The sequence below is a fragment of the Pseudomonas sp. BP11-1-1 genome (assembly GCF_052112105.1).
Classification (GTDB): Bacteria; Pseudomonadota; Gammaproteobacteria; order Pseudomonadales; family Pseudomonadaceae; genus Aquipseudomonas; species Aquipseudomonas alvandae.
The window spans coordinates 57,672-113,417 of the sequence record NZ_JAUTYU010000010.1; the positions used below are offsets into that span (position 1 = coordinate 57,672).

Below are 55,746 nucleotides of genomic sequence, written 5' to 3' on the forward strand. Positions count from 1 at the left end.
GTAGACGCCGGCTTCGGCCAGGATGCGCAAGCCCCAGTCGTAGCCGGGGCCGAGGCACACCGCGGCGGTTCCCAGCCAGATAAGTGCCAGTACGGCGAACATCAATGGACGAATAGCCCGAAGGCTGCTTTGGGCGATCGTCGGCCATTCATGCAGGCAGGTTTGCACCGGGGCGGCGCGATAGCCGCAGACTGAAGCGAGTACCGCAGGGTCAGCCAGGTTGTCCCGTTGCGCCAGCGCCACGCTTTGCCGGTTCAGGGCGCGCCAGCCGAACCGATCCCCCATCCGGCTGCCCACTTCGGTCAACAAGGTCGGCGCTCGCAGGTAGCGCGCTGGCGGCCAACCTTGGGCGGCTCGCAAACGGTCGATAAGCTGCGCCAGGGTCATCGGCTCTGGCCCCACCAATGGCAGCACCACCGACTCGGTTGGCCAGTGCCGCAGGAGGGCGAGGACTGCGCCGGCCAGGTCATCGATGTGCACGGGTTGAATACGGGCTTTCAGATCCAGCAAGGGGATCACCGGCCAAGGCGAAAGTCCTGCCAGCCAACCGCTGCTTGCGCCGCCCGGTCCCAGCACCAACGACGGTCGCAGCACAACGGAAACATTGTTCAAGCCGGACAAGTATTCGTCGGCCATGCCTTTGCTGTTCAGAAAGGGCACGTCGGATTGGGCACTCGCTCCCAGCGCGGAGATCTGCAGGACCGGTACGCCCCGGCGTGCGGCCTGGTCGAACAGCGCTCGGGCGCCGTGATCCTGGACCAGGCTCAGCGCTTGAGTATCAACGCTCAACAGGCCGGCAGCGTTGATCAGCAAGTCGACGTCGTCGGGGAACGAAAAATGCCCGGGATCGCTCGCCAGCAAGCCGAGATCCAGCGCCAGCCATTCGACTCCGGGCCAGCTCGATGCTCGTGCCTGGCGGCTTGTTGCGATGATCGAATGGCCGGCGCCGTGCAGCGCTCGCAGCAGATTGCCGCCGATAAAGCCGCCGCCACCCACCAGCAAAATCTTCATGGCGATCCTTGTCGCTTAGATCGGCTTGGCGCCCATCAAGGCGGCAATGGACAGGAAACCGATCCCACTGATGATCGCCAGCACCCAGGTGAATTTGCCGCCACCGCCGCTGGCCGTTCGCTGATGATTGAGCCGTGCCAACAGCCAGAAAACGCTGAGCGCCGCCACGGTATAGATAACGCTGGAGCCCAGCAGCCAGGTTTGGCCCAGCGGCCAGCCCACCAGATGGACGAGCCACCAGCCGGTAAACGGCATGCTCAGCATGCAGAGCAGCATCACGCCCCAGGCGAACAGCCATGGGCGCCGCAGCGTGCAGGTCGGCCCCTCGCTGCGCTTGCGCCAGGCCAGGACGGCCAGGCTCACACCGCAAGCCAGCAGAACGACCGTGGCTGCGACGTGCAGCACTTTCAAGGTCAGCAGAGTTTCCATGGGTTTTTCCTTGAGCCGATGTCCTTGAGCGTAGCCTCTCAACCAAGAAACAGCTGATAGGCCGGATTGTCGCTCTCATCCCAGTACGGATAACCGATTTCTTCCAGGGCGGCCGGCACGAGGTGGCGTTCATCATGGGGTACTTGCAGCCCGGCGACGACACGGCCATCCGCCGCGCCATGGTTGCGGTAGTGGAACATCGAGATATTCCAACGACCGCCCAGCTTGTTGAGGAAGTTGAACAGTGCCCCCGGACGCTCCGGGAATTCGAAACGCAGGACCACTTCGTCAATGACGTGAGCCGCGTGGCCACCGACCATGTGGCGAATGTGCAGCTTGGCCAGTTCGTTGTCGGTCAGGTCCAGCACCGGGAAGCCCTGCTCGGTCAGGCTGGCGATCAGCTTGCTGCGTGGGTCGTTTTCCGGGTGCGTCTGCACGCCAACGAAGATGTGCGCTTCGCTGCCAGTGTTGTAGCGGTAGTTGAATTCGGTGATCTGGCGTTTGCCGATGGCCTCGCAGAAAGCCTTGAAGCTGCCTGGCTTCTCGGGAATGGTCACGGCGATGATCGCTTCGCGGCCTTCACCCAGTTCGGCGCGCTCGGCCACGTGGCGCAGGCGGTCGAAGTTGACGTTGGCGCCGGAGTCGATGGCCACCAGGGTCTGGCCGCTGATGCTGCGCGTCTCGACGTATTTCTTGATCCCGGCAACGCCCAGGGCGCCGGCAGGTTCGGTAATCGAGCGGGTATCGTCGTAGATATCCTTGATCGCAGCGCAGATCTCGTCAGTGCTGACGGTGATGACCTCATCCACGTAGTGTTTGCAGATATCAAAGGTGTGCTGGCCGATCTGCGCCACGGCCACGCCATCGGCGAACAGGCCCACGGTGGGCAGGACCACGCGCTCGCCAGCGGCCATGGCCGCTTGCAGGCAGTTGGAATCGTCGGGCTCGACGCCGATGATCTTGATCTCCGGACGCAGGTATTTCACATAGGCCGCGATCCCTGCGATCAGCCCGCCACCGCCCACCGGGACGAAAATCGCATCGAGGCGCCCCGGGTGCTGGCGCAGGATTTCCATCGCCACCGTGCCCTGCCCGGCAATGGTGTGAGGATCGTCGTATGGGTGGATGTAGACGTAGCCCTTTTCGTCCACCAGCTTTAGCGAATAGGCCAGGGCTTCAGGGAACGAGTCGCCATGCAGCACCACTTTGCCGCCACGGGAGCGCACGCCTTCGACCTTGATTTCCGGCGTGGTCTTGGGCATGACGATGGTGGCTTTCACCCCCAGCACCTTGGCGGCCAGCGCCAGGCCCTGGGCATGGTTGCCCGCCGACGCCGTGACCACGCCGCGGGCGCGCTCTTCGTCGCTGAGCTGGGTCAGCTTGTTGTAGGCCCCGCGAATCTTGAACGAGAACACCGGTTGCAAGTCTTCGCGCTTGAGCCAGACCTCGTTGCCCAGCCGCTCGGAGAGCTGGCGAGCGGTCTGCAGCGGGGTTTCCACGGCAACGTCGTAAACGCGCGAGGTGAGGATCTTTTTGACGTACTGTTCAAGCATCGGAAGCATCACTGAGCGGGTTGGGCAGGGCCAAGGAGTCTAACCCGGCTTTTGGCCGGGCGACCACACGAATTAAGGCACTTTGGGCGCAGAAGCCCCCGTGGCGAGGGAGCTTGCTCCCGCTGGGTCGCGCAGCGGCCCCAGAAAAAGCGATGAGCGCTTCGCACTCAAGCGGGAGCAAGCTCCCTCGCCACGGTTTCTACGCCTATAATGCCGGCCTTTCGTTCCCTCTCGGCACCTTCGGAGCCCGCATGACCCAGGATCAACTCAAACAGGCCGTGGCCCAGGCCGCTGTCGACCTCATCCTCCCGAAACTGGATGACAAGAGCATCGTCGGGGTGGGCACCGGCTCTACCGCCAATTGCTTCATCGACGCGCTCGCGCAGCACAAGGGTGCGTTCGATGGCGCGGTCGCCAGCTCCGAAGCCACCGCCGCACGCCTCAAGGGCCACGGCATCCCGGTGTACGAGCTCAACACCGTGAGCGACCTGGAGTTCTACATCGATGGCGCCGACGAAAGCGATGCGCACCTGAACTTGATCAAGGGCGGCGGCGCGGCATTGACCCGTGAGAAAATCGTCGCGGCCGTCGCCAAGACGTTCATCTGCATCGCCGATGCCAGCAAGCTGGTGCCGGTGCTCGGCGCGTTCCCGCTGCCGGTGGAGGTCATCCCGATGGCTCGCAGCCACGTGGCGCGCCAGTTGGTGAAGCTGGGCGGCGACCCGGTGTATCGCGAGGGCGTGTTGACCGACAACGGTAACATCATCCTCGATGTGCACAACCTGCAGATCACCAATCCCGTGGAACTGGAAAGCCAGATCAATGCCATCGTCGGTGTGGTCACCAATGGCCTGTTCGCTGCCCGTCCGGCGGATGTGCTGTTGTTGGGGACTGCTGAAGGGGTGAAGACCCTGCGGGCTGAGTAAACGCCGGGCTGATTCAGCACCGAACCCTGTGGGAGCGAGCTTGCTCGCGATGGCAGTCTATCCGACACACTGCTGTTGGCTGACACACTGCCATCGCGAGCAAGCGCGCTCCCACATTGGTTTTCTCACATTAGGTTTTGTGGTGCATCAAGGCTGCGGCTTCTTGAACACATAGAACAGATTCGGTTCGCTCACCACGTACAGGTTGCCATCGTCGTCCATGGCCAGGCCTTCGGCCTGCGGTATGGTTTTTTCCAGTCCATGGCGACCCTTGTTCAACGACAGCGTACTCAGCGGTCGTCCGTCGATATCCAGCTCGATGATCAACCGCGACTCATCGGACAGGGCCAGCAAATGGCCGCTGCGTTCGTCGTATTGCAGGCTTGAGAGATCGCGGACAAACAATCCGGCGTCGCGCTTGGGGTTGTTGATCACATGAACTGCGTAGGATTTTTCCGGGTTGTGGTGGGGAAAACCGTGTACTTCATAAATCAGCATCGGGTCGCGCTCCTTGGCAACGAACAGGCGCTTGCCGATCGAGTCATAGGCCAACCCTTCGAAACCTTTGTTGCCGTTCATGTGTACGCCAAGCGTGATTTGCTCGGCGTCGGCCGCGTCGAGGAACCGGGTGTCTTCTTCCAGATGAATCTTGATCAGTCGTTGCTGGCGTTCATCAGTGATGACGTAGATGTTCTCACTGATGAATTCCACCGCTTCCGGGTCGCCGAAGCCGATCAGGGCGATGCGCCGCAGGACCTTGCCGTCCAGCGACAACTCGATCAGTTCGGCATTCTGATTGGTCACGGTGAACAAGCTCTTGCGGATCGGATCGTACGTCAGCGCCGACACATCATCGTCGAGTCCTTCGATGACCTGGGCTTGCACCGTGGTCTGATATTTATCCAAGGCAATGGCCTGCTCGCTACCGGTATGCCACAGGGTATTGATGTTGAACCAGGCGCGCTCGAACAGGCGCAGGTACTGTCCTGCGGTGATCAGTAGAACCAGCACGAACGTCAAGAGCACAAAAATAAGGGGCTTGGGGCGGGCGAGTCGACGCATGTGGTGTGGGCTCGGATAAGAACAGGTGGTTGGAAATACCACGACTGCCTGAACTGAAGCTTAATGGCTGTGTGCCACACCCTACAGCGAAGGACGATTTATCCTACAGAGTTCGCGCGATCAGCGTGTTTTTTCAAAACGATAGAACAGGTTGGGTTCGCTGACCAAGTAGATATTGCCTGCTTCATCGACAGTGACACCTTCGGCGCGCGGGATCGTGTCATTCAGGCCGTTGAAGCCGCCCAGCAGCGTCATGAAACTGACCTGATCACCTTTTTCGTCCAGTTCCAGCAGCAGATGGGAGTCGGCGGACAATACCAGCATATGGCCGGTGCGAGGATCGATCGCCAGGGCCGAGAGGTTGCGCAAATCCAGCTCGTTGCTCACATGGATCTGCTTGTCGCCCTTGAGCGATTGGCTGCCATCGCTTTTCCAGGTGAACAGGGCGGGTGGTCGCTCTTCACCCAGCACCAGTTGCTGGTTACGCGGATCCCAGACGACTGCCTCGAACCCTTTGTTCTGATTCTTGGACGGGCCAAGATCGTATTCAGGAAAGTCCTTGCGATTCAGCGCTTGCGTATGGGCATCGACCTGCACGATCGACAGGGTATGCTTTCGCTCATCCGTGATGGCCAGCAGGCCGTCTTCCATGTAGGCCACGCCTTCGGGATTACTCCAGCCCACCAAAGGCATTTTGCGCAGCACGTCGCCCTGCAGGCTCAGTTCCGCCAGGAACGGGTTCTTGCCCATGACCGCAAACAGCGTTTTGGTCTGCGGGTTGTAGGTCACGTCCGAGGCTTCGTCTTTTTCCATGCCAGGCAGGGGCTTGGCGTCGATCACGGCGCGGTAATCCGGTAGCCAGACACTTTCCTGGCGCTGGGCCGGGCTTTCGAAGCGTTCGGATACCCAAAGCAGGCCTCGGTCATCCCAATGCATTGCGAATGCCAGCCCGTAGGCAGCGACGGCTCCCAGCAACAGCCAGGCATACCAAGGCAAGCCAAAGCGAGCGCGTCGGGCGGAAGTGAGCAGGGTTTGGGTCTTGGCCATCGGGGATGCGTTCCAGAAATTCGCACGAGGGATTGGCAGGCTCAGATGCCGCAATCCCCGGAATTATCCGGATGGCATGTGAAAAAAACGGTAAATGGTAGAGCAGGCCTTCACCTATCCCCATGTGGGAGCGAGCTTGCTCGCGATAGCGGTGTGTCAGCCAACATTAAAGTGTCGGATAGACCGCTATCGCGAGCAAGCTCGCTCCCACAGGAGTGATGGTACAGGTTGGCCGTTAGCGAACGCTGCTCTCGAAGCGGCTTGCCCCTGGCAATTCCAGGACCAGTTCGTCCCCTGCATTCAGCGGCCCGACGCCCGCCGGGGTGCCGGTGAGAATCACGTCGCCGGCCTGCAGCGAGAAGCAACCGGCCATGTATTGGATCATCGGCACGATGGGGTTGAGCATCAGGTTGCTGTTGCCGTCCTGGCGCACTTCACCATTGATGGTCAGGCGAACCGGGATGTCCGCCAGGTCGGCAAAGGTATCCTTCGAAACAAACGGGGCGATCACCGCCGCACCGTCGAAAGACTTGGCGACTTCCCACGGCAAGCCCTTGGCCTTGAGCTCGGCCTGCTTGTCCCGTAGGGTCAGGTCCAGGGCCGGGGCGAAGCCGGAGATGGCGTCCAGCACTTCTTCAGCGCTGGGCCGGGTGGACAACGGCTTGCCGATCAGCACTGCGATTTCCGCCTCGTAGTGCACCGCGCCGCGGTCGGCCGGGATGCTGAAGCCACCCTCCAGCGGCACCACGCAACTGCCTGGCTTGATGAACAGCAAGGGTTCGGTGGGCACCGGGTTATCCAGTTCCTTTGCATGTTCGGCGTAGTTACGCCCGATGCAGACTACTTTTCCCACCGGGAAATGAATGCGCGTACCGTCGACATACTGGTGCTGATAGCTCATTTACCGACTCCTGCCTTTTCGATTTCAGGTGTTATTGGTCAAACCGCGAAAATCTTGCCCGGGTTCATGATGCCGTTCGGGTCGAACACCGCCTTCACGGCTTTCATGTATTCAATCTCCACTGGCGAACGACTATAGGTCAGATAGTCGCGCTTGGTCATGCCCACGCCATGTTCCGCGGAAATCGAACCGTTGTATTTCTCGACGGTTTCGAAGACCCATTTGTTCACGGTCGCGCACTTGGCGAAGAATTCATCCTTGCTCAGGTTTTCCGGCTTGAGGATGTTCAGGTGCAGGTTGCCGTCGCCGATATGGCCGAACCAGACAATTTCGAAATCTGGATAGTGTTCGCCGACGATCGCGTCGATTTCCCGCAGGAAGCCTGGGACTTTTGAAACGGTCACCGAAATGTCGTTCTTGTACGGCGTCCAGTGCGAGATGGTTTCGGAGATGTACTCGCGCAGCTTCCACAGGTTCTGCAGCTGGGTTTCGCTCTGGCTCATCACACCGTCCAGCACCCAGCCCTGCTCGACGCAGTGTTCGAAGGTTTCCAGGGCATGGTTGGCGACTTCTTCGGTGGTGGCTTCGAATTCCAGCAGAGCGTAGAACGGGCAGTCGGTTTCGAACGGCGCGGGAACATCGCCACGACCGAGGACCTTGGCCAGGGCCTTGTCGGAGAAAAATTCGAAGGCGGTCAAGTCGAGCTTGCCTTGGAAGGCATGCAATACCGGCATGATCGAATCGAAGTCCGGCGTGCCGAGCACCATGGCGGTGAGGTTCTTCGGGGCGCGGTCCAGGCGCATGGTGGCCTCGACCACGAAGCCGAGGGTCCCTTCGGCGCCGATGAACAATTGCCGCAGATCGTAGCCGGTGGCGTTCTTGATCAGGTCCTTGTTCAGTTCCAGCACGTCACCCTTGCCGGTGACGACCTTCATGCCCGCCACCCAGTTACGAGTCATGCCGTAGCGAATGACCTTGATTCCGCCGGCATTCGTGCCGATATTGCCGCCAATCTGGCTGGAACCGGCGGAAGCGAAGTCCACCGGGTAATACAAGCCGTGCTCTTCGGCCTTGTTCTGCAATTGCTCGGTGACCACGCCCGGCTGGCACACGGCGGTGCGGTCGGTCAGGTTGACGTCGAGAATCTGGTTCATGTAGTCGAATGACACCACGACTTCGCCATTTGCCGCCACGGCGGCGGCGGAAAGCCCGGTACGCCCGCCTGATGGCACCAGCGCGACCTTGTGCGCGTTGGCCCAGCGCACGATGGCCTGGACTTGCACGGTGGTCTTGGGGAAAACGATGGCGGTCGGGGCGGGCGCGTAATGCTTGGTCCAATCCTTGCCGTAAGCATTCAGGGAGTCGGCATCGGTCAGGACCTTGCCAGGCTCAACCAGGGTCTTCAGCTCATCTATCACGGCAGGATTGGTCATCGACAGAACTCTCGAACAATTCATGGTCATCCTGAGAACGCTTCACGTCGCAGGAATGGGTGTTTGCGGGGGGCATATGCTAGCATACCGACCCCGCAGCGTAGTGCCCAACGGCTGTTCTGCGGCGACGGCTGTCACGCCGGTCGGGCCAGCCCACGCTGTCCGATTCCCTGCCATTTTTCTCCGGGACACAGGTTTACGCAGATGAGCAAGACTTCTCTCGATAAGAGCAAGATCAAGTTCCTTCTTCTCGAAGGCGTCCACCAATCGGCTGTCGACGTCCTCAAGTCGGCGGGCTACACCAGCATCGAGTACATCACCAGTTCTCTGCCGGAAGCCCAGCTCAAGGAAAAGATCGCCGATGCTCACTTCATCGGTATTCGCTCCCGTACTCAACTGACCGAAGAGATCTTCGACCACGCCAAGAAACTGGTCGCGGTCGGCTGCTTCTGCATCGGCACCAACCAGGTTGACCTCAACGCGGCGCGCGAGCGCGGCATCGCAGTGTTCAATGCGCCGTATTCCAACACCCGTTCCGTTGCCGAACTGGTGCTGGCCGAAGCGATCCTGCTGCTGCGCGGCATCCCTGAGAAAAACGCTTCCTGCCACCGTGGCGGCTGGATCAAGAGCGCGGCCAACTCCTTCGAAATCCGCGGCAAGAAGCTGGGTATCGTCGGTTACGGCTCGATCGGCACCCAATTGTCGGTACTGGCTGAAGGCCTTGGCATGCAGGTGTTCTTCTACGACACCGTGACCAAGCTACCCCTGGGCAACGCCACCCAGGTCAACAATCTGCACGAGTTGCTGGGCATGTCCGACATCGTGACCCTGCACGTACCGGAAACCGCTGCCACCCAGTGGATGATCGGCGAGAAGGAAATCCGTGCCATCAAGAAAGGCGGGATCCTGATCAACGCCGCTCGCGGCACCGTGGTCAAGCTCGATGCCCTGGCCGAAGCGATCAAGGACAAGCACCTGATCGGCGCTGCGATCGACGTGTTCCCGGTGGAGCCACGCTCCAACGACGACATCTTCGAAAGCCCGCTGCGTGGCCTGGATAACGTGATCCTGACCCCGCACATCGGCGGTTCCACCGCTGAAGCCCAGGCCAACATCGGCCTGGAAGTGGCGGAGAAACTGGTCAAGTACAGCGACAACGGTACCTCGGTATCGTCGGTGAACTTCCCGGAAGTGGCCCTGCCGGCTCACCCTGGCAAGCACCGCCTGCTGCACATCCACGAGAACATCCCGGGTGTGATGAGCGAGATCAACAAGGTCTTCGCCGAAAACGGTATCAACATTTCCGGTCAGTTCCTGCAGACCAACGAGAAAGTCGGCTACGTCGTGATCGACGTCGATGCCGAGTACTCGGACCTGGCGCAAGAGAAGCTGCAGCACATCAACGGCACCATTCGTTGCCGCGTGTTGTTCTGATCAGGCTGGGCTTGCAATAAAAAAACGGGAGCCCCGCAGGGGGCTCCCGTTTTTTTGCCTGACACAACCTTGAAACCCTGTGGGAGCGAGCTTGCTCGCGATCGCGGTGCGTCAGAAAAAGATCCATCGACTGAACTACCGCTATCGCGAGCAAGCTCGCTCCCACAGGGGGGCAGCATTTTTCGTGTTATTTCACATTCACCGTGATCTTCTTGGACACGATCGATGGATCGAACGGCATATGGCCGCTGTCGCCCAGGATCAACTGCAAGGTGTGCTTGCCCGGGGACAGTTTGATGGTCGCTTCCGTCTGTGCCTTGCCGAAGTGCATGTGGTTGGCGTCGGTCGGAATCGGCGCGCCTGCGGCGGGCAGTTTGTCCACATCAATGAGCAGGTGATGATGGCCGGTGTTTTTGGTCATGTCGCCCGCCGGGGCCAGGGCGATATCCTTGACGCCGAATTTGACCTTGAACTCTTGGCTGACGGTGGCGCCGTCTTCAGGGGAAACGATGAACACTTCTGCGCCCTTGGGTGCCGGGGTTGCGGCTGTTGCCAGCATCGAGGCTCCCAGCAACAGACCGGTCAACGCGGCACGTGACATAAAGCTTTTCATTTTTTTCTCCAGTTTTTCCATGAAATCCGTCTGGTCATGACAACTTCATGACCAATCGTTGTCGAAGGCTGCAATAACCATAGCAAAGCGAGCCTGAAACGAGCCTCGCTTGTATAGAAACCTAGGAGTGACCATGCGTTTCCTGCCTGGCCTGATCTGCCTGCTACCCCTGTTGAGCCCTCTGGCCCATGCGGAACTGATCGACGACGTCAACGACCGAGGCGAGTTGCGAATCGCCCTCGAGGCCAACACCGCCCCGTTCAATTTCAAGGAGGACGGCAAGCTCACCGGTTTCGAAGTGGAGCTGGGCGAGATGCTCGCGGCGGAACTCGATGTCCGGCCTGATTTCGTCGTTACCGATGCTGCGGATCTGTTGTCCGGTGTGGAGAGCGGCAAGTACGACGTCGCCATCAACCACATAGCAATGACCCCGGAACTGGCGGAACGTTTCGACACCAGCGCGACTTATAGCCAACCGGATGCGCAATTACTGGCGAGCAAGGAAGAGGCGCAACGTCCGCTGGTCCTGGCGCAGTCTTTCCAGCCCGAGGAGAAGAAGGAGCCGGCGCCGAACCTGGTGATTCCCTTCCAGAAGGGCAACCCGGCGTTCAAGGCCAGCGTGGACAATGCCTTGGGGCGTATCAAGGACGATGGGCGCTTGGAGCAGCTGACGCAGAAGTGGTTGGTCAAGCAAGAGTGACAGGCGATAAAAAATCGGACTCAAGCGCTGTTCGTTGTGGCGAGGGGATTTATCCCCGTTGGGGTGCGAAGCGCCCCCATGCAAGCGATACAATCAGTCAGGTACACCGAGGCAGCGGCTATTGGGGGCGCTTCGCCCCCCAGCGGGGATAAATCCCCTCGCCACAGTGGAAATTCAAGGTCTACGCCAAACGCTCGCCAACCAAGGCTGCTGCTCCCGCGGCAGCCCCGCTGGCCGGTAGTAATGCTCCAACTCCTCAAAACCCGCCGCCGTGAGCAGCGTGCGCCAGGCGTCGAGGTCGTGATACGCGCCGAAGCGCTGGCCGTTCCAGCCTTCCTGGTTTTCGCCCCGGGGGTTTGAGCTGAACAGCACGCCGCCGGGCTTGAGCGTGGCGTGCAATTGCTTGAGGACGCGGGGCAGTTCCTGCACGGGAATGTGAAATAGCACGGCGTTGGCGAAGATCCCATCGAAACGCTCCTCCGGCAGGTCCAGTTGCAGGAAATCCTGTTGCCAGACCTCGCAGCCGCTGTCCTGGCGGGCCATGCGCGCAAACGCTTCGGAACCGTCGAGGCCCACCGCGACATGGCCCAGGCCGGTGAAAGTGCGCAAATCGCGCCCGGGACCGCAGCCAAAATCCAGGATATGAAACGGTGCCTGTCCCTGGATGTGTCGCAGCAAGGCGTCGATGTTCTGGCTGACATCATGGTCGCGGGTACCTTCGCGAAAGCTTTCCGCCACGGTGTTGTAATGCCCCAGTGTGGTGGCGGTGATGGTGTGCAGGTCGTCGGCGCTGTGTTTCATGGTCGCTGGCTTTGGATTGGAGTGTTCGACGACTATACCGCAAGCTCGCCCACACAAATGAAGCGCTCTTCAGCGCTTGTTCAAACCCCGCGCCAGCCGGTCCCCGCCCAATTGAATCACCGCCACCAACGCCACCAGCAATACGATCACCGTGAGCATGATCTGGCTGTCGAAACGCTGGTAACCATACCGGTAAGCGATATCGCCGAGGCCGCCGGCGCCGATCGCGCCAGCCATGGCGGAGGAGTTGATCATCGTCACCAGCGTGATGGTAAAGCCGCCGACGATGCCGGGCAGCGCTTCGGGCAGCAGCACATGCCAAACGATGTGCCAGCGCCGGCAACCCATCGCCTGGGCTGCTTCGATCAGGCCGTGGTCGACTTCCCGCAGGCTGACTTCGGCGATACGCGCAAAAAACGGCGTGGCGGCGATGGCCAGCGGCACCACGGCGGCCCACACGCCATAAGTTGTGCCGACGATCAGTCGGGTGAAGGGAATCAGTGCCACCATCAGGATCAGGAAGGGTATCGAGCGGAACAGGTTCACGAACGCGCCCAAAGCCCTGTTCAAGGCCGGCGCTTCATAAATCCCTCCCTTGCCGCTCGTGACGAGGATCACTGCCAACGGGATGCCCGCCAACAAAGCGATCAATGACGACACGCCGACCATCAAGAAGGTGTCGATGAAACCCTGCAATAACCGATCAAACCACATGACCCAGCACCTCCACCTGTTGTGCCCAATTGCCCGCGCGCTGACGCAACTCCTCGGCGCTCCAGGCCGAGCCGCTCACCGCGAGCAGCAATTGCCCCAATCCATGGCCCTGAATTCGCTCGATACCACCGTGGAGCAGTCGCACCCGTCCACCCAGGGCGCTGAACAAGGCAGCCAGGTCCGGCTCATCCTTATCGATGCCGGTGAAGCGCAGGCGCAGCACCGTGGCCGCGTCCGCCGACGCCGGATGAGGTTGCAAGCGGCTTTGCAGCTCTTCGGGCAGTGCGTGCTGCAACGGTGCCAAGAGCGTGCGACTGACGTCATGCTGCGGGTTGCCGAAGACTTCCCAGACCGGCCCTTGTTCGACGATTCGTCCTTGTTCGAGCACCACCACCCGGTCGCAGACTTCGCGGATGACCGCCATCTCATGGGTGATCAGCACAATGGTCAGGCCCAGGCGCTGGTTGATCTCACGCAGCAAACCGAGGATCGACTGAGTCGTCTCCGGATCGAGCGCCGAGGTGGCCTCGTCGCATAGCAGGATCTGCGGGTCATGAACCAGCGCCCGGGCAATCCCGACACGCTGTTTTTGACCGCCCGAAAGCTGCGCCGGATAGGCGCCGTGCTTACCTTGCAGACCCACCAGCTCCAACAGTTCGCGAACCTTTTGCTGGCGTTGTTCCTTGGGCACGCCGGCCACCTTGAGCGGCAGCTCGACGTTCTGCCACACCGTCTTGGCCGACATCAGGTTGAAGTGCTGGAAGATCATGCCGATGCGCCGGCGCAACTCCACCAGCCGATCTTCGTCGAATTCTCCAATGTCCACCTGATCGATCAGCACGCGCCCGCTGGTGGGCTGTTCGAGGCGGTTGATAGTGCGGATCAGCGACGATTTGCCCGCGCCGCTGCGGCCGATGATGCCGAACACCTCGCCGCGCTGGATCGCGAGGTCGATGCCTTGCAGCGCGGCCACCGGGCCCTGGGTGCCAGCGTAGGTCTTGCCCAGGCCGATGAAGCGCACGTGGGCACGGTTCAATTCCGGATGCAGCTCGGTCTGGTCGGCGATGTGGGGCGCAGGGGCGTCATGACGGAGTCGAGCGTTGACGGCACTCATGTTCAGCCTTCCCAGCCGGCTTGGTAGAGCTTGCCGTGAGCCTTGTCCAAGGCTGCGCGCACTACGGGCGAGTGCTGGTAGATATCGACGAACTTGATCAACCGTGGATCATCCTTGCTCTTGGGCTGGATCACGAACTGGATGACGTACTCCTTGTGATCCAGGCCGTCGAACAGCAACGCGGAGGTCGCATCGAAGGTGTTCGCCAGGCGAATGTAGGCCGGATAGCCCTGCACCAGATCAGCGTCTTCGTAGGCGCGCACCAGTTGCACTGCCTCGACTTGCAGGATCTTGAGCTTTTTCGGGTTGGCCACGATGTCATCTTCGGTGGCCTTGTAGCCGACCCCTGGCTTGAGCGTGATCAGCCCGGCCTTGGCCAGCAACTGCAAGCCGCGTCCGCTGTTGATCGGGTCGTTGGCAATGGCGACGCTGGCGCCCTCGGGTAATTCGGCGAAGCTTTTGTATTGCTTCGAGTAGAGGCCGACGTTGTTGATGATGCCCGGGGCGAACGGCACCAGGTCGAAACCGGCGGCGGCCTTGGCGTTTTCCAGGAAGGGGATGTGCTGGAAGTAATTCACGTCGATGTCGCCCGAAGCGAGGCTGACGTTGGGCGCGATCCAGTCGCTGAATTCCACCAGCTCGACCTTCAGGCCTTGTTTATCGGCTTCTTGCACCGCTGCCTCCAAGGGAATGGCGAAGGCGGCGGTGGTGCCGATTTTCAGCGGGGCGTCGGCGGCGAACAGCGCCGAGCTGAACAGGCCGAGAGCCAGGGCCAGGGTTCTGACTGGCAGGGTGAGGAAGTGCTTGGTCATGTCGGATATTCCAGTCATTGATTGAGTCATGTGCTTTCGTGGCGAGGGGATTCATCCCCGCTGGGCTGCTTGGCAGCCCCAAATACAGTCAATGCGATCAACCTGATACACGGCAGTATCAGATCTTGGGGCCGCTTCGCGGCCCAACGGGGATGAATCCCCTCGCCACAGGTTCATCAGGCCTAGTCCACAGGGTCAGTGTCTGTAGGTGGAGCCGGTGTGTTGTCCGGGCAATTGAGCCCCCGCGTCGAACAGCTTTTCCCGCAGGGTGCCGTTGTCGTATTCGGTCTTGTACGAGCCGCGTCGCTGCAGCTCGGGAATCACCAGGTCGATAAAGTCCACGTAGCTTTGCGGCGTGACGATGCGGGTCAGGTTGAAGCCATCGAGGCCGGTTTCGGCGATCCAGGATTCCAGCTCATCGGCGACCTGTTCGGGCGAGCCGACCACGGTGATGTAGCGCCCGCCCAAGGCGTGTTGCTCCAGCAGCTTGCGGCGGGTCCAGTCGTTGTTTTGCAGGGTCTTGGTGGCGGATTGGATGGCGTTGCTCTTCACGTACTGGATCGGTTCGTCCAATTCGTACTCGGAAAAATCGATCCCCGTCGACGCGGAGAAATGCGCCACCCCGGCTTCGGCGCTGGCGTAGCCCAGGTATTCGGCATGCTTGGCCCAGGCCACTGCTTCGGTCTCGCCGACGATCACGTTCAGGCCCATGAACACCTTGATGTCCTCGGGGTTGCGCCCGGCCTCGATGGCACTGGTCCGGACCTTGTCCACCTGGACCTTGGTCGCCGGTTTGTTCTGGCCGCTGATGAACACGCATTCGGCGTGGCGCCCGGCGAACAGCAGGCCCCGCTCCGAGCTGCCGGCCTGGAACAACACAGGTGTGCGCTGCGGTGAGGGTTCGCAGAGGTGATAGCCCTCGACCTGATAGAACTCGCCCTGATGCCGGACCTTGTGGACCTTTTCTGGCTGGGCATAAATCCGCTGCTCGCGATCGTTGATGACCGCGTCGTCTTCCCAACTGCCTTCCCACAGCTTGTAGAGCACTTGCAAATACTCATCGGCCTGGTCGTAGCGACGGTCATGCTCGACTTGCGCAGTGAGGCCCATGGCCTTGGCGGCGCTGTCCAGATAACCCGTGACGATATTCCAGCCAACCCGGCCGCGGCTCAGGTGATCCAGCGTGCTCATGCGCCGGGCGAACAGGTACGGCGGCTCGTAGGTCAAGTTGGCGGTAAGGCCGAAGCCGAGGTGTTTCGTCACGGCGGCCATCGCCGAGACCAGCAGCAGTGGGTCATTGACCGGCAGTTGGATCGACTCTTTCAGCGTGACGTCCACCGATTGCTGGTAAACGTCATAGACCCCGACGATATCGGCAATGAACAAGCCATCGAACAACCCGCGTTCCAATAACTGGGCCAGCCCGGTCCAGTATTCAAGGGTGTTGTATTGGGTCGACGTGTCCTGTGGATGGGTCCACAGGCCGTGATTGATATGCCCGATGCAGTTCATGTTGAACGCGTTGAGGAGGATTTTTTTCTTGCCGGCCGCCATCAGATCGTCCCCCGCAGCGGCGGTTTTTCATCGTTGAGGTAGAAATTGCCGACCGCGTGGTACTTCCAGCGCACCGGGTCGTGCAAGGTGTGCACCCGGGCGTTGCGCCAGTGGCGGTCGAGGCCATGCTCAGCCACGGTCGCCTGGCTGCCGGCCAGTTCGAACAGTGTGCTGCCAGCCGCCAGGGAGATTTCCGTGCTGATCGCCCGGGCTTCCGCCACCGCAATCGAGGCCGCTGCTACCGTTTCTGCGTTCGTGTCAGCCTGGGCGCGATCGAGGAATTCTCCGGCGCGTTCCAGCAAGGCTTCGGCGGCGTGCAGGCGGATGCTCAGGTGGCCGAAGCTCTTGAGGGTATGTGGGTCCTGGGTCGCGACGTCACTGGTGGCGTCGATCCATGGCCGGGTTTTGTGGCGGACAAAATGCAAGGCGTCTTCATAGGCGGCGCGGGCGATGCCGGTATCGATCGCGGCGTGAAGGATCTGTGCCAGCGGGCCGACCGGGGTGGGGCGTTCGAAGGCGCTCTGGAAGGGCACGATGTCTTCGGCACAAACATGGACATCCTCGAAGACCACCGAGCCGCTGCCCGTGGTGCGCTGGCCGAAACCGCTCCAGTCGTCGATCACCGTCAGGCCTTGGCTGTTGCGTGGGACGAACGCCAACTGCTGCACGCCGTTCTCATCCACCACCGAGGTGGGGATGCGCTGGGCATAGATCGCCCCGGTGGCGTAGAACTTGCGGCCATTGATGCGATGGCCGTCGCCGTCACGGCGCAGCTGGGTGATGCGGTCATGGGCCGTCTTGGTCCCGAGCTCCGCCAGGGCATTGCCGAACCGCTGGCCGGCCAGCACCTCGGCGTAAAGCCGCTGCTTCTGGGCTTCGCTGCCGTTGACCCGCAGCACTTCCAATGCGTAGAAATGATTTTGCGGAATCTGGCCGAGCGAGCCGTCGGCTTGGGAGATCAGCGCAACGACCTTGGCCAGCGTGACGTTGGATACACCCGCGCCGCCATAGGCCTTGGGCACGCTGATGCCCCATAGGCCGGAGCGCGAGAACGCCTCGAGTTCCGGGTGCGGCAGGCGCCGTTCGCGGTCGCGCAGGGCACTGTCGCGCTTGAAGTCTTCGGCCAGGTCGCTGGCGACAATCAGGGCTTGTTCATCGCTGGCAATCACCGCGACGTGTTGGGAAAGCGTCATGTGCTGCTCCAGAGGTCGGGTCGTCAGATCCAGGAATGTCGGGCCGGCAAGGTGCCGTTCAGGCGGTAGTCGCCGACCGCGTGGTATTTCCAGCGCACCGGGTCGTGCAGGGTGTGGACCCGCGCGTTGCGCCAGTGGCGATCAAGGTTGAATTCGGCGAGGGTGGCGCGACTGCCGGCCAGTTCGAAGAGTTTTTCGCTGGCCTGCAGGGCGATTTCGGTGGTCAGCACCTTGGCTTCGGCGACGGCTATCGAGGCGCGGGCGGCGGACTGTTCGGTGATTGGCGCGGCGTTGACTTCATCAAGGACTTGCCCAGCCTTGCGCAGCAACGCCTCGGTGGCGTGAAGTTCGATTTTCAGCCTGCCGACGTCGGCAATGACGTACAAGTCATCGCTGGCCCGCTCGACCTTGGCCTCGATCCAGGGCCGGGCGCGTTCACGAACGAAGGCGATCGTGTCATCGATGGCGCCCCGGGCGATGCCCAGGTCGATCGCGGCCTGGATCAGTTGCGAAAACGCCCCCTGCACGTTTGGCACTTCATTGATGCGCCAGTTGTCCAGCACAAGCTCGGCGTCGACCCGCACATTGTTCAGCAGGACCGTGCCGCTGGCGGTGGTGCGCTGGCCGAAGCCCGACCAGTCATCGACGATGCGCAGGCCGGGAGTGCCGCGTCGAACGAACGCCAACACCTGGCGACCCTCGTCATCCAAAGCCTTGACGGCGACCCAATGGGCGAACAGCGCACCGGTGGAATAGAACTTCTGGCCATTGATGACGAAGCCGTCGCCGTCGGCCGTGATCCGCGCCTTGAGTTCCAAGGTATTGCGGGTGCCGCGTTCCGGTCCGGCATTGCCGATGCGCCAGCCTTCGAGCAGGCTCTGCAGGAGAATCTTTTTTTGTCGCTCGGTGCCCGTCGCGAGAATCAACTGGAGCACGCCGAACTGGTTCTGTGGAATCTGGCCGAGGGCCGGGTCTGCTGCGGAGATGATTGCGAACACTTCGGCAACGGTGACCGAGGAGACTTGCGGTCCGCCATATTCGCGGGGAACGGCAATGCTGCCGAGGCCGCTACGGGTGAATTGCTCGATTTCCGACCAAGGCAACTTGCGTTGCTGGTCGCGACGCGCGGCTTGCTGGCGCGCGACCTGTGCCAATTGATGAGCGGCCTCGATCGCCTCCGCATCGTTGCGCAATACCTGTGCCGGCAATAACAGCGGCGCGATGTCCTGGTCGCTCTGGACCTTTGCCTGGGCCAAATCGGACATCACCGCCGCTCCGTGGCTGTGTGCAGGGCCTTGGCGCTCTGCACTGGGGTGATTGTGTTCCGTACCATACCCACCTCACATCTCAAGAAAACACCGCGATGAATGCGGCGAGCGAAAATCAAGAATGTCCGGTGGTCCGGTTTATATACCCTAAACGCGCATAAACCGTTTTTGAACTAACTTTTAGGAATAATCATAGGTTGGATTTGATTCCCTGTGCGGGCTGCACGTCTTTCGGCGGGTTTTTCAGGTAGGGATGGGTGCCTCCGATCTTCAATGTTCGCGGCGGCGCCCAACGGGAATTGTTGCCCACCCGGTCGATGATGCAATAGGTCACTTCCAGGCGAAGGTCCTCGCCTGCTTCCATGATGATTTCCGGCGGCACCCAGACGTGGATCGGCTGGCCCACCTCGCCAGGCGTTATTCTCGGCAGGTCCATGCGCACATCGCCCCAACGCACGGTAATCGCGTCGTCGGCGGCCATGTTCAGGTAGGGCTCGATGGTCAGCGGCACGCCACGTTTGATCTGGTTCGGGTTCACGCCCTGGCGGCGGATGGTCTGAGGAATCCGCACCGGCGCCAGGCTCTGGTTTTCATCACCGGTCAAGGTCGAGGGTCGGCCACCGGGGCAATCGAGCTTGACCTGGACCTGTTGCGTGGCCGACAGCGCTGGCCCTCGGCCAATTTGCATGACGCGATAGTGTATGCGTGAGGTCCCATTGACGATAAAGCTCTCCGGTACCCGCAACGTGATGCTGCCCTGCGTATCCTCATGTGACAGCAGGCGAGAGCCGGCATAGCAGTTGTCCCAATACAGCTCGACCACATCGCCGACGTCCATGCCCGGGTAGGCGGCAATGATGATCTCCAGATGGGTGGCGCTGGTAATGTTGATTCCGGCGCGCTGTGCGTTCGCCAAGGTGGGCGCGGCCAGTCCAGGAATAGTTGACGTACATGTCATGTTGTTACTCCTTTGATTTTATTAAACGAACCCTTTCTCGTGGAAACAGGGTGCCTGCTTATTCAGCGTGATCAATCGCTCGGCAAATAAGTCGTTAACTTGTATGGGTACTTCGGAACGATAAGCTTGGTCTGTCCGCCCCTAGATAAAGGGTCAGTAGTTTTAATGTCAATAGAGCAGCGAGCTTAATAGCAAGTTGTGCAAGTCTTCAGAAATATCCTACGCGCCGAAGATACTAATGCGCGGCCTTTGATGCCCTTTTCCTAGGCTTGTGAGGTGTCCGGGTGGTTGGGTCGGGAGCAGGTCAGGTCAAGGCGGTAACTTATTTTTGCGATAATCGTGTTGGTTTTGGCGACTCATTCGAGCATGAGTGATTACCCAGTTTGCTTGGGCTGGAAGTTGGCAGAGATATTTATAGGATTTGTCGAAGCTTTCATTCCATGAAAGTTTCGACAGGGGTAAGTTATTGCGCGCCGTGTCCGGCAGAGAGGAACTTGCTGAGGAACTGTCGAGTGCGCTCTTCCTTAGGGTTTGCGAACAAAGCCTTGGCTTCGCCTTGTTCGACGATTACGCCTTTGTCGAAAAACACCACGCGATTGGCCACATCCCGGGCGAAGCTCATCTCATGGGTCACGATGACCATGGTGCGCTTTTCTTCGGCCAGGCCGCGAATCGTCGCCAGTACTTCGCCCACCAGTTCTGGGTCCAGGGCTGAGGTCGGCTCGTCGAAGAGGATCACCGCCGGTTCCATTGCCAGTGCGCGAGCAATCGCCACGCGCTGTTGCTGACCGCCCGACAGGCGCCTCGGATAGGCGTTTTCCTTACCGGCCAATCCGACCTTGGCCAATAACTTGCGACCCAACGTCTCGGCCTCCGCGCGCGGCGTCTTTTTCACCACGATCGGGCCTTCGGTGACGTTTTCCAATGCCGTGCGATGGGGGAACAGGTTGAAGTTCTGGAACACGAAGCCCACCTGCTGGCGCAAGCGACGCACCAGGCCCTGCTGCTGGTTCAACGGGCGACTGCCATCGATCTCGATGTCGCCGACCTTGATCCGGCCGCTGCTGGGTTCTTCCAGGAAGTTCAGGCAACGCAGGAAGGTGGTCTTGCCCGAGCCGCTGGGGCCGATGATTGCAACCACTTCGCCTTCTTCGATCTTCAAGTCGATGCCGTTGAGCACCACCTGACCCTTGAACTGCTTTGTCAGTTTTTCCACGACAATCATGGGTCAGGACTCCTGGTCGTGCCGATTGACCCGGGCTTCCAGTACGTTCTGCAGGTGCGAAAGCACGGTGGCAAGAACCCAATAGATCAGCGCGGCGGCAAGATACATGGTGAAGATTTCGAAGGTGCGGGCGGTGATCAACTGCGCCTGGCGGAACAGCTCCGGTACCTGGATGGTCGCCGCCAGCGCGGTGTCCTTCACCAGGGAAATGAAACTGTTGCCCAACGGTGGCAGGGCGGTGCGCGCGGCTTGTGGCAGGATGGCCCGGCGCAGCGTCTGCGCACGGGTCATGCCGATACTCGCCGCCGCTTCCCACTGGCCGCGCTCGATGGAACTGATGGCGGCCCGCAGGATTTCACACGCATAGGCGGCCATGTTCAGCGAGAAACCGATCAGCGCCGCTGGCAGCGGATCCAGCTCGATGCCCAATTGCGGCAACCCGTAATAGATCACGAACAATTGCACCAGCAACGGCGTGCCGCGAAAGAACGACACGTAGATGCGGGCGATCCAGTTCACCAGCGCGAAACGCGACAGGCGCATCAGCGCCAGGCCGAACCCCAGCAACAAGCCGAAGAACATGCCGCCCAGGCTGAGGATGACCGTGTAATACGCGCCCTTGAGCAGGAAGGGCGCGGAGTCCAGCGCGAGTTGAAGAGCTGCTTCCATTATTGGGTGACGTCAGCGCTGAAATATTTTTCCGAGAGTTTTTTCAACGTGCCGTCGGCGCGCAGTTTTTCGATGGCCTTGTTCACGGCGGCCAGCAGCTCAGGCTCGCCTTTACGCAGGGCGATACCGGACTCCTGGCGAGAGAAGGCTTCGCTGGTAACGGTGGTGTCCTTGGCTTTCTTGGCGTATTCCAGCGCGGCCAGGCGGTCGATCAGGATGGTGTCGATACGGCCGACGCGCAGATCCTGGAACTTGGTCGGATCGTCGTCATAGGTCTTGACTTGGGCGCCCGGCACTTCGGCCTTGACCCATTGTTCGTAGTTCGTGCCCAGGCCCACACCAACTTTCTTGCCGTCCAGGTCAGCGGCTTTCTTGATGTTCAGCTCGTCGGCCTTCTTGGTCAGGACCAGCGCTTGAATCCCGGAAATGGTGTACGGCTCGGAGAAGTCGTACTTCTTCTTACGTTCCTCGGAGATAGTCACTTGATTGACTACAGCGTCCAGACGCTTGGATTCCAGCGCCGCGAGAATGCCCGCCCATGGAGTGGTCTGCAGCTTGACCTTCACACCCAGCTCCTTGGCCAGGGCTTCGGAGAACTCCACTTCGAAGCCGGTCAGTTTTCCGCTGTCATCAACGAAACTGAACGGTGGATAAGTGCCTTCCAGGCCGATCTTGATTTCACCAGCGTCCTTGATTTTTTGCAGTTGCTCACCGGCAACCGCTTGCCCCAGCAGGCCAGCGCTCAATGCCAGGCCCAGCGAACCCACCAGCAGGTTGCGACGTAATGCGGAAAAATTCATGACAAGCCCCTGTGTTTTCTTATGACGACGTTATTTGGCTGAGATAAGGCGTAGCCGCGATCCGAAAAGATTGCCACATCCTGCCTTAAAGCAGCCTGGACGTCTCGCGGCAAATGCGCTTGCGGCGAGACTATAGGGTGGGTTTTATAGATTGGAAAATAATATTAAATCAAGCATCTATGCTAATTTGGAATGAAGACCTGTGGGAGCGAGCTTGCTCGCGATAGCGGTGTGTCAGTTAAACAATTGTCGGCTGATTTATCGCTATCGCGAGCAAGCTCGCTCCCACAAAAGCCCTCCATTGAGTCTTCCACTAAGCCGAGAACGTCGCGTCATAGGCGAACAACGCCGGCGCGCCGCCGGTGTGCAGGAAAATGATCGGACCGTCATCGAAACGGTCGCGGCCGATGCCATCGAGCAAGCCGGCCATGGCCTTGCCGGTATAGACGGGATCGAGCAGCAGACCTTCCTGGCTCGCCAGCAGCTTGACCGCTGCCAGTGTCCCGGCATTCGGTTCGCCATAGCGAGGGGCGAAATATTCGTCCCACAGGTTCACCTTGAATGCCTCTGGGAGGGCCACTTCAAGCAGCTCGGCGGTGCGCTCGGCCAGGCCTTGTACCTTTGGAAACTGGTCCTCTTCGCTGCGCGAAACCGTTACGCCAATGATCGGAAGCGCAGGCAGGCTTTCGCTCAAGGCCAGCGCCAGGCCGCTGTGCGTGCCGGCACTGCCCGAGGCCAGTACCACCGCGGCGAAATCGACGCCGGTGTCCTTGATCTGTTCGGCCAGCTCCAGGCCGGCGCGTACATAACCCAGCGCGCCCAAGGCATTGGAACCACCAATCGGCACCAGGTACGGTTTTTTGCCGTTGCTGCGCAGACGGCCAGCGAGGGCCTGCAATTGGTCATCGGCGTTGTCCAGGTTGTCTACCAGCTCGACCTTGGTGTCGAAAAGCTCCAGCAACAGACGATTGCCGTTACCCAGGTAATTGCTGTCCTCGGTACCAATCGGGTTTTCCAGCAGCGCCACGCAGCCCAGGCCCAGCTTCGCGGCCAGGGCTGCGGTCTGGCGTACATGATTGGACTGGATCGCCCCAGCGGTGATGAGGGTATCGGCGCCTTGGGCGATGGCGTCGGCGGCCAGGTATTCGAGCTTGCGCAGTTTATTGCCGCCCAGGGCCAGGGGCGTCAGGTCGTCGCGCTTGATGTAGATGTCACGGCCGAGCCACGCCGAGAGGCGGTCGAGTTTTTCCAGGGGTGTCGGGTGGCCGAGCAGGTCAAGACGATGAAAGCGAGACAGCTGTTCTTTGATCATGGGTCCGTACTGGTTGTAGGCGATGCCTGGACTATAGGCACGTGGATATTCAGGGGCAACCGGGATGTTTCCGTTCGGGCGTGGATGCGACGACACCGCCGCCGGTTTGGCTTGTGCCGGACCTGTGGGAGCGAGCTTGCTCGCGATGGCGGTGCAGCGGTCAATAGAGATATTGGATGTCAGGCCGTCATCGCGAGCAAGCTCGCTCCCACAGGGGTATCTGCCCTTGAACACTGAACGAATGCCCGCCAGACAACGTCATACCCAGCCATGGGCTAGTGTCGGAAACGTGCCGTTGAGCCCTGCGATTAGTCCTTAGCTAGCTATTCATGTTTAACTTGAACGTTCATTCAAGTTAAACCATTGGTTTGCTGCCCGCTCACAACAGGAGGCTTGCCTTTGCCGAGTCCGTTTGCGCACGTCACGATTTCGTTTTGCGAGGTGCTTCGTCGATGAGTACTTCGTCCCTTTCACCCAGCGGCCTGGTCCGCATGAATCCGCCGGTGTTTTACTTCGCCGCGACCTTCATCCTGCTGTTCGGCCTGGTGGTGATCGCCATGCCCGGCCAGGCTGGCGCCTGGCTGCTGGCGGCCCAGAACTGGGCGGCCAATACAGTCGGTTGGTACTACTTGCTGGCGATGACCCTGTATTTGATTTTCGTGGTGGTCACTGCGTTGTCGGGCTACGGCAAGATCAAGCTCGGTGCCGACCATGACGAGCCCGAATTCAGCTACTTGTCCTGGGCCGGCATGTTGTTCGCCGCCGGGATCAGCATCACGTTGTTTTTCTTTTGTGTTTCCGAGCCGCTGACCCATCTGGCACAGCCGCCCCAAGGCGAAGCCGGTACTGCCGATGCGGCGCGCCAGGCCATGCAGATTCTCTTCTTGCACTGGGGCCTGCACGGCTGGGGGGTGTTTGCCTTTGTCGGCATGGCCTTGGCGTACTTCGCCTACCGGCACAATTTGCCGCTGGCGTTGCGATCGGCGTTGTATCCGTTGATTGGCAAGCGCATCAACGGTCCGATCGGTTATGCCGTGGATGGCTTCGGCATTATCGCAACGGTGTTCGGCCTCGGTGCGGACATGGGGTTTGGTGTGCTGCACCTCAATTCCGGGTTGGATTACCTGTTCGGCATCGCTCACACCCAATGGATCCAGGTCGGCCTGATCGTGCTGATGATGGGCGCGGCGATCATCGTCGCGGTGGCCGGGGTCGACAAAGGCGTGCGGGTGATGTCCGACATCAACATGCTGCTGGCCTGCGCGTTGCTGTTGTTTGTGCTGTTTGCCGGCCCGACCCAGCATTTGCTCAACACGTTGATCCAGAACGTCGGTGACTATCTCGGCGCCTTGCCAATGAAAAGTTTTGACCTGTACGCCTACGACAAACCGAGCGACTGGCTGGGCGGGTGGACGGTGTTCTATTGGGCATGGTGGATTGCGTGGTCGCCGTTCGTGGGGCTGTTCATCGCACGTATTTCCCGTGGCCGGACGATTCGCGAATTCGTCTTTGGCGTGCTGTTGATTCCCCTCGGTTTCACCCTGGCGTGGATGTCGATCTTTGGTAACAGCGCCCTCGACCAAGTGTTGAACCATGGCATGAGCGCCTTGGGGATGTCGGCGGTGGATAACCCGTCGATGAGCCTTTACTTGCTGCTGGAGACCTACCCGTGGAGCAAGACGGTCATCGCTGTCACGGTGTTTATCAGCTTTGTGTTTTTCGTCACCTCCGCCGACTCCGGCACCGTGGTGCTGTCCACGCTTTCGGCCAAGGGCGGCAGTCCGGATGAAGACGGACCGAAATGGCTGCGGGTGTTCTGGGGCGCGATGACCGCCCTGGTGACCAGCGCCTTGCTGTTTTCCGGCAGCATCGATGCGCTCAAGTCAGCGGTGGTGCTGACCTCCTTGCCCTTTTCACTGATTCTCTTGCTGATGATGTGGGGCCTGCACAAGGCGTTCTACCTCGAATCCCAGAAGCAGATTGCGCAACTGCATTCGTTGGCGCCCGTTTCGGCTTCGCGACGGGGCACTGGCGGCTGGCGCCAGCGCCTGAGCCAGGCGGTGCATTTTCCTTCTCGCGATGAGGTGTACCGCTTTCTGGATAGCACGGTGCGCCCGGCCATCGAAGATGTGAAAGCGGTGTTCATCGAGAAGGGCCTGACCGTAATGACCCAACCCGACCCGGCGGCCGACAGTGTCAGCCTGGAAATCGGCCATGGCGAGCAGCATCCGTTCATCTACCAAGTGCAGATGCGCGGTTACTTCACACCGTCCTTCGCCCGGGGTGGCATGGGCTCCAAGCAAATCAACAACCGGCGTTACTACCGTGCCGAAGTGCACCTGAGTGAAGGCAGCCAGGATTACGACCTGGTGGGCTATTCCAAGGAGCAGGTCATCAACGACATCCTCGACCAGTACGAGCGGCACATGCAGTTCTTGCATCTGGTGCGTTGATCGAGTGAAGCCTCAGACCAGCCCACCATTGGCCCGCAGGATCTGCCCATTGACCCAACCGGCAGCCGGACTCACCAGGAAAGACACGATGCTGGCGATGTCTTCCGGCTGGCCGAGGCGCTCCAGGGGCGGCATCTTCGCGTAGTGCTGGACCTGCTCCTCGCTTTTGCCGTGCATGAACAGTTCGGTGGCGACCGGCCCCGGCGCCACGGCGTTGACCGTGATCTGGCGACCGCGCAGTTCCTTGGCGAACACCTGGGTCAGTGACTCCACCGCGGCTTTGCTGGCGATGTACACCGAATAGCCAGGCAGGTTCAGCCCTACGGTACTGCTGGAAAAATTCACGATGCGGCCGCCATCGTTCAGCCGAGTCGCGGCCTCGCGCAGGGTGTTGAAGGTACCGCGCGTGTTGATGGCGAACGTACGGTCGAACAACTCGTCGCTGTGCTGCGCCAAGGGCATGACCTGGAGGATGCCGGCGTTGTTGATCAACACATCGATTTTGCCCAGTTGTGCTTCGACTTCATCGAACATCCGGCTGACGTCGGCGGCAACCGACACGTCGGCTTTCACCGCTATGGCCTGGTGACCGGCCTGACGCAGCTGCACCACCAGCTTGGAGGCTTCGTTGGCGCTGCTGGCAAAGTTGACGGCAACGGCAAAGCCGTCGCTGGCCAGTTGCTTGGCAATCTCTGCGCCGATGCCACGGGAGGCGCCGGTCACGATGGCAACTTTGGAGTTTGAAGCAGTCATGGCGAGAATCCCCTTGGGATGTAGTGATGGGTTGCAGGCAGATTCACATGTTTACTCTCGCCGATAAATGCCGGAAAGTTGCCTTGACTGTTCAATAATCTCCAACAATCGGAGCGCAGGATTTCAATGGATCAGGTCAAGGCCATGCGGGTGTTTGTCCGCATCTACGAGCGCAGCAGTTTCACCCTGGCTGCTGAAGACTTGAACATGCCACGGGCCACGCTGACCCATACGCTCAATCAGTTCGAGGCCTGGTTGGGTGTGCGTTTGCTCGAGCGCAGCACGCGCAAGGTGCGCCCGACCCTCGATGGCGAAGCCTATTACCCGCGCTGCGTACAATTGCTGGCCGAGCTGGAAGAAGCCGAACTGGCGTTTCGCGGCGTTGCGCCCAAAGGCAAGCTGAGGGTGGACCTGCACGGAACACAGGCGCGATATTTCGTGATTCCGGCGTTGCCGCAGTTCATGGCCCGCTATCCGGAAATAGAACTGTTCATCAGTGAGGCGGATCGTTTCGTCGACCTGATTGCCGAGGGCGTCGATTGCGTCGTGCGCTCCGGTACGTTGGCGGATTCGTCATTGATTGGCCGGCGTGTCGCCAATCTTCGGCAAGTCACCTGCGCCAGCCCTGGTTACTTGCGCCAATACGGCGAACCGAAAAACCTCGATGACTTGCGGCATCACAAGGCAGTGAATTACGTCTCGCGCACCACCGCCAAGCTGTATCCGTTCGAATTCATGGTCGACGGCGAACTGAAGGAAGTGCAGATCGGGGGGACGTTGTCGGTGTCCGGCGCGGAAATCTACGCCGCGTCGGCCATTGCCGGCATGGGCCTGATCCAGTGCCCCCATTACCGGATGGAGGAGCCGATCCGGCAGGGCCTGATCCAGGAGGTGCTCGCCGCGACGCCGCCACCCTCCATGCCAGTGTCGGTGCTTTATCCGCACAACCGACACATGTCGCCACGGGTACGGGTGTTCGTGGACTGGGTGGCGGAGGTGTTTGCGCAGGCGCGTTGATGTAGTTTTCGATTTCCTTGGCACCGCTAATACCTTGTGGGAGCGGGCTTGCTCGCGAAGGCGGTGGGTCAGCCAGCACAACTGTTGAGTTTGTAGATGCCTTCGCGAGCAAGCTCGCTCTCACAGGGATCTGCGAACTTTCGGCCTGACCAATGCGTCTGTGAAATGTTAGCTTTTGCCACCCGCCATCCGAACAGAGAGCCCTTTTCGATGACCTACACCGCTGCGCAAAACCGCTACGAGTCCATTCCCTATCGCCGCGTCGGTCGCAGCGGGCTGGTGCTGCCAGCCCTGTCACTCGGCTTGTGGCACAACTTCGGCGACAGCACGCCGATCGATACCCAGCGAGCCTTGTTGCGCACGGCGTTTGACCTGGGCATCAATCACTTCGACCTCGCCAACAACTACGGCCCGCCCTACGGCAGCGCCGAAATCAATTTCGGCCGGCTGTTGCGTGAAGACTTCAAGCAGTACCGCGATGAACTGATCATCTCCAGCAAGGCTGGCTGGGACATGTGGCCCGGCCCGTATGGCCAGGGTGGCGGTTCACGCAAATACGTACTCGCCAGTCTCGACCAGAGCCTGCAGCGCCTGGGGTTGGATTACGTGGACATTTTCTATTCCCACCGTTTCGACCCCGACACGCCACTGGAGGAAACGGCCAGCGCGCTGGCGACGGCCGTGCAGCAGGGCAAGGCCTTGTACATCGGCATCTCTTCGTATTCGGGCGTGAAGACCCGGGAAATGGCCGCGCTGCTCAAGGAATGGAAAGTCCCGCTGCTGATCCACCAGCCGGCCTACAACCTGCTTAATCGCTGGGTGGAAAAAGACCTGCTGGACGCCACCGAGGAACTCGGCACGGGCGTTATCGCCTTCACGCCGCTGGCCCAGGGCCTGCTGACCGACAAATACCTCAAGGGCATTCCCGCCGATGCGCGGGTGAATCGCCCGGGGGGCGGCTCGTTGCAAGCGTCGCATCTGTCGGAGGAAAACATCGCCCACGTCCGTGCGCTCAACGAAATCGCCCAGCGTCGCGGCCAGAGCCTGGCTCAAATGGCCCTGGCCTGGACGTTGCGCGATCCACGGGTCACCTCCGCCCTGATCGGCGCGAGCCGGCCGGAGCAGATCGTCGAGAACGTCGGCGCCCTGCGCAATCTCGATTTCAGCGCCGAAGAACTGGCCGAGATCGACCGCTTTGCCCAGGAGGGCGGGATCAACCTGTGGGAGAAGCCTTCGACGGCTGAGTAATACCGAACACCCCTGTGGCGAGGGAGCTTGCTCCCGCTGGGCCGCGAAGCGGCCCCAAACCCATTCAACACTGCGTATCAGGAAAAACAGTGGGACAGGTTTTGCGACTGCTGCGCAGTCGAGCGGGAGCAAGCTCCCTCGCCACGGGGATATGCGTTACCCCGGAAAACCATTCGGGCAAGGCACTCACCTGAAAAACGGCACATCCCCCAACACCGTCGCCCGATGCATGACGCGTCGGGCTGGGCGGTAGTCGTCCACGGCGAAATGCTGGGTCACGCGGTTGTCCCAGAACGCCACGTCATTGGCCTGCCAGCGCCAGCGAACGGTGAATTCCGGCCGCGTGGCGTGGGCAAACAGCAGTTTCAGGATCGCCTCGCTTTCGCTTTCCGACAGCTCGTTGATGCGAGTGGTAAAGCCTTCGTTGACGAACAGCGAGCGACGACCGCTCACCGGATGCGTACGAATCACCGGATGGGACAGCGGTGGGTTTTTCCGCCGTGCTTCTTCCCAGCGCACCAAGTCCTCGGCGGAGTTGCCGAAGCGCTCCAGCGGAAACGAACGGGTGAAGTCGTGAGTCGCCGTCAGGCCTTCCAGCAGGCTTTTCAATGGCGCCGACAAGGCTTCGTAGGCAGCGATGCCACTGGCCCACAACGTGTCGCCGCCAAACGCCGGCAGCAGCTTGGCGCTGAGCACGGCGCCCATGGCAGGAGTCGGCAGGAAGGTCACGTCAGTGTGCCATACGGCATTATCGCGAACGTCGGTGACGGCGGTGTCGAGCACCAGCACTTCGGGCTGCTCCGGTACGTTGGGATAGATCGGATGAATGTGCAGGTCACCGAAATACGCAGCGAAACGTGCCTGTTGCGGCGGTTCGATCGGCTGGTCGCGGAAAAACAGCACCTGATGTTCCAGCAGCGCCTGCTCGATGAAATCCCGGTCTTCCAGGCTCAGCGGATGACTGATGTCGATCCCGCTGATCTGCGCGCCGAGGGCAATGCTCAAGGGGGTAATGGTCGGGCGGCTCATGGTGGTTCTCTCGGATGGGCGCCGAATGGTCGGCGTGGTCATTGCGTATCAATGGGCCTGGCCGTGCCATGGCACCAGCTTGCGTTGCAGGGCGCGCAGGCCCATTTCCATGGCGAAGGCGATCAGGGCGATCACGAGGATTCCCAGCACCACCACATCGGTGACCAGGAACTGCGCCGCCGACTGCACCATGAACCCCAGGCCGCTGGTGGCCGCGATCAATTCAGCGGCGACCAGCGTCGACCAACCCACGCCCAGGCCGATGCGGATACCGGTGAGAATGTCCGGCAACGCGCTGGGCACGATCACATGACGGATCAGTTGCGCCCGGGTGGCACCGAGGGATTGCGCGGCCCGCAATTTGGCCGGGTCGACGGTGCGCACGCCGGTGGCGGTGGCGATGGCGATCGGGGCGAAGATCGCCAGGTAGATCAGCAGGACTTTCGACAGCTCGCCGATGCCGCACCAGATCACGATCAGCGGCAGGTAGGCCAGGGGCGGAATCGGTCGATAGAACTCGATCAGCGGATCGAGCACCCCACGGGCGATACGGTTGGCGCCGATGGCGATGCCCACCGGCACCGCCGTGAGCACTGCGAACAACAGGCCCAGGCCGATCCGCCCGAGGCTTGCGCCCAGGTGTTGCCAGAGTGTCGAATCCATGTAGCCGCTGGTTGCCAGCAGCCATCCCTTTTGCAGGACGGCGGAGGGCGGCGGCAGGAATAGCGGTTCGATCAGCCCGCTGGCGGTGATCGCCCACCAGAGCAGCAGCAACACGACCAACGTCAGCCCGCTGATCCAACGTGTGCCCAGGCTGCGTCGTACGGGGGCTGCCGCGCGCGAGGTCACGGCATCGCCGGCCACGGCTGGGATTTCATAACTGCTCATGCGCGCTCCTGTTGTCGAGTGGCGCTGCGTTGGGAAAACACCTTGGCAAGCACATGCTCGCGGGTCTCGATGAAGCGTGGATCGGACTTGATGGAGCGGGCCGATTCACCCGCGCCGTAGCGGCGGCCGAAATCCAGGCTCAGGCGCTCGACGATCTGCCCGGGATCGGGTGCCAGCAGGATCAGATCGGTTGCCAGGAACACGGCTTCTTCAATGTCGTGGGTAATCAGGAACACTGGTTTGGCGGTGCGTTGCCAGACTTGCAGCAACAGCTCCTGCATCTGCTCGCGGGTGAAAGCGTCCAGGGCGCCGAAAGGTTCGTCCATCAACAACAATCGCGGATCGGCTGCCAACGCGCGGGCCAGGCCTACGCGTTGCTTCTGGCCGCCGGACAGCTGCCAGACGCGGCGCTTTTCGAAACCGGCCAAGTCCACCAAGGCGAGCATCTCCCGGGCGCGAGCCTCGCGTTTTCCCTTGGCGACTCCGGCCAGTTCCAGGCCGAAAGCGACGTTCGCCAGCACGTCCTGCCAGGGCAACAGCGCATCGTCCTGGAACACCACGCCACGTTCGGCGCCGGGGCCTGACACCGGCACGTCGTCGAGGGTGATTTGCCCGGCGCTGGGCTCGACGAACCCGGCAATCAGGTTCAGCAGCGACGTCTTGCCGCTGCCGGATGGGCCGAGGGCGACCAACAACTGCTGCGGGCCCAGAGTCAACGAAATATCCGCCAGTACCGGTTTCGTTGCACCGGGGTACTGTGCGCTGATGCGCTCCAGCTGTAGCAAGGCCATCTCGGCGTCTCCTTTTTCGATCAGCGAGTGATGTATTTGGCGCTGACGTACGGCGCGTAATCCGGCAGCACTGCTTCGACCTTGCCTTGCTCCTTGAGGAACGCGGCAGTGTTGGTAATCGCCTGGGTGGTTGGAGCGCCGAGGCTCACCACCTGGTCTGCGGCCAGCGGGAAGACGTTGCCTTGCAACAACAGCGGGATATCACTGGCCTTGGCGCCGGAGAGCTTCACCAGCTTGTCGATGTTGGAGGCATCGGCCAGCCAGGCTTGCGGATCCTTGCGGTACTGGGCGTAGGCATCCAGGGTGACTTTGGCGAACGCCGTGACGATCTCGGGATGCTGTTGGGCGAAATCCTTGCGCACGATCCACGCGTCGAAGGTCGGTGCGCCGAACTGGGCCAGTTCAGCTGAAGTGATCAATACCTTGCCGTTTTCCTTGGCGACGCCGAGGGCCGGGTCCCAGACGTAGGTGGCGTCGATGTCGCCGCGTTTCCAGGCGGCGATGATGGCTGGCGGGGCGAGGTTGAGCACGGTGACTTTCGACGGGTCGATGTTCCAGTGCTTCAGCGCGGCGAGCAGGCTGTAATGGCCGGTGGAGACAAACGGCACGGCGATCTTCTTGCCGATCAGGTCTTGCGGGGTCTTGATGCCGGAGCCGTCACGGGCGACCAAGGCTTCAGCGGCGCCGATCTGGGTGGCGATGAGGAAAGTTTCCACTGGAACCTTACGCGTGATGGCGGCGGTCAGCGGGCTGGAGCCGAGGTAACCGATCTGCACATCGCCCGAGGCGATGGCGGCGATGATGTCGGCGCCATTGTCGAACTTGCGCCAGGCGATCTTGGCCTGGGTGGCTTTTTCATAGGCGCCGTCGGCCTGGGCGACTTTCGCCGGGTCCACGGTGGTCTGGTAGGCGACGGTCAGGTCGGCCGCCTGGGCAAAAAGACTCGCCGCAGCCAGGGAGGCGGCCGCGAGAAGGCGAAGGGGGAAACTCAAAGACATGGTGAAGCTCCTCAACAGGCCGCCGGAGAGTCGGCGTTGGAGGAGACTAAATGATCTAAGAATTAAGAAATAAATAACTTTTTCGAATTAGCTTATCTGCGAAAAAGTCTATGCAAGGGGCAGAAATTGGAGTTGTACATGGCTTTTGTGGCGAGGGGATTTATCCCCGCTGGGCTGCGTAGCAGCCCTAAAGCTCCTCTTCGGTGTGTCAGACAGGTCACTTACCGCCGTTTTGGGGTCGCTTCGCAACCCAGCGGGGATAAATCCCCTCGCCACAGCTGCATTCCCACGAAGGAATCATGGGAATGCTCGGTCAGTTACTGATCGCCAAAATGCTCGCCTGATACGAACCCACGAACACATCGAAATCCCCCACCTCGTTCTGCTCCAGCTCGGTTTGCTGGACCAGGGACTGGCGAGCGGTTTGCTCGAACGCGGCTTGCTCTTCGGTCGCCAACGGCTCGGCGCGGAAGAACTCGGCGTGGGCCTTGCTCTGGCGCAGGGAGAACTGAGCGAAGCTTTCCTGATGCTCGGCCATGGCGGCCAGTACCTGGGCGGAGGGCGTCAGCGATGGATCGCGGACTTTTGCTCGTTGCGCGTCCAGCGCCTGACGGTGGGCGTCGCCACCCTGGCTCCGGTCGAGCAGCGCTGCCAGTGGAGCGATGTTCTCGAGCAATTCCAGGGCCCATGCCTGCATATCCACGGCTTGCCCCTGGCGCTGCAGTTGCAGGCCCGGCTTGCGGCCTTCCTTGACCACGGTCAGGAAGTTGCTGGTGGCGTTGCTGCATTCGTTGTTTTCCAGCTGCGGGCTGTCATTGAGGCCGCAATACAGCAGGAACGCGTCGAGGAACCGCGACTCGGTGAGGTCGATGCCCATCGGCAGGAACGGGTTGATGTCCAGGCAACGCACTTCGACGTACTGGATCCCGCGAGCCATCAGGGCCTGGATTGGCCGCTCGCCGGTATAGGTCACGCGCTTGGGACGGATATTGGAGTAGTACTCGTTTTCGATCTGCAGGATGTTGGTGTTGAGCTGCACCCACTCGCCGTTCTGGTGGGTGCCGACTTCGACGTACGGCCCGTACGGCGTTGCCACCGCTTTGCGCAGGCTGTCGGTGTAGCTTGCCAGATCGTTGTAGCAAGGCGTCAAGCCGGCCTGGGCGTTGCTCTGGTAACCCAGGTCACTCATGCGCAGGCTGGTGGCGTAGGGCAGGTACAAGGTGTCCGGATCCAGCTGTTCCAACTGGTGCGGCCGGCCACGCAGGAAACCGACGTCGAGGGCCGGCGAGGCACCGAACAGGTACATCAGCAGCCAGCTGTACCGACGGAAGTTACGGATCAGGGCGATGTAGGCCGACGATTGGAAGTCCCGGTCGCTCGCGTCGATGGCTTCGTCCTGCCGGAGCAGGGGCCAGAGCTTTTCCGGTAGGGAAAAGTTGTAGTGGATCCCGGCGATGCATTGCATGGTCTTGCCGTAGCGCAGGGCCAAGCCCTTGCGATAGACATACTTGAGTCGACCGATGTTCGAGGTGCCGTAATAGGCGATCGGAATCTCTTCCTCGGCCGGCAACGGACACGGCATCGAAGGGCTCCACAGGTATTCGTCGCCGAGTTTGCTGTAGACGAACCGGTGGATCCTGTCGAGGCTGCGCAGGGTGTCGGCCGGGTTGGCCAGGGCCGGGGTGATGAACTCCAGCAACGACTCGGAATAGTCGGTGGTGATCTGTTCGTTGGTCAGCGCCGAGCCCAGGGCTTGCGGGTGCGGGGTCTGCGCCAGGCGCCCGTCATCGGTGACGCGCAGGCATTCACGTTCGATACCGTGCAGGCACTGCTCGAGCAGGGAGAGGTTGGCGCGCTCGCCGAGCAGGGCCAGGCGGCGGTTTAAAAGGTCGCTCAAGTTGAATTCCTTCACGCGTCAGTCGCCCCAATATGGGGGTGGGCAAGACGGTCTACAAGGGTGAAGTTAAAACTGGCGTTTTCGCCTGGTTTTCATACGGCTAACGACAGGTCGCCACGGCCCCTGTGGGAGCGAGCCTGCTCGCGAAAGCGGCGTATCAGTCAGCATTGGAGTCGCCTGATACACCGCCTTCGCGAGCAAGCCCGCTCCCACAGAGAAATTTCGACACCGCATTCATGGCGTCGAAATTACCCCAAATCGATGGCAGGGAGCTACAGGACAGCGAACGTGCCTTGCGCTTTTGCGACCAGCTTGTCGCCCTGCATCACCTCGGCCTCCACCACCAGCGTGCGCCGGCCCGGGTGGATGACCCGGGCGGTGCACAACACCTCGCCGTCGGACACGGCACGGATGTAGTTGATCTTGCACTCGATGGTCGCGCTCTGCTGGTCAAAGCCGTGGACACTGGAGCAAGCCAGGCCCATGGCGATGTCCACCAGGCTGAACAGCGCACCGCCGTGCAGCTTGCCGCCACGATTGCGCAACTCGGGTTCGAGGCCCAGGGCGACTTGCGCCACCCCGTTCTCGAGGCTTTGCAGCCGACAGCCGAGCAGCTTGAAGAACGCGCTCTGAACCAGCCCGGCCGGCGCGTCCATCAGCGTTTCTTCAGTTGCTTGGCGTTGGCGAACAGCGAGGCCATGGCGTTGTTGGCCGGGGCTGCCGTGGCGGTCTCCTTGCGCGGTGCGGTGTTCTGCGACTGGCGCGGCGCGGCGCCTGGGCGAGCACCGCGGGCACCGTCGACTTTTTCACCTGGCGTGTCGCTCATGCGCATCGACAGGCCAACGCGTTTGCGCGGGATATCGACTTCCATGACCTTCACTTTCACCACATCGCCGGCCTTCACGGCTTCGCGTGGGTCCTTGATGAATTTTTCCGACAGCGCCGAAATGTGCACCAGACCGTCCTGGTGTACGCCAATGTCGACGAACGCGCCGAAATTGGTCACGTTGGTCACCACGCCTTCGAGAATCATGCCCGGTTGCAGGTCCTTGAGGTCTTCGACGCCCTCCTGGAATTCGGCGGTCTTGAACTCAGGACGCGGGTCGCGTCCCGGTTTCTCCAGCTCTTGCAGGATGTCGGTCACGGTAGGCAGGCCGAAGGTTTCGTCGGTGAATTTCTTCGGGTCCAGGCGCTTGAGGAACGCGGCGTCGCCGATCAGCGAGCGGATGTCGCGGTCGGTCTGGGCGGCGATGCGTTGCACCAGCGGGTAGGCTTCCGGGTGGACTGCGGAAGAGTCGAGCGGGTTGTCGCCGTTCATGACGCGCAGGAAGCCGGCGGCCTGCTCGAAGGTTTTTTCACCCAGGCGCGGGACTTTCTTCAACGCGGCGCGGGTCTTGAACGCGCCATGTTCGTCACGGTGGGTGACGATGTTCTGCGCCAGCGTGGCGTTCAGGCCGGAGATACGCGCCAGCAGCGCCACCGAAGCGGTGTTCACGTCCACGCCCACGGCGTTCACGCAATCCTCCACCACGGCGTCCAGGCCACGGGCGAGTTTCAGTTGGGAAACGTCGTGCTGGTATTGGCCGACGCCGATGGATTTCGGATCGATTTTCACCAGTTCCGCCAACGGATCCTGCAGGCGACGGGCGATCGACACCGCGCCGCGAATCGACACGTCCAGGTCCGGGAATTCCTTGGAAGCCAGTTCCGACGCCGAATAAACCGAAGCACCGGCCTCGGAGACCATGACCTTGGTCATTTTCATGGCCGGGTATTTCTTGATCAGCTCGGCGGCCAGCTTGTCGGTCTCGCGGCTGGCGGTGCCGTTGCCGATGGCGATCAGGTCCACCGAATGCTTGGCGCACAGGGCGGCGAGTACGGCGAGGGTCTGGTCCCACTTGTTGTGCGGCACGTGCGGATAGACCGTGGCGTGGTCCAGCAGTTTGCCGGTCGAGTCCACCACCGCCACCTTGCAGCCGGTGCGCAGGCCTGGGTCGAGGCCCAGGGTGGCGCGCGGGCCGGCCGGTGCGGCCAACAGCAGGTCGTGCAGGTTGTGGGCGAATACGTTGATCGCCTCGGTCTCGGCGTTGTCTCGCAACTCACCGAGCAAGTCGGTTTCCAGGTGGGTGTAGAGCTTGACCTTCCAAGTCCAGCGCACCACCTCGGCCAGCCATTTATCGGCGGCGCGGTTCTGGTTCTGGATGCCGAATTGCTGGCCGATCATGCCTTCGCACGGGTGCATGGTGCCGGGCAGTTCTTCACCGACCTTCAGGGCTGAACTGAGAATGCCTTCGTTGCGGCCACGAAAAATCGCCAGGGCACGGTGGGACGGCATGCTCTTGAGCGGTTCGTCATGCTCGAAGTAGTCGCGGAACTTGGCGCCTTCCTCTTCCTTGCCGGCGATGACGCGGGCGCTGAGGATGGCTTCCTGCTTGAGGAAGTTGCGCAGTTTCTCCAACAGGTTGGCGTCTTCGGCGAAGCGCTCCATGAGGATGTACTTGGCGCCTTCCAGCGCGGCCTTCACGTCCGCCACGCCTTTTTCGGCATCGACAAAGCGTGCGGCCTCGGTTTCCGGGGCCAGGGTTGGATCATTGAATAGGCCATCGGCCAGCTCGCCGAGGCCGGCTTCCAAGGCGATCTGGCCCTTGGTGCGGCGCTTCTGCTTGTAGGGCAGGTACAAATCTTCGAGGCGGGTCTTGGTATCGGCCAGCTTGATGTCGCGCTCGAGTTGCGGGGTCAGCTTGCCCTGCTCCTGGATGCTCGCCAGGATGCTGATGCGCCGTTCGTCGAGTTCGCGCAGGTAGCGCAGGCGCTCTTCCAGATGACGCAACTGGGTGTCATCGAGGCTGCCGGTCACTTCTTTCCGGTAACGGGCTATGAAAGGGACCGTGGAGCCTTCATCGAGTAGCGCGACGGCCGCTTCGACCTGTTGTGGGCGGACGCCGAGTTCCTCGGCGATGCGGCTGTTGATGCTGTCCATAAAACCACCTGACAAATTGTGAAATCAGGCTCGCCGCCGCAGAAGCCGGGCTCGGCGAGACTGGTTGAGCGGCCTGGCATGCGCCGCTGCCTGGGTCAAAAGGCTGCCTGTTGACCCGCGAAATTCAAAAAGTGCTGCCTGGCCAGGGGTAAAAAAAGTGCTGCGCCGTTATAGAGATCCGGCCTGGTCCTGGCACAAAGGCCGCGCATTATAACCAGCGTTCCGTTGTTCGGGGGTGTCGTGAACCGAGGGTTTGATGGGTGGATTGCTGGAGATAGAGGAAAAATCTGCTAACAATGCACACGGTGCGTATAACGGCAGCTAGGCCATAATGCGCGCCAAGATCAAAGGAGCTTCCTATGAGCAGCACAGCACAAACTGCTGAAGGCGAAAAAATTCTGATTGTTGACGACGATCCCGGGCTGAGCAGCCTGCTGGAGCGTTTTTTCGTCAGCAAGGGCTACCGCGCCCGTACCGTACCGAACACCGAGCAAATGGATCGCCTGCTGGCCCGTGAGGTGTTCAACCTCGTGGTCCTCGATCTGATGCTGCCGGGTGAGGACGGCTTGACCGCTTGCCGTCGCCTGCGTGGCGCGAACAACCAGATCCCGATCATCATGCTCACTGCCAAGGGCGACGAACTGAGCCGCATCAAGGGGCTGGAGTTGGGCGCCGACGATTACCTGGCCAAGCCGTTCAACCCGGACGAGTTGATGGCCCGGGTCAAGGCGGTCTTGCGTCGCCAATCGGCCCCGGTGCCGGGCGCGCCGGGCAGCGAAGACGAAAGCGTGACCTTCGGCGACTATGAATTGTCGTTGGCCACTCGTGAGCTCAAGCGTGGCGACGAAATCCACATGCTCACCACCGGTGAGTTCGCCGTGCTCAAGGCCCTGGTGATGAACGCCCGCCAGCCGTTGACTCGGGACAAGCTGATGAACCTGGCCCGTGGCCGCGAATGGGATGCGCTGGAGCGCTCCATCGATGTGCAGATTTCCCGTCTGCGACGGATGATCGAGCCCGATCCATCCAAGCCGCGTTATATCCAGACCGTCTGGGGCGTGGGTTATGTGTTCGTGCCGGATGGCGCCGCCAGCAAGTGATTGGCGATTTGTAGGAGCGGGTAGCCTGGCTGGTTGAAATGTCTTCTTCCAGGCGACTCGCGGTCCGTCATTGTGCGAGCATCGCTCGCTCCTGCAAGTGTGTAGCGGCTATTCATGAAAACCCCCGTTTGGTTCCCCCAGAGTTTTTTCTCCCGCACCCTCTGGCTGGTGCTGATCGTCGTGCTTTTTTCCAAGGCGCTGACGCTGGTCTACCTGCTGATGAACGAAGACGTGTTGGTGGACCGCCAATACAGTCACGGCGTGGCCTTGACCCTGCGGGCCTATTGGGCGGCTGACGAAACCAATCGAGCCAAGATTGCCGAGGCGGCGACATTGATTCGGGTCGTTGGCGCCGGCGTGCCGGAAGGGGAGCAGCACTGGCCGTACAGCGAAATCTATCAACGGCAGATGCAGGCCGAACTGGGCGCCGACACCGAGGTGCGACTGCGCATGCATTCGCCTCCGGCATTGTGGGTGCGTGCCCCGAGCCTGGGTGACGGTTGGTTGAAGGTGCCGCTGTACCCGCATCCATTGCGTGGCCAGAAAATCTGGAACGTGCTGGGTTGGTTCCTGGCGATCGGCCTGTTATCGACGGCATCGGCATGGATCTTCGTCAGCCAGCTCAACCAACCGCTCAAGCGCCTGGTGTATGCCGCCCGGCAATTGGGCCAGGGTCGAAGCGTACGATTGCCCATCAGCGATACCCCGAGCGAGATGACCGAGGTCTATCGCGCTTTCAACCAGATGGCCGAGGATGTCGAGCAGGCCGGACGCGAGCGCGAGCTGATGCTTGCGGGAGTCTCCCATGACCTGCGAACGCCCCTGACTCGATTGCGGCTTTCCCTGGAATTGATGGGCGAGCACACCGACCTGACCGACGAGATGGTTCGTGACATCGAAGACATGGACGCGATTCTCGACCAGTTCCTGGCGTTCATTCGAGACGGTCGTGATGAGTCCGTGGAGGAGGTGGACCTCAGTGAGTTGGTGCGGGAAGTGGTTGCGCCCTATAACCAGAACGACGAAAAAGTGCAGTTGCGCCTGGAGCCGATCCAGCCGTTCCCGTTGCGCCGGGTGTCAATGAAGCGTTTGTTGAACAACCTGATCGGCAATGCGCTGAACCATGCGGGCGCCGGTGTTGAAGTCGCGGCCTATGTCTCCGGCGACACCAGTGCGCCTTACGTGGTGCTGAGCGTCATGGACCGTGGCGCTGGTATTGATCCGTCGGAGCTTGAGGCCATTTTCAATCCCTTTACCCGGGGCGATCGCGCCCGAGGAGGAAAGGGCACCGGACTGGGCCTGGCGATCGTCAAGCGCATCGCCTCGATGCACGGCGGCAACGTCGAACTGCGCAACCGCGTCGGTGGCGGGTTGGAAGCACGGGTGCGCTTGCCGTTGGGCTTGATGCTGCCTCGGGATGCGGTGTAGCGATTTCTTTCAGGTCAGGCAGAGGACCTGTGGGAGCGAGCAAGCTCGCTCCCACAGTGTTTGTAAATGGATTAGCCTTTGCCCTTGGTCCGGGTCATGTTCGGCCCGCCATTCTTTTCCAGGTGTTCGATGATGATCCCTGCCACGTTCTTGCTGGTGGTGGTCTCGATGCCTTCCAGGCCTGGCGAGGAGTTGACCTCCATCACCAGCGGTCCGTGATTGGAACGCAGGATATCCACGCCAGCCACGGCGAGCCCCATGACCTTGGCGGCACGCAGGGCGGTCATGCGTTCTTCGGGGGTGATCTTGATCAGGCTCGCACTGCCGCCCCGATGCAAGTTGGAGCGGAACTCACCGGGCCGGGCCTGGCGTTTCATCGAGGCGATCACTTTGTCGCCGACCACGAAGCAACGAATGTCCGCACCGCCGGCTTCCTTGATGTATTCCTGGACCATGATGTTTTGCTTCAGGCCCATGAACGCCTCGATCACCGACTCCGCCGCCGTTGCGGTTTCACACAGCACCACGCCAATGCCCTGGGTACCCTCCAGCACCTTGATCACCAGGGGGGCGCCATTGACCATCGCGATCAGGTCGGGAATGTCATCCGGCGAGTGGGCAAAACCGGTCACGGGCAGGCCGATGCCGCGCCGAGACAGCAATTGCAGGGAGCGCAGCTTGTCTCGCGAGCGGGCAATCGCGACGGACTCATTGAGGGGATACACGCCCATCATTTCAAACTGGCGCAATACCGCGCAGCCGTAGAAGGTCACCGATGCGCCGATGCGCGGGATGACCGCATCGAAGCCTTCCAGCGGTTTGCCGCGGTAATGGATCTGCGGCTTGTGGCTGGCAATGTTCATATAGGCGCGCAGGGTATCGATCACCACCATTTCATGGCCACGTTCGGTCCCGGCCTCGACCAGGCGACGGGTGGAATACAGACGCGGATTTCGCGACAGCACAGCGATCTTCATGCAACACCTGTGGCAGAGGTAGTGGACACCGGGTATGCCGGCTTGTCTTGGACGTATTTGATGCCTGGATTGACCACCAACTGGCCGTCAATCAGAGCTTTGGAACCCAGCAACAGGCGATAACGCATGGATTTGCGGCAGGCGAGGGTGAACTCGACCCGCCAGAACCGATCGCCCAGCGCCAGCGTGGTGCTGATCACGTAGCGGACCTGGGCGTGGCCGTTGGAGCTCTTGATGGTCTTGCGCGCTACCAGCGGCGCTTCGCAGCGGCGATGGCGCAACTGCACCACCGTGCCCAGGTGCGCGGTGAAACGCACCCATTTTTCGCCGTCGCGCTCGAATGGCTCGATGTCGGTAGCGTGCAGGCTGGAAGTACTGGCTCCGGTGTCGATTTTTGCGCGCAGGCCGGCGACTCCCAAGTCCGGGAGCGCCACCCATTCGCGCAGACCGACGACGGTCAGATGGTCAAATGTCTTCAATAAAAACAACCTGAAATTGGCACATCGGATCGTGGACTCCGCGAATCGCGGTATTCACGCAGAATAATCACAAAATGGCGACAGTTATCTACGCACCCGTTTGAATGTGTAGCCGATGCCGACGCTCGCCCTATGAACGGGCGGTTCGGCGGGCATTCTATCCGTCGCGACGGATTCGTGCGCCCGACAAAAACGGTAGTACAGTTCCAGCTATTCGTTAGAAAGAGGAATTCCAGTGGCACAAAAAAGCGAAGAGGATGACAAGGTCCGTCTCGATAAATGGTTGTGGGCGGCACGATTCTACAAGACCCGAGCCTTGGCCAAGGCCGCCATTGAAAGCGGCAAGGTCCATCACCGGGGCGAGCGTTGCAAGCCTGGCAAAGAGCCACGTATCGGTGACGAATACGTCATCCGTACCGGTTTTGATGAAAAAACCGTGGTTGTCGAAGCCTTGTCCATCGTGCGTCGCGGCGCGCCGGAAGCTCAAACGCTATACCGCGAGACCGAAGCCAGCGTCGCCAAGCGCGAAGCTGCTGCCGCCCAGCGCAAGGCCGGTGCCCTGGGCGTCAGCACCGACGGCAAGCCGAGCAAGAAGCAGCGTCGGGACCTGTTCAAGTTTCATGGCAGCAACAGCGAGTAAAGCATCGGCCACACCGGTAACCCGTGGCGAGGGAGCTTGCTCCCGCTGGGCCGGTCCGACGCCTCGGGCGTAGCGGCCTCAGAATCTTGCGGTCGCTACGCAACCGAGCGGGAGCAAGCTCCCTCGCCACAACAGCGCTGCACATGCAGATAGATGCTCAGTCTTCCCACAAAGCAAAATCATGGCTTGCTTGGAACCCACCCTGAATGCCCATAAAATGCCTGTCATCAATTGCCATCACCTCAGATACCAGACCCTATGACTGATTTACCGGATACCGACTACACCCAACGTTTCATCTTCGATGACAGCGACGCCCGTGGCGAGCTGGTGGCGTTGGAGCGTAGCTACGCCGAAGTCCTTGCCAAGCACGCCTATCCGGAGCCGGTCGCGCAATTGCTCGGCGAGTTGATGGCCGCCGCGGCGCTGCTGGTGGGTACCTTGAAATTCGATGGTTTGCTGATCCTCCAGGCGCGCTCCGAAGGTCCGGTGCCTCTGCTGATGATCGAATGCTCCAGCGAGCGAGAGATCCGTGGCCTGGCCCGTTATCACGCGGAGCAGATCGCGCCCGACGCGACCTTGGCCGACCTGATGCCCAACGGCGTGCTGGCCCTGACGGTCGACCCGAGCCATGGCAAGCGCTATCAGGGCATCGTCGATCTCGACGGCGCGACGCTGGCTGAGTGCTTCACCAATTACTTCGTCATGTCCCAGCAGACCAACACCCGCTTCTGGCTCTATGCCGACGGGCGGCGCGCCCGTGGATTGCTGCTGCAGCAACTGCCTGCCGACCGCATCCGTGATCCGGAAGAGCGCGACGCCAGCTGGCAGCACGTCACCGCTCTGGCCAGCACCTTGAGCGCTGATGAATTGCTGGGCCTGGACAACGAAACCGTCCTGCATCGCCTGTACCACGAAGAGCAGGTTCGCTTGTTCGATGGCCAGCCGTTGCGCTTCAAATGCAGTTGCTCCCGTGAACGTTCCGGCAATGCGCTGGTCAGTCTGGGTCTGGAAGATGCACAGCAACTGGTGATCGAACATGGCGGCGCCATTGAAATCGATTGCCAGTTTTGCAATGAGCGCTACCTGTTCGATGCCGCGGACATTGCCCAATTGTTCGCCGGTGCGGGTGTCGACACACCGTCAGATACTCGTCACTAAATCGGTTCAGCGCAGGTAAATCTCCTGGCAAACGCCGGATTTACGCCGTACTGACGGGAGGGCCCTACTTTTTTTGGGCTTTTCTGGCATAATCCGGCCCACTTTTTTCGGGTAGTAGTGCGCGACTTCCTACTACAAAACGTTTGGAGCACTCGGCCACGGGCCGACGGGGAATCTCATGACGCAAGCCAATAACGCCGTGTACACCGATCTGAGTGTCGATGATCTGGTCAAAGAAGCCCTGAATCGCGGTGAAGGCGAGCTTGCCGATACTGGCGCGCTGGTTGTACGTACCGGTCATCGTACCGGTCGCTCGCCAGTCGACCGTTTCATCGTGGAAGAGCCAACCACCCAGCACGCCATTGCCTGGGGCCCGATCAACCGCAAGTTCCCGGCCGACAAGTTCGACGCCCTGTGGAACCGCGTCGCAGCCTACTTGGGCGAGCGCGAGCGTTTTGTTTCCCACGTGCATGTAGGTTCCGATCCTGCGCACTACCTGCCGGTCAAGATGACCACCGAGACCGCGTGGCACAACCTGTTCGGCCGCTGCCTGTTCATCAACCCCGAGCAGTACAACGCCGGCGGCAAGGACGAGTGGCAGATCCTCAACGCGCCGAACTTCGTCTGCGAGCCTGAGCGTGACGGCACCAACTCCGACGGCACCGTGATCATCAACTTCGCGGCCAAGAAAGTGCTGATCGCCGGCATGCGCTACGCCGGTGAGATGAAGAAAGCCCTGTTCTCCGTGCAGAACTTCCTGTTGCCAGCCGTTGACGTGCTGCCGATGCACTGCGCCGCCAACATGGGCGAAGAGGGCGATGTGACCCTGTTCTTCGGTCTGTCGGGCACCGGCAAGACCACCCTGTCCGCCGACGAAAGCCGCTACCTGATCGGTGACGACGAACACGGCTGGGGCGTAGGCGTGGTCTTCAACATCGAAGGCGGTTGCTACGCCAAGTGCATCGACCTGTCCGAGAAGAACGAGCCGGTCATCTGGAAAGCCATCCAGCACGGCGCCGTGTTGGAGAACGTCGTCCTGGACCCGGTCACCAAGAAAGCCGACTACGCCGACGACAGCCTGACCCAGAACAGCCGCGCCGCCTACCCGCGTGAGCTGATCGAAAAACGCGCACCGAAGAACCTCGGTGGCGAGCCAAACGCCGTGATCTTCCTGACCTGCGACCTGACCGGCGTACTGCCGCCCGTGTCGATCCTCAGCGAAGAACAAGCTGCCTACCACTTCCTGTCCGGCTACACCGCACTGGTGGGCTCGACCGAAATGGGCTCGGGCAGCGGCATCAAGTCGACCTTCTCCACTTGCTTCGGCGCGCCGTTCTTCCCGCGTCCAGCCGGTGAATACGCAGAGCTGCTGATCAAGCGCATCCGTGGCTTCGGCTCCAAGGTCTACCTGGTCAACACCGGCTGGACCGGCGGCGGCTACGGCGTCGGCAAGCGCTTCAACATCCCGACCACCCGTGCGGTGATCGCAGCCATCCAGAGCGGCGCGCTGATCGGTGCTGAAACCGAACACCTGGACATCATCAACCTGGACGTGCCGCTGGCTGTTCCGGGCGTCGAGACTGGCCTGTTGAACCCACGCAACACCTGGGCCGACAAAGCCGCCTACGACGAAGCCGCCAAGGCATTGGCCGGGCTGTTCATCGAGAACTTCAAGAAGTTCGAAGTGAGCGACGCGATCAAGGCGGCAGGTCCGCAGCTGTAAGGCTTGGTTGATAGATGAAAAAGCCGCCCTTCAAGGGCGGCTTTTTTGTGCGCGACTAGTTTTCTTCCAATGCCTGCGTATCCCATCGCTGCACCTTGATTGCCTTGTACAGCATGCCGATGGTCAGCGGCATCTTGTTTGCGCGCCCCTTGGCCCTGCGCTTTTGAAATACATCGAATCCTTCCGGTTGGAAATAGCGATAGGCGTCATAGTCGATGAGCTCGACGGCGAACCGCTCTTCCAATGTTTCCATCAAATGCCGCGCATCCGCGCCGTCGCAGCCTAGATCGTGATTGATCGCGGTTTCCAGCCGAAGGGTCTTGCGTTCCGGCAGGCCGATCTCTTCGTGGAGCAATTCCATGAGTTGGCGCATGACGGCATCGTCGGGGAAGTCTGGGGCGAAGTGCATGTTGGGGGATCCGACTGGTAGGAATGGCAGGGCTGTACGGTTGGCAAGTTTAGGGCGAAATCGTTTCTCAAAAAGAAGAAAAGTCTCACGTCATGCTCGGAATCGTCTGGTGAGCATTGCCCCGCTTACTCGGTAAGGTTCTCCGCGCCGCTTGCATTGAGTTGGCGCTGACCGAGCAAGGACGAAGCATGGCGAAAGGAAAAGGCGATATTCCCCAAGTCTGGGAGTACCGAGGTGGTGACTGGCGCCACAGAGTCCTACGGGACATGACCCCGGACGAGCTGGCAAAACGAGACGCCGATTATAAAGCCCATGAGGACATGCTCGCTCGGCAAGAGGCGTACATGACCCAACGGCTGAGCCAGATACATCAGAAGGAAGCCCGCGTATCAAAGGCTGCGTGTTCGCCAAGTCCTGCGAACTGCCCGATGCGATCATCGATTATCACAATCCAACCGGTTACATTCCGACGGAGATGCTGAGCGCTTATGGCGCCTTCACGTTGTTGGGCGGCCGAGAGGTAGACGCGTCAGGCTGCGTACCGCTGAAGACCATCAGCGGAGCGTTGCCCGCAAGTGTTGGCACGCTGGCACTGGGTGGAACGGCGTTGGCCCCCCTTGGCGCTGGCGCGGCGATCACGGCGCCGGTAGCGGCAGGCGCACTGGTGGGATTGGTGGGGCTGCTGATGCCCTCGAACCTGGGCGACGGTTCGCTGTGCACCGAAGAGCAACTAAGGTCCCTTGAACAAGCGCGCAGCCGGGTTCGCCTACATGTCGAAACCCAGCCCGACGGGACGCTTAAAGGTTACGGCTACAACACCCAGTCAAGACGCGACTGGGAGATGATCCCGGTGGTGACATTCCAGGCCCGCGGCGAGCAGCAAGTGGCAGACTTCGGCGACGGGGTCGAGTTGATCTGGACGCCGGCAGTGGACCCTTCCGCGACGTTGGGCATTCCAGCGTTGGAAGCTGCGCCACAGGCGCCGCGCATCTGGATCTTCCCGCCGACGCCCATGGCGGACAGCATCATCGTCAATCCGATCTATCCACCGGAGTACAAGGATTTCATTCTTGTGTTTCCGGTGGGGGCTGGGGTTTCGCCGTTATATGTAGTTTTGAATGTTCGGCGCAAAGGGTTGCCGGAGCCAGCGCATAAGTATCATCACGCACCTCAGACAAACGAAATTTCAGGCTTCGCTGGTCTTACTGAAGTTAAAGCAAAGACTCCCCGTCAAGGTGGCGGCGGTTTCCGGGAGCGTTGGATTGATGCTAAGGGCAGGAGAATTTACGAGTGGGACTCTAGCCACGCCGAGTTAGAAGTGTATCGTTCAAGCGATGGGGGCCATCTCGGTGCATTCGATCACCTTACGGGTGAGCAAAAGAAAAAACGAAATCCGAAACGTAACATCAAGAAGTATTTATGAGGACGCCATGGGTTTGAAAATTAGGCTGAGGTGGTTTGATAAAGTATCCGAGCTATTGGTCGAGAAAGAGTATTCAAAGGATTTCGGAAGCGACACCGAGATTCTGGATGAACTCAATATTCCTTCGGGAAATAATATTAATAACGGAAATCTTGATGTCGTCGGCGAATGGATTGGAATCCTCCAGCCACATTTCAAACATTATCTGGATTTGTCGAGGTACGACTATCAAGTATCTTTTGACTATCGAGATGAGTGGTGAGCGTAAGATCACGAGGTCGAGGCAATTACGGCCGGCTTTTCGACCCCGGCAAGCATCGGTGGCACTTCAGATAGCCTCATGCAACCGCCTAGCAAGAAGCTTGTGATCAGGACGGTAGGTAACGTCAGTTTGCTCAACATGATTTTTCTCCTTGTCTAATGAGCAAAGGGAATCCTGTCTTTTGCTGGTCCGATGCAGCCGATTCATGGATCGACGGCGCACCTTAACGCGTCTAATGACCGGAGACGAGACATCAAAGCGCCTGGATCGCTTCGTGGCAAAGCGATAACGCTCCCGAAAAAAGCGTATACAGCGAGAGAGGTAGAGCCATGAATTTTGCTGTGTTGGGATTTTATCCAGGCCAGGACGAATTGGTATTTGAACAGAGCATCAACCTGTCTATAAAGGACTTGATGCCATTGATGCTTTGGACTGACAACACCGATTATATTGGCGCTGATTTCAAGCTTTCCAAAACACAAATTATCGAAATTGGGCGCTTGGCGTCGTTGGCTTTTCCCGCAGAGTTTGATTTTTATCTAACGTCAACCGAATGACCCGGCCCGTGACTGTGCTCATTTACCTGTGAGCTGCATCCATCCGCTGAATGCCCGGCATCACACGAATAAATTTCAAAAAAAATCAGTGGCTGGCTAAGGTAATGGCTGTCCTTGGATCGCCAACAAGAGAGCAAACATGAGCCAGACAACCTTCGATATCCAGCGCGCCGCCGTGGTCGGTGCAGGCACCATGGGCCGTGGCATCGTGATGTGCCTGGCCAACGCCGGCGTCACTGTGCAATGGGTCGATAACAACCCGCAGATGCTTGAGCAGGCATTGGCCACGGTGGCCGAGACTTATGCCCATAACGTACGCCAGGGCCGACTCGAACAAAGCGAGGCCGACGCGCGGATCGCCCGGGTAATGAGGGCGGATGACTACGCGGCGATCCGCAATGTGGACCTCGTAATCGAAGCGGTCTACGAGAATCTGGAACTCAAGCAAAAGATATTCCGCGAGCTGGACGGCATGCTCAAACCCGAGGCGCTGCTGGCAAGCAACACTTCGGCGTTGGACATCGATGCCATTGCCGCCGCCACGCGTCGGCCAACCCAGGTGCTGGGCCTGCATTTCTTCAGCCCTGCGCACATCATGAAACTGCTGGAAATCGTCCGCGGCGCACAGACGTCGAAAGCGGTGCTGGACGCAGCGCTGGCGTTGGGCAAACGCATGGGCAAGGTAAGCGTGGTATCGGGTAATTGTCATGGGTTCATTGGCAACCGGATGCTGCATCCCTACGTGCTGGAGGCGCGCAAGATGCTTTTGGAGGGGGCGCTCCCCCATCAGGTCGATGCGGCGCTGCAAGGCTTCGGCTTCGCCATGGGGCCGTTTCGCATGTACGACGTGGTCGGGATCGATCTGGAATGGCGTGCCCGGGAACTGGCGGGCCAGGGCCAGGACGCGCCCGAGGTGCAAGTGGACAACCGCCTGTGCGAGTTGGGCCGGTTCGGCCAGAAGAGCGGCAACGGGTACTATCACTATGAGCCAGGCAGTCGCCAGGCTGAACACGATGTCGAGGTCGATGCGCTGGTGCAGCGGGTCAGCGAGGGGCTGGGTTTCCAGCGGCGTGACATTGGTACCGAGGAGATCCTCGAGCGCTGCTTGCTGGCCCTGGTCAACGAAGGTGCGAAGATCCTCCAGGAAGGCATCGCCGAGTCGTCTCACGACATCGATCTGGTTTACCTCAACGGATATGGCTTCCCCGCAGACAAGGGCGGCCCGATGGCCTGGGCTGACCAGCAAGGGCTTGACGACATCCATGCGCGCTTGTTGGCGCTTGAAACCAAGCAGGGCGACCAATGGAAACCCGCCCGTTTGATCGGCGAGCTGGCTGCGCAAGGCAAAGGATTCTCCCAGCGATAATGCCGAGCCTTGCCCTGCGTTCCAAAACCGGATTACCCAAGGACAACTGATGCCCCAACGCACGGAATACTTGCACTTCCAGCCCATTACCACGCGCTGGCACGACAACGATGTGTACGGTCACGTCAATAACGTCACCTACTACAGCTTTTTCGATACGGCCGTGAACACCTACCTGATCGAAACCGGCGGGTTGGATATCGACGAAGGAGAAGTGGTGGGCTTCGTAGTGAGTTCGGCCTGCGATTACTTTGCCTCGATCGCTTTTCCAGACCGGATCGAGGTTGGCCTGCGGGTCGGCAAACTGGGCAACAGTTCGGTGCAGTACGAGCTGGCGGTGTTCAAGGTGGACGAGGACGAAGCCTGCGCGGCGGGGCGCTTCGTGCATGTTTTCGTGGATCGGGCATCGAATCGGCCCGTGGCGATTCCTGATCGATTACGCGCAGCGTTGGAACGGTTGGTGGCCTGAAACGAAAAATCGCAGCCTCCGGTCAGTCTCTGAAGAGAACGGCCGAAGGCTGCGATCTTTTACCGGCTGGTAGAAAAGTCAGCCGTTAGTCGCGGTAGTAGCGGTGATGCTTCTTGCGATGCCCGTAGGCATGGCCGCGACCCGGGTGCCCGTCACGATAGTAGCGACGATCGCCACGGCGACCTTCGTAACGGTCGTCATCGTCGTCCTTGCCCATGTAGTTGCCCAGCGCGCCGCCGGCGCCACCGCCAGCAGCGGCACCGATCAGGCTACCAGTGGTGCCGCCTACGCTGCGGCCGACCACGTTACCGCCGGCTGCGCCCAATGCGCCGCCGATCGCCGCTTCACCGCGGCTATGTTTGTCTGCGCCGACTGCGCTACCACCCGCGCCGCCAAGGGCTGCGCCGATAGTGGAGCCGGTGTTGCCGCCCAGGGACTGGCCGACGACCGAACCCAAAACCCCGCCCAATGCGCCGCCTACACCTGCTTCGGCGGTACCGCCGGCAGACGCGACGCCACTGATCAGGCCAAGGGACAACAAGAGAATGGAGGAGAACTTCATAGAGGAGCCTCAAAGGGATGACGGCGCGATCCTGAGGCTGGCTTCGCTTGGTTACAATCGAAATCCGACGAGTAACACGACTTGTGCACAATTCTCTAAGTTATTGTTTTTAGGCTGGAACTTAACCGAATTTCGCCGGTCTTTAGCTACTTCAGACAGGCCGTTTTCATTGGAAAACGGCCTTTTTTGTGGGCGTCTGGAAGTACCGTGGAAGCCCGCCCCCTGAGAATTGCGTCAGGCCGACTTGGCCAGGATCAACCCGTTTTCGCTCGCGGCTTCGAGGCGGATCGCCACGAACTTCGAGGTTGGGGTAAAGCTGCCGTCGCCAGTGCTTTCCAGCGGCACCAAAGGATTCACTTCCGGGTAATAGGCTGCGGCCTGCCCGGCGGGGATGTCGAAGGCCAGCAAGGTAAAGCCTTTGACCCGACGCTCACGGCCATCATCCCAGAGCGAAACGATGTCGGCTTTCTGTCCTGGCTTGAAGCCCAGGCGGATGATGTCCGCTTCGTTCACGAACAGCACGTCGCGTTGGCCTTTGACGCCGCGATAACGGTCATCCAACCCATAGATCGTGGTGTTGTACTGATCGTGCGAACGCATCGATTGCAGGATCAGGTCCGGCAGTTGGCCTGTCGCGCGGGTGCGCTCATGGATCAGGTCCGTCGGCAGCCGGTTGGGCTTGAAGTTGGCCCGGCCCGAAGGGGTATTCCAGCGACGGGCACCGGCGCTGTTGCCCAGGTAGAAACCGCCGGGGTTCTTGAGTTTTTCGTTGAAGTCCTTGAAGCCAGGGACAGTCTCGGCGATCAAATCGCGGATACGGCTGTAGTCGGCCACGAGCCAGTTCCAATCCACTGGGCGGCTGCCCAGCGTGGCGGCGGCGATGCCGGCGATGATCCAGGGCTCGGAACGCATCTGGTTCGACAGCGGCTGCAGTTGGCCATTGGAGGCGTGGACCATGCTGAAGGAGTCTTCCACGGTCACCGCTTGCGAGCCTTCCGCTTGCAGGTCGATGTCGGTACGCCCCAGGCACGGCAAGATGAGCGCTTCCTTCCCGTGGGCCAGGTGGCTGCGGTTGAGCTTGGTGCTGATCTGGACGGTCAGGTCGCAGTTGCCCAAGGCCTGGAAGGTCCGGTGGCTGTCTGGCGTGGCCTGGGCGAAGTTGCCGCCCAGGGCGACGAACACTTTTGCCCGGCCTTCGGCCATGGCGTGGATCGCCTCGACCACGTTGTGGCCGTTTTCACGCGGTACCTTGAACTGGAAGCGCCGCTCCAGGGTGTCGAGGAACGCAACGGGCGGACGCTCGTTGATTCCCATGGTCCGGTCGCCTTGCACGTTACTGTGGCCACGAACCGGGCAGAGCCCTGCGCCTGGCTTGCCGATGTTGCCACGCAGCATCATCAGGTTGGCGATTTCCTGGATCGTCGCCACCGAATGGCGGTGCTGGGTAATGCCCATTGCCCAGCACATGATCACGTTGTTGGCCTTGGCGTACATACGCGCGGATTGCTCGATCTCGGCCAGGGTCAGGCCGGATTGCTCGACGATCTGCTCCCACGGGGTTTCATCGACGACTGCCAGGTATTCCAGGACGTTGGCGCTGTGTTCGTTGAGAAACCCATGGTCGAACACCGCAGGGCCGCCGCTGTTCTGCGCGTCCCGTTCCCATTGCAACAGGAATTTCGCCATGCCCCGCAGCACAGCCATGTCACCGCCCAGGGCCGGGCGGAAATAGGCGGTGTTGGTCGGTTTATCACCGTTGGTGAGCATTTCCAGCGGATGCTGTGGATGCTGGAAGCGTTCCAGGCCGCGCTCTTTCAGCGGGTTGATACACACCACCTGGGCGCCACGTTTGACGGCTTCGCGCAGCGGCTCGAGCATCCGTGGATGGTTGGTGCCGGGGTTCTGGCCCCAGACGAAAATCGCGTCGGCATGTTCGAAATCGTCGAAAGTGACCGTGCCTTTGCCCACGCCCACGCTCTGGGACAGGGCCACGCCACTGGCTTCATGGCACATGTTCGAGCAATCGGGAAAGTTGTTGGTGCCGAAGGCACGCACGAACAGTTGATACAGGTAGGCCGCTTCGTTGCTGGCCCGGCCTGACGTGTAGAACTCCGCCTGGTTCGGGCTGGACAGTCCGTTCAGATGCTTGCTGATCAGTGCGAATGCCGCGTCCCAACTGATGGGCTTGTAGCGGTCGGTTTCGGCGTCGTAGCTCATCGGCTCCGTCAGGCGCCCCTGGTATTCAAGCCAGTAATCGCTCTGCTCCAGCAACGACGTCACGCTGTGCTTGGCGAAAAAAGCCGCGTCGACACGACGCTTGGTCGCTTCCCAGTTCACGGCCTTGGCGCCGTTCTCACAGAACTTGACCATGCCGCTTTCCGGCGAATCACCCCAGGCGCAGCCGGGGCAGTCGAAGCCGCCGTTCTGGTTGGTCTTGAGCATCATGCGGATGTTCTTCAGCGCGTTATCGCTGGTCAGCCAGGCCTGGGCAACGCTGATCAGCGCCCCCCATCCACCGGCCGGGCCCTTGTAGGGCTTGTAGCGCGGTGCGGGTTTCTGGTTGGCTTGTTGATAGTTGCTCACGCTTGTTTCTCCATCGCAGGGCTATAGACCCGCGGCGCACTTTTCTGCGGCAGGTGGATGAGGTTGAGGTTGTGTTGGCGGGCCCACTGCACGGCGAGGCCCGTGGGCGACGACAGGCTGACCAAGGTCTGGATGCCCGCACGCAGGACTTTCTGGATCAATTCGAGGCTGCAACGGCTGGTGACAATCGCCAAGCCGCCGGCTACCGGGATTTGTTGCCGGATCAACGCACCGATCAGTTTATCGAGGGCGTTGTGTCGGCCAATGTCTTCGCGGCCCAGCAGCAGCTCGCCCTGGGCATTCATGAACAATGCCGCATGGACCGCGCCGCAGTGCTGGCCCAGGGGCTGGAACTGGCTGATGCGTTGGCGCAGGCCATCGAGCCATGGCGCCGGTGGTAGCGGCGCCCCGGGCAGCGCCTTGAGGTCGGGTAGCGCCTGTTCCACGGCTTCCACGCCACACAGTCCGCAACCACTGGTGCCGGCCATCTGCCGGCGTTGCTGCTTGAGATTCCAGAAGGCGCGATTGGCGATGGTGACCTGGGCATATTGCGCCGAACCGGCACCGCTCAGTTGCAAATCATAGATATCCGCGGGGTCTTCGATGATGCCGCTGCCGAGGCTGAAACCGACGATAAAATCTTCGAGATCTGTGGGCGTGACCAACATGACAGCCTGGCTGATGCCGTTATAGGCAATGGCCAACGCCACTTCCTCGGCCAGCGCGGTGCTGTCCGAGTCGGAGTGGTCCAGGTTGCAGTAGCGATAGCTCTGGCTGGCGGCTGGCGTGGAGGGTTCCACGTCAGGCGTTGGACAGACCGGAGGCTTGTCGTTCATGGGCATCACTGAAAGTAGGAATAGTGGTAAGACTAAATGCGGCAATCTGCCACGTCTAATCGCTATTACTGATCTTCCAATAGATGACGTCGATCAAGAGATGCTTGTTGATTTCTGGTAAAGCGCGAAACAGGCCTCCGCCAACGCCGAACGCGGGGCGCCGCGACGCATGATCAGGCCGAGCGGGACGAGTGACTGCGCCCCTTCGATGGGCTGGATCCGCAGGTCTTCGGCCATGTCGTGCAGGCCGCCCTCCAATGGCACCACCGCGCAACACAGCCCGCCGTGAACGGCTTGTAGCAGCTGATGCACGGCGTCGGTCTGCAACAGCGGCTGGGGTGACAATCCCCGACTGTGGAAGTTGTGGTCGATGGACTGGCGAAAATGCATGCCGCTGGTGAGCATGCCCAAGGGCAATTCGACCAGCGCTTCCCAGCTCAGCGGTTGTTCATCGAAAAAGAAAAACCGCTGGTCGTAAAGCAGGCCCATGCGGGTATGGCTGAACGGCAGCGCCTCGAAACGATCGTTGTCCAGGCGTTCCAGGTAGGAAATGCCCAGGTCGATGCGGTTGTTCGCCAACTGTTCGAGAATCTGCTCGGAGCTCAGGGACGACAATTCGAAACGCAGGCTGGGGTGGTCGGCGTGCAGGCGCTGCATCATCGACAGCGGATCGAAGTTTGACAGCGGCACCACGCCCAGGCGCAGCGTGCCCACCAGATTGCCCCGGCAGGCCGCCGCTTCGGCCTGAAGCCCGTCGTAGGCGGCCAGCACCGTGCGAGCCCAGGCCAGCACCCGTTCACCTGGCGCGGTAAAACCCTCGAAGCGCTGGCCGCGGTTGACCAGTGGCAGGCCAAGCTCTTCTTCCAGGCTGCGCAAGCGCATCGACAGGGTGGGTTGGGTGATGTGGCAACGAGCGGCGGCCTGGCCGAAGTGACGGGTTTCGTCGAGCGCAATGAGAAATTTCAGTTGCTTGATGTCCATCTTCGCTCCAGGGCGCTTGAAGGTTGGGATTCTAGCGCTTGCGCGTGGCGGGGTCATCGGTCGGTTGGGGAGCGGGTTCGGTGGGCTTGGTCTAGGCTTTGCGTCTGGACATTTGAACCCAGGGAGAGACAACCATGAGCCTTTTCAGTTTTTTAAAAGATGCCGGTGAAAAAATTCTTGATGCGCTGACGCCCGACAAGGCCGAAGCCAACAGCGAGGCGCTGACCAAGCACGTACAAGATGCCCTGACAGGTATAGATACTTCCAGGATCCAGATAAAAGTCGAAGGCGAAAAGGTCATTGCCACGGGCGAAGCCGCGACGCAGGAGGAAAAGGAAAAAATCCTTTTGGCCCTGGGCAACGTTGCCGGTATCAGCGGCGTGGATGACCAGATCACGGTCACCGGGCCGGTTGCGGCGGCGGCCAGGTTCGTCACCGTTGAGAAGGGCGACACCTTGAGTGCCATTTCCAAGCGGGTCTATGGCGATGCGAACAAGTACAACAAGATTTTCGAAGCCAACAAGCCGATGCTGAAACACCCGGACAAGATCTACCCGGGGCAGGTGCTGCGTATCCCTGAGTAATCTTCAGACTTGCAGTGTCTTCATCGCAAGCAAGCTCGCTCCCACAGTTGACCACATGTCCCTGTGGGAGCGAGCTTGCTCGCGATGAAGGCGGTGCGGTTCAAAGTCCGGCAATCAAGTCCCGATAATCCCCGACCGCCTCAAACTCCCCCGTATCCTTCGGCCCCTTGCGGCTGTCTGGTTCGCTGACCGCCAGCAGATGGCCGACGCCAAAGTCCCGGGCGCTGCGCAATACCGGCAGGGTGTCGTCGATAAACAGGCTGCGGGCCGGGTCGAAATCCAGGTCGGCTTGCAAGGCATCCCAGAACTGCGGGTTCTCCTTGGGGAAACCGTAGTCGTGGGAACTGATCAAGCGCTCGAAATATGGAGCCAGTTCGATACGCTCCAGTTTCAACGACAACGAATCTCGGTGGGCATTGGTGATCATCACGACCCGTTTGCCGGCCCTTTGGATCGCCGCCAGGAACGTATCGGCGTCCGGGCGCAACGCGATCAAGTGCGCGGTTTCCAGCTTCAACTCGCGCACCGGCAGTTTCAGTTCCTCGCTCCAGAAGTCCAGGCAATACCACTGCAACTGGCCGGCGTTGCGTTCGAACAGCGGTTGCAGCTCCATCTCGGCCATC

53 protein-coding genes (2 of these 53 running past the window's edge) are annotated in these 55,746 nt (G+C 60.6%); 17 read left to right on the forward strand and 36 right to left on the reverse strand.

What is annotated here, in order from left to right; translation table 11 throughout:
- The 3 genes in view from Q7C33_RS19170 to ilvA are tightly spaced (at most 38 nt apart) and all read right to left on the reverse strand, a layout consistent with a single transcriptional unit that may run on beyond the window.
- Positions 1–1,011 carry the 5' portion of an SDR family oxidoreductase gene (locus Q7C33_RS19170; protein WP_030140528.1) on the reverse strand. Its footprint begins 246 nt before the window's first position, so the window shows 1,011 of its 1,257 coding nt (coding positions 1–1,011); it begins with the start codon at positions 1,009–1,011; its stop codon lies beyond the left edge, outside the window.
- A gap of 15 nt (positions 1,012–1,026) precedes the next feature.
- Positions 1,027–1,440, reverse strand: coding sequence for a DUF2269 domain-containing protein (locus Q7C33_RS19175; protein WP_258648685.1), 414 nt, complete (start codon positions 1,438–1,440; stop codon positions 1,027–1,029).
- 38 nt (positions 1,441–1,478) lie between these two features.
- Positions 1,479–2,993, reverse strand: a complete 1,515-nt coding sequence (gene ilvA, locus Q7C33_RS19180; RefSeq protein ID WP_030140526.1) for a threonine ammonia-lyase, biosynthetic — start codon at positions 2,991–2,993, stop codon at positions 1,479–1,481.
- A 251-nt stretch (positions 2,994–3,244) separates the two neighbouring features.
- On the opposite strand from ilvA, the gene rpiA reads away from it, so the two are divergent.
- Entirely contained in the window at positions 3,245–3,919 is a 675-nt protein-coding gene (gene rpiA / locus Q7C33_RS19185) for a ribose-5-phosphate isomerase RpiA (protein ID WP_030140525.1), read from the forward strand.
- 147 nt (positions 3,920–4,066) lie between these two features.
- Here rpiA and Q7C33_RS19190 read toward each other — a convergent pair whose 3' ends face one another.
- The 4 genes from Q7C33_RS19190 to Q7C33_RS19205 all read right to left on the reverse strand — a co-directional run bounded on the left by Q7C33_RS19190 (position 4,067) and on the right by Q7C33_RS19205 (position 8,362).
- Complete coding sequence (locus Q7C33_RS19190; protein WP_030140524.1) at positions 4,067–4,981, reverse strand: SdiA-regulated domain-containing protein; 915 nt, start codon at positions 4,979–4,981, stop codon at positions 4,067–4,069.
- Positions 4,982–5,101: 120 nt separating this feature from the next.
- Complete coding sequence (locus Q7C33_RS19195) at positions 5,102–6,028, reverse strand: SdiA-regulated domain-containing protein (RefSeq protein WP_407683949.1); 927 nt, start codon at positions 6,026–6,028, stop codon at positions 5,102–5,104.
- A 235-nt stretch (positions 6,029–6,263) separates the two neighbouring features.
- Positions 6,264–6,929, reverse strand: coding sequence for a fumarylacetoacetate hydrolase family protein (locus tag Q7C33_RS19200; RefSeq protein ID WP_217860963.1), 666 nt, complete (start codon positions 6,927–6,929; stop codon positions 6,264–6,266).
- 38 nt (positions 6,930–6,967) lie between these two features.
- Positions 6,968–8,362: an FAD-binding oxidoreductase gene (locus Q7C33_RS19205; protein WP_407683950.1), complete on the reverse strand. Its 1,395-nt coding sequence runs from the start codon at positions 8,360–8,362 to the stop codon at positions 6,968–6,970.
- A 204-nt stretch (positions 8,363–8,566) separates the two neighbouring features.
- Between Q7C33_RS19205 and serA the strand changes: the two genes are divergently transcribed.
- A complete protein-coding gene (serA, locus tag Q7C33_RS19210; protein ID WP_030140520.1) occupies positions 8,567–9,796 on the forward strand; it encodes a phosphoglycerate dehydrogenase in 1,230 nt (409 codons plus the stop codon).
- Between the two features lie 187 nt (positions 9,797–9,983).
- Here the strand turns inward: serA and Q7C33_RS19215 are convergent, their stop codons facing one another.
- Positions 9,984–10,409, reverse strand: coding sequence for a DUF4399 domain-containing protein (locus Q7C33_RS19215; RefSeq protein WP_030140519.1), 426 nt, complete (start codon positions 10,407–10,409; stop codon positions 9,984–9,986).
- A gap of 133 nt (positions 10,410–10,542) precedes the next feature.
- Between Q7C33_RS19215 and Q7C33_RS19220 the strand changes: the two genes are divergently transcribed.
- Positions 10,543–11,109 carry a transporter substrate-binding domain-containing protein gene (locus Q7C33_RS19220; protein ID WP_258648690.1) on the forward strand — a complete coding sequence of 189 codons (567 nt, stop codon included), beginning with the start codon at positions 10,543–10,545 and terminating at the stop codon, positions 11,107–11,109.
- Positions 11,110–11,283: 174 nt separating this feature from the next.
- Here the strand turns inward: Q7C33_RS19220 and Q7C33_RS19225 are convergent, their stop codons facing one another.
- The 12 genes from Q7C33_RS19225 to Q7C33_RS19280 all read right to left on the reverse strand — a co-directional run bounded on the left by Q7C33_RS19225 (position 11,284) and on the right by Q7C33_RS19280 (position 23,529).
- Positions 11,284–11,910, reverse strand: coding sequence for a class I SAM-dependent methyltransferase (locus tag Q7C33_RS19225; protein WP_407683951.1), 627 nt, complete (start codon positions 11,908–11,910; stop codon positions 11,284–11,286).
- 69 nt (positions 11,911–11,979) lie between these two features.
- Entirely contained in the window at positions 11,980–12,624 is a 645-nt protein-coding gene (locus Q7C33_RS19230; protein ID WP_030140516.1) for a methionine ABC transporter permease, read from the reverse strand.
- Positions 12,614–13,738, reverse strand: coding sequence for a methionine ABC transporter ATP-binding protein (locus tag Q7C33_RS19235; RefSeq protein WP_407683952.1), 1,125 nt, complete (start codon positions 13,736–13,738; stop codon positions 12,614–12,616). The genes Q7C33_RS19230 and Q7C33_RS19235 overlap by 11 nt, the downstream gene beginning before the upstream one ends.
- A 2-nt stretch (positions 13,739–13,740) precedes the next feature.
- Complete coding sequence (locus Q7C33_RS19240; RefSeq protein WP_407684015.1) at positions 13,741–14,550, reverse strand: MetQ/NlpA family ABC transporter substrate-binding protein; 810 nt, start codon at positions 14,548–14,550, stop codon at positions 13,741–13,743.
- 195 nt (positions 14,551–14,745) lie between these two features.
- A complete protein-coding gene (locus tag Q7C33_RS19245; protein WP_407683953.1) occupies positions 14,746–16,104 on the reverse strand; it encodes an LLM class flavin-dependent oxidoreductase in 1,359 nt (452 codons plus the stop codon).
- Positions 16,104–17,297, reverse strand: coding sequence for an SfnB family sulfur acquisition oxidoreductase (locus Q7C33_RS19250; protein WP_030140512.1), 1,194 nt, complete (start codon positions 17,295–17,297; stop codon positions 16,104–16,106). Before Q7C33_RS19250 ends, Q7C33_RS19245 begins: the two co-directional genes overlap by 1 nt.
- Positions 17,298–17,320: 23 nt before the next feature.
- A complete protein-coding gene (locus Q7C33_RS19255; RefSeq protein ID WP_407683954.1) occupies positions 17,321–18,562 on the reverse strand; it encodes an SfnB family sulfur acquisition oxidoreductase in 1,242 nt (413 codons plus the stop codon).
- 193 nt (positions 18,563–18,755) lie between these two features.
- Positions 18,756–19,523, reverse strand: coding sequence for a hypothetical protein (locus Q7C33_RS19260; protein WP_030140510.1), 768 nt, complete (start codon positions 19,521–19,523; stop codon positions 18,756–18,758).
- Between the two features lie 463 nt (positions 19,524–19,986).
- Positions 19,987–20,748: an L-cystine ABC transporter ATP-binding protein TcyN gene (gene tcyN, locus Q7C33_RS19265; protein ID WP_198797036.1), complete on the reverse strand. Its 762-nt coding sequence runs from the start codon at positions 20,746–20,748 to the stop codon at positions 19,987–19,989.
- A gap of 3 nt (positions 20,749–20,751) precedes the next feature.
- Complete coding sequence (gene tcyL, locus Q7C33_RS19270) at positions 20,752–21,417, reverse strand: cystine ABC transporter permease (RefSeq protein ID WP_030140508.1); 666 nt, start codon at positions 21,415–21,417, stop codon at positions 20,752–20,754.
- Positions 21,417–22,217, reverse strand: coding sequence for a cystine ABC transporter substrate-binding protein (tcyJ, locus tag Q7C33_RS19275; protein WP_030140507.1), 801 nt, complete (start codon positions 22,215–22,217; stop codon positions 21,417–21,419). Before tcyJ ends, tcyL begins: the two co-directional genes overlap by 1 nt.
- Before the next feature lie 313 nt (positions 22,218–22,530).
- On the reverse strand, positions 22,531–23,529 hold the full coding sequence (locus Q7C33_RS19280; protein WP_198797093.1) for a D-cysteine desulfhydrase: 999 nt from the start codon (positions 23,527–23,529) through the stop codon (positions 22,531–22,533).
- Between the two features lie 491 nt (positions 23,530–24,020).
- Here Q7C33_RS19280 and betT point away from each other — a divergent pair, with 491 nt between their 5' ends.
- A complete protein-coding gene (gene betT / locus Q7C33_RS19285) occupies positions 24,021–25,982 on the forward strand; it encodes a choline transporter BetT (RefSeq protein ID WP_407684016.1) in 1,962 nt (653 codons plus the stop codon).
- Positions 25,983–25,994: 12 nt separating this feature from the next.
- Here betT and Q7C33_RS19290 read toward each other — a convergent pair whose 3' ends face one another.
- A complete protein-coding gene (locus Q7C33_RS19290; protein WP_030140504.1) occupies positions 25,995–26,735 on the reverse strand; it encodes an SDR family oxidoreductase in 741 nt (246 codons plus the stop codon).
- 126 nt (positions 26,736–26,861) lie between these two features.
- Between Q7C33_RS19290 and Q7C33_RS19295 the strand changes: the two genes are divergently transcribed.
- Together Q7C33_RS19295 and mgrA are read left to right on the forward strand one after the other, a co-directional pair.
- On the forward strand, positions 26,862–27,752 hold the full coding sequence (locus Q7C33_RS19295; RefSeq protein ID WP_030140503.1) for a LysR family transcriptional regulator: 891 nt from the start codon (positions 26,862–26,864) through the stop codon (positions 27,750–27,752).
- Positions 27,753–27,962: 210 nt separating this feature from the next.
- Complete coding sequence (gene mgrA / locus Q7C33_RS19300; protein ID WP_030140502.1) at positions 27,963–29,000, forward strand: L-glyceraldehyde 3-phosphate reductase; 1,038 nt, start codon at positions 27,963–27,965, stop codon at positions 28,998–29,000.
- A 186-nt stretch (positions 29,001–29,186) separates the two neighbouring features.
- Here the strand turns inward: mgrA and tauD are convergent, their stop codons facing one another.
- From tauD to Q7C33_RS19335, 7 genes are all read right to left on the reverse strand, one after another.
- Positions 29,187–30,029, reverse strand: coding sequence for a taurine dioxygenase (gene tauD / locus Q7C33_RS19305; RefSeq protein ID WP_258648696.1), 843 nt, complete (start codon positions 30,027–30,029; stop codon positions 29,187–29,189).
- A gap of 48 nt (positions 30,030–30,077) precedes the next feature.
- The gene (tauC, locus tag Q7C33_RS19310) at positions 30,078–30,917 is read right to left on the reverse strand and encodes a taurine ABC transporter permease TauC (RefSeq protein WP_217860986.1); all 840 of its coding nucleotides are present in this window, start codon (positions 30,915–30,917) and stop codon (positions 30,078–30,080) included.
- A complete protein-coding gene (gene tauB, locus Q7C33_RS19315) occupies positions 30,914–31,708 on the reverse strand; it encodes a taurine ABC transporter ATP-binding subunit (protein ID WP_334598639.1) in 795 nt (264 codons plus the stop codon). The genes tauC and tauB overlap by 4 nt, the downstream gene beginning before the upstream one ends.
- Before the next feature lie 20 nt (positions 31,709–31,728).
- Positions 31,729–32,706 (reverse strand): taurine ABC transporter substrate-binding protein, encoded by a 978-nt coding sequence (gene tauA / locus Q7C33_RS19320; RefSeq protein WP_181290241.1) that lies wholly within the window; start codon positions 32,704–32,706, stop codon positions 31,729–31,731.
- Between the two features lie 313 nt (positions 32,707–33,019).
- The gene (gene gshA / locus Q7C33_RS19325; RefSeq protein ID WP_407683955.1) at positions 33,020–34,603 is read right to left on the reverse strand and encodes a glutamate--cysteine ligase; all 1,584 of its coding nucleotides are present in this window, start codon (positions 34,601–34,603) and stop codon (positions 33,020–33,022) included.
- Between the two features lie 272 nt (positions 34,604–34,875).
- Positions 34,876–35,259 carry a PaaI family thioesterase gene (locus tag Q7C33_RS19330; protein WP_051065981.1) on the reverse strand — a complete coding sequence of 128 codons (384 nt, stop codon included), beginning with the start codon at positions 35,257–35,259 and terminating at the stop codon, positions 34,876–34,878.
- Complete coding sequence (locus Q7C33_RS19335; RefSeq protein ID WP_258648700.1) at positions 35,259–37,583, reverse strand: Tex family protein; 2,325 nt, start codon at positions 37,581–37,583, stop codon at positions 35,259–35,261. The genes Q7C33_RS19330 and Q7C33_RS19335 overlap by 1 nt, the downstream gene beginning before the upstream one ends.
- Before the next feature lie 359 nt (positions 37,584–37,942).
- Between Q7C33_RS19335 and ompR the strand changes: the two genes are divergently transcribed.
- Together ompR and Q7C33_RS19345 are read left to right on the forward strand one after the other, a co-directional pair.
- Positions 37,943–38,683, forward strand: a complete 741-nt coding sequence (gene ompR, locus Q7C33_RS19340) for an osmolarity response regulator transcription factor OmpR (RefSeq protein ID WP_025211284.1) — start codon at positions 37,943–37,945, stop codon at positions 38,681–38,683.
- A 114-nt stretch (positions 38,684–38,797) separates the two neighbouring features.
- Positions 38,798–40,111, forward strand: a complete 1,314-nt coding sequence (locus Q7C33_RS19345; RefSeq protein WP_030140494.1) for an ATP-binding protein — start codon at positions 38,798–38,800, stop codon at positions 40,109–40,111.
- Between the two features lie 71 nt (positions 40,112–40,182).
- On the opposite strand, the gene rimK is transcribed toward Q7C33_RS19345, so the two are convergent.
- A complete protein-coding gene (rimK, locus tag Q7C33_RS19350) occupies positions 40,183–41,088 on the reverse strand; it encodes a 30S ribosomal protein S6--L-glutamate ligase (RefSeq protein WP_030141550.1) in 906 nt (301 codons plus the stop codon).
- Positions 41,085–41,567 carry a retropepsin-like aspartic endopeptidase RimB gene (gene rimB, locus Q7C33_RS19355; protein ID WP_030141549.1) on the reverse strand — a complete coding sequence of 161 codons (483 nt, stop codon included), beginning with the start codon at positions 41,565–41,567 and terminating at the stop codon, positions 41,085–41,087. The genes rimK and rimB overlap by 4 nt, the downstream gene beginning before the upstream one ends.
- A gap of 235 nt (positions 41,568–41,802) precedes the next feature.
- Between rimB and Q7C33_RS19360 the strand changes: the two genes are divergently transcribed.
- The 3 genes from Q7C33_RS19360 to Q7C33_RS19370 all read left to right on the forward strand — a co-directional run bounded on the left by Q7C33_RS19360 (position 41,803) and on the right by Q7C33_RS19370 (position 45,091).
- Complete coding sequence (locus Q7C33_RS19360; protein WP_030141548.1) at positions 41,803–42,207, forward strand: RNA-binding S4 domain-containing protein; 405 nt, start codon at positions 41,803–41,805, stop codon at positions 42,205–42,207.
- 258 nt (positions 42,208–42,465) lie between these two features.
- The gene (hslO, locus tag Q7C33_RS19365) at positions 42,466–43,368 is read left to right on the forward strand and encodes an Hsp33 family molecular chaperone HslO (RefSeq protein ID WP_198797044.1); all 903 of its coding nucleotides are present in this window, start codon (positions 42,466–42,468) and stop codon (positions 43,366–43,368) included.
- 178 nt (positions 43,369–43,546) lie between these two features.
- Complete coding sequence (locus Q7C33_RS19370) at positions 43,547–45,091, forward strand: phosphoenolpyruvate carboxykinase (protein ID WP_030141546.1); 1,545 nt, start codon at positions 43,547–43,549, stop codon at positions 45,089–45,091.
- A 55-nt stretch (positions 45,092–45,146) separates the two neighbouring features.
- Here Q7C33_RS19370 and Q7C33_RS19375 read toward each other — a convergent pair whose 3' ends face one another.
- Positions 45,147–45,500: a DUF1493 family protein gene (locus Q7C33_RS19375; protein WP_030141545.1), complete on the reverse strand. Its 354-nt coding sequence runs from the start codon at positions 45,498–45,500 to the stop codon at positions 45,147–45,149.
- 400 nt (positions 45,501–45,900) lie between these two features.
- Between Q7C33_RS19375 and Q7C33_RS19380 the strand changes: the two genes are divergently transcribed.
- From Q7C33_RS19380 to Q7C33_RS19400, 5 genes are all read left to right on the forward strand, one after another.
- Positions 45,901–46,923 (forward strand): colicin E3/pyocin S6 family cytotoxin, encoded by a 1,023-nt coding sequence (locus Q7C33_RS19380; protein WP_407683956.1) that lies wholly within the window; start codon positions 45,901–45,903, stop codon positions 46,921–46,923.
- Positions 46,924–46,930: 7 nt separating this feature from the next.
- Positions 46,931–47,185 (forward strand): colicin E3-like toxin immunity protein, encoded by a 255-nt coding sequence (locus tag Q7C33_RS19385; protein WP_407683957.1) that lies wholly within the window; start codon positions 46,931–46,933, stop codon positions 47,183–47,185.
- Positions 47,186–47,514: 329 nt separating this feature from the next.
- A complete protein-coding gene (locus Q7C33_RS19390) occupies positions 47,515–47,742 on the forward strand; it encodes a hypothetical protein (RefSeq protein WP_258648703.1) in 228 nt (75 codons plus the stop codon).
- A gap of 139 nt (positions 47,743–47,881) precedes the next feature.
- Complete coding sequence (locus Q7C33_RS19395; protein ID WP_407683958.1) at positions 47,882–49,108, forward strand: 3-hydroxyacyl-CoA dehydrogenase; 1,227 nt, start codon at positions 47,882–47,884, stop codon at positions 49,106–49,108.
- 49 nt (positions 49,109–49,157) lie between these two features.
- Positions 49,158–49,577: an acyl-CoA thioesterase gene (locus tag Q7C33_RS19400; protein WP_030141540.1), complete on the forward strand. Its 420-nt coding sequence runs from the start codon at positions 49,158–49,160 to the stop codon at positions 49,575–49,577.
- Between the two features lie 85 nt (positions 49,578–49,662).
- On the opposite strand, the gene Q7C33_RS19405 is transcribed toward Q7C33_RS19400, so the two are convergent.
- The 4 genes from Q7C33_RS19405 to Q7C33_RS19420 form a co-directional block, all read right to left on the reverse strand.
- Entirely contained in the window at positions 49,663–50,139 is a 477-nt protein-coding gene (locus Q7C33_RS19405) for a glycine zipper domain-containing protein (protein WP_030141539.1), read from the reverse strand.
- A gap of 234 nt (positions 50,140–50,373) precedes the next feature.
- The gene (locus Q7C33_RS19410) at positions 50,374–52,722 is read right to left on the reverse strand and encodes an FdhF/YdeP family oxidoreductase (protein WP_198797050.1); all 2,349 of its coding nucleotides are present in this window, start codon (positions 52,720–52,722) and stop codon (positions 50,374–50,376) included.
- Positions 52,719–53,558: a formate dehydrogenase accessory sulfurtransferase FdhD gene (fdhD, locus tag Q7C33_RS19415; RefSeq protein WP_030141537.1), complete on the reverse strand. Its 840-nt coding sequence runs from the start codon at positions 53,556–53,558 to the stop codon at positions 52,719–52,721. Before fdhD ends, Q7C33_RS19410 begins: the two co-directional genes overlap by 4 nt.
- Positions 53,559–53,651: 93 nt before the next feature.
- Entirely contained in the window at positions 53,652–54,539 is an 888-nt protein-coding gene (locus tag Q7C33_RS19420) for a LysR family transcriptional regulator (RefSeq protein WP_030141536.1), read from the reverse strand.
- A gap of 134 nt (positions 54,540–54,673) precedes the next feature.
- Here Q7C33_RS19420 and lysM point away from each other — a divergent pair, with 134 nt between their 5' ends.
- Positions 54,674–55,123: a peptidoglycan-binding protein LysM gene (gene lysM, locus Q7C33_RS19425; protein WP_030141535.1), complete on the forward strand. Its 450-nt coding sequence runs from the start codon at positions 54,674–54,676 to the stop codon at positions 55,121–55,123.
- Positions 55,124–55,223: 100 nt separating this feature from the next.
- Here lysM and yrfG read toward each other — a convergent pair whose 3' ends face one another.
- Positions 55,224–55,746, reverse strand: partial view of a GMP/IMP nucleotidase gene (gene yrfG, locus Q7C33_RS19430; RefSeq protein WP_030141534.1) — the 3' portion only. Its footprint extends 140 nt past the window's final position; the window shows 523 of its 663 coding nt (coding positions 141–663); its start codon lies beyond the right edge, outside the window; it ends in the stop codon at positions 55,224–55,226.

Excerpts from the sequence above, each read along its gene's own strand:
- Q7C33_RS19175 (WP_258648685.1), bottom strand. The coding sequence starts at position 1,440 with ATGGAAACTCTGCTGACCTTGAAAGTGCTGCACGTCGCAGCCACGGTC.
- ilvA (WP_030140526.1), bottom strand. The coding sequence starts at position 2,993 with ATGCTTGAACAGTACGTCAAAAAGATCCTCACCTCGCGCGTTTACGAC.
- rpiA (WP_030140525.1), top strand. The coding sequence starts at position 3,245 with ATGACCCAGGATCAACTCAAACAGGCCGTGGCCCAGGCCGCTGTCGAC.
- Q7C33_RS19190 (WP_030140524.1), bottom strand. The coding sequence starts at position 4,981 with ATGCGTCGACTCGCCCGCCCCAAGCCCCTTATTTTTGTGCTCTTGACG.
- Q7C33_RS19195 (WP_407683949.1), bottom strand. The coding sequence starts at position 6,028 with ATGGCCAAGACCCAAACCCTGCTCACTTCCGCCCGACGCGCTCGCTTT.
- Q7C33_RS19200 (WP_217860963.1), bottom strand. The coding sequence starts at position 6,929 with ATGAGCTATCAGCACCAGTATGTCGACGGTACGCGCATTCATTTCCCG.
- Q7C33_RS19205 (WP_407683950.1), bottom strand. The coding sequence starts at position 8,362 with ATGACCAATCCTGCCGTGATAGATGAGCTGAAGACCCTGGTTGAGCCT.
- serA (WP_030140520.1), top strand. The coding sequence starts at position 8,567 with ATGAGCAAGACTTCTCTCGATAAGAGCAAGATCAAGTTCCTTCTTCTC.
- Q7C33_RS19215 (WP_030140519.1), bottom strand. The coding sequence starts at position 10,409 with ATGAAAAGCTTTATGTCACGTGCCGCGTTGACCGGTCTGTTGCTGGGA.
- Q7C33_RS19220 (WP_258648690.1), top strand. The coding sequence starts at position 10,543 with ATGCGTTTCCTGCCTGGCCTGATCTGCCTGCTACCCCTGTTGAGCCCT.
- Q7C33_RS19225 (WP_407683951.1), bottom strand. The coding sequence starts at position 11,910 with ATGAAACACAGCGCCGACGACCTGCACACCATCACCGCCACCACACTG.
- Q7C33_RS19230 (WP_030140516.1), bottom strand. The coding sequence starts at position 12,624 with ATGTGGTTTGATCGGTTATTGCAGGGTTTCATCGACACCTTCTTGATG.
- Q7C33_RS19235 (WP_407683952.1), bottom strand. The coding sequence starts at position 13,738 with ATGAGTGCCGTCAACGCTCGACTCCGTCATGACGCCCCTGCGCCCCAC.
- Q7C33_RS19240 (WP_407684015.1), bottom strand. The coding sequence starts at position 14,550 with ATGACCAAGCACTTCCTCACCCTGCCAGTCAGAACCCTGGCCCTGGCT.
- Q7C33_RS19245 (WP_407683953.1), bottom strand. The coding sequence starts at position 16,104 with ATGGCGGCCGGCAAGAAAAAAATCCTCCTCAACGCGTTCAACATGAAC.
- Q7C33_RS19250 (WP_030140512.1), bottom strand. The coding sequence starts at position 17,297 with ATGACGCTTTCCCAACACGTCGCGGTGATTGCCAGCGATGAACAAGCC.
- Q7C33_RS19255 (WP_407683954.1), bottom strand. The coding sequence starts at position 18,562 with ATGTCCGATTTGGCCCAGGCAAAGGTCCAGAGCGACCAGGACATCGCG.
- Q7C33_RS19260 (WP_030140510.1), bottom strand. The coding sequence starts at position 19,523 with ATGACATGTACGTCAACTATTCCTGGACTGGCCGCGCCCACCTTGGCG.
- tcyN (WP_198797036.1), bottom strand. The coding sequence starts at position 20,748 with ATGATTGTCGTGGAAAAACTGACAAAGCAGTTCAAGGGTCAGGTGGTG.
- tcyL (WP_030140508.1), bottom strand. The coding sequence starts at position 21,417 with ATGGAAGCAGCTCTTCAACTCGCGCTGGACTCCGCGCCCTTCCTGCTC.
- tcyJ (WP_030140507.1), bottom strand. The coding sequence starts at position 22,217 with ATGAATTTTTCCGCATTACGTCGCAACCTGCTGGTGGGTTCGCTGGGC.
- Q7C33_RS19280 (WP_198797093.1), bottom strand. The coding sequence starts at position 23,529 with ATGATCAAAGAACAGCTGTCTCGCTTTCATCGTCTTGACCTGCTCGGC.
- betT (WP_407684016.1), top strand. The coding sequence starts at position 24,021 with ATGAATCCGCCGGTGTTTTACTTCGCCGCGACCTTCATCCTGCTGTTC.
- Q7C33_RS19290 (WP_030140504.1), bottom strand. The coding sequence starts at position 26,735 with ATGACTGCTTCAAACTCCAAAGTTGCCATCGTGACCGGCGCCTCCCGT.
- Q7C33_RS19295 (WP_030140503.1), top strand. The coding sequence starts at position 26,862 with ATGGATCAGGTCAAGGCCATGCGGGTGTTTGTCCGCATCTACGAGCGC.
- mgrA (WP_030140502.1), top strand. The coding sequence starts at position 27,963 with ATGACCTACACCGCTGCGCAAAACCGCTACGAGTCCATTCCCTATCGC.
- tauD (WP_258648696.1), bottom strand. The coding sequence starts at position 30,029 with ATGAGCCGCCCGACCATTACCCCCTTGAGCATTGCCCTCGGCGCGCAG.
- tauC (WP_217860986.1), bottom strand. The coding sequence starts at position 30,917 with ATGAGCAGTTATGAAATCCCAGCCGTGGCCGGCGATGCCGTGACCTCG.
- tauB (WP_334598639.1), bottom strand. The coding sequence starts at position 31,708 with ATGGCCTTGCTACAGCTGGAGCGCATCAGCGCACAGTACCCCGGTGCA.
- tauA (WP_181290241.1), bottom strand. The coding sequence starts at position 32,706 with ATGTCTTTGAGTTTCCCCCTTCGCCTTCTCGCGGCCGCCTCCCTGGCT.
- Q7C33_RS19330 (WP_051065981.1), bottom strand. The coding sequence starts at position 35,259 with ATGGACGCGCCGGCCGGGCTGGTTCAGAGCGCGTTCTTCAAGCTGCTC.
- Q7C33_RS19335 (WP_258648700.1), bottom strand. The coding sequence starts at position 37,583 with ATGGACAGCATCAACAGCCGCATCGCCGAGGAACTCGGCGTCCGCCCA.
- ompR (WP_025211284.1), top strand. The coding sequence starts at position 37,943 with ATGAGCAGCACAGCACAAACTGCTGAAGGCGAAAAAATTCTGATTGTT.
- Q7C33_RS19345 (WP_030140494.1), top strand. The coding sequence starts at position 38,798 with ATGAAAACCCCCGTTTGGTTCCCCCAGAGTTTTTTCTCCCGCACCCTC.
- rimK (WP_030141550.1), bottom strand. The coding sequence starts at position 41,088 with ATGAAGATCGCTGTGCTGTCGCGAAATCCGCGTCTGTATTCCACCCGT.
- hslO (WP_198797044.1), top strand. The coding sequence starts at position 42,466 with ATGACTGATTTACCGGATACCGACTACACCCAACGTTTCATCTTCGAT.
- Q7C33_RS19370 (WP_030141546.1), top strand. The coding sequence starts at position 43,547 with ATGACGCAAGCCAATAACGCCGTGTACACCGATCTGAGTGTCGATGAT.
- Q7C33_RS19375 (WP_030141545.1), bottom strand. The coding sequence starts at position 45,500 with ATGCACTTCGCCCCAGACTTCCCCGACGATGCCGTCATGCGCCAACTC.
- Q7C33_RS19385 (WP_407683957.1), top strand. The coding sequence starts at position 46,931 with ATGGGTTTGAAAATTAGGCTGAGGTGGTTTGATAAAGTATCCGAGCTA.
- Q7C33_RS19390 (WP_258648703.1), top strand. The coding sequence starts at position 47,515 with ATGAATTTTGCTGTGTTGGGATTTTATCCAGGCCAGGACGAATTGGTA.
- Q7C33_RS19395 (WP_407683958.1), top strand. The coding sequence starts at position 47,882 with ATGAGCCAGACAACCTTCGATATCCAGCGCGCCGCCGTGGTCGGTGCA.
- Q7C33_RS19400 (WP_030141540.1), top strand. The coding sequence starts at position 49,158 with ATGCCCCAACGCACGGAATACTTGCACTTCCAGCCCATTACCACGCGC.
- Q7C33_RS19405 (WP_030141539.1), bottom strand. The coding sequence starts at position 50,139 with ATGAAGTTCTCCTCCATTCTCTTGTTGTCCCTTGGCCTGATCAGTGGC.
- fdhD (WP_030141537.1), bottom strand. The coding sequence starts at position 53,558 with ATGAACGACAAGCCTCCGGTCTGTCCAACGCCTGACGTGGAACCCTCC.
- Q7C33_RS19420 (WP_030141536.1), bottom strand. The coding sequence starts at position 54,539 with ATGGACATCAAGCAACTGAAATTTCTCATTGCGCTCGACGAAACCCGT.
- lysM (WP_030141535.1), top strand. The coding sequence starts at position 54,674 with ATGAGCCTTTTCAGTTTTTTAAAAGATGCCGGTGAAAAAATTCTTGAT.